Annotated in this window: 51 protein-coding genes and 1 tRNA gene (1 of these 52 cut by a window edge); 20 read left to right on the top strand and 32 right to left on the bottom strand. The window is 47.9% G+C overall.

Features of this window, described 5'->3' with window-relative positions; translation table 11 throughout:
* Positions 1 to 838 (bottom strand): toprim domain-containing protein (locus JOY44_RS08425; protein WP_171573161.1); only part of this gene is annotated, 838 nt, incomplete at its 3' end.
* A 463-nt stretch (positions 839 to 1,301) separates the two neighbouring features.
* Here JOY44_RS08425 and JOY44_RS08420 point away from each other — a divergent pair.
* Positions 1,302 to 2,885 (top strand): NAD(P)H-quinone oxidoreductase subunit N, encoded by a 1,584-nt coding sequence (locus tag JOY44_RS08420; RefSeq protein WP_171573160.1) that lies wholly within the window; start codon positions 1,302 to 1,304, stop codon positions 2,883 to 2,885.
* Between the two features lie 108 nt (positions 2,886 to 2,993).
* On the top strand, positions 2,994 to 4,091 hold the full coding sequence (cax, locus tag JOY44_RS08415; RefSeq protein WP_171573159.1) for a calcium/proton exchanger: 1,098 nt from the start codon (positions 2,994 to 2,996) through the stop codon (positions 4,089 to 4,091).
* Between the two features lie 2 nt (positions 4,092 to 4,093).
* Here the strand turns inward: cax and JOY44_RS08410 are convergent, their stop codons facing one another.
* The 5 genes from JOY44_RS08410 to JOY44_RS08390 all read right to left on the bottom strand — a co-directional run bounded on the left by JOY44_RS08410 (position 4,094) and on the right by JOY44_RS08390 (position 7,811).
* Positions 4,094 to 4,534 (bottom strand): DUF2358 domain-containing protein, encoded by a 441-nt coding sequence (locus JOY44_RS08410; protein WP_197985067.1) that lies wholly within the window; start codon positions 4,532 to 4,534, stop codon positions 4,094 to 4,096.
* On the bottom strand, positions 4,531 to 6,528 hold the full coding sequence (locus JOY44_RS08405; RefSeq protein WP_171573158.1) for a ribonuclease catalytic domain-containing protein: 1,998 nt from the start codon (positions 6,526 to 6,528) through the stop codon (positions 4,531 to 4,533). The genes JOY44_RS08410 and JOY44_RS08405 overlap by 4 nt, the downstream gene beginning before the upstream one ends.
* Before the next feature lie 197 nt (positions 6,529 to 6,725).
* Positions 6,726 to 6,941, bottom strand: coding sequence for a 30S ribosomal protein S18 (rpsR, locus tag JOY44_RS08400; RefSeq protein WP_171573157.1), 216 nt, complete (start codon positions 6,939 to 6,941; stop codon positions 6,726 to 6,728).
* A 100-nt stretch (positions 6,942 to 7,041) separates the two neighbouring features.
* Positions 7,042 to 7,236, bottom strand: coding sequence for a 50S ribosomal protein L33 (rpmG, locus tag JOY44_RS08395; protein WP_171573156.1), 195 nt, complete (start codon positions 7,234 to 7,236; stop codon positions 7,042 to 7,044).
* A 47-nt stretch (positions 7,237 to 7,283) separates the two neighbouring features.
* Positions 7,284 to 7,811: an RDD family protein gene (locus JOY44_RS08390; protein ID WP_171573155.1), complete on the bottom strand. Its 528-nt coding sequence runs from the start codon at positions 7,809 to 7,811 to the stop codon at positions 7,284 to 7,286.
* 95 nt (positions 7,812 to 7,906) lie between these two features.
* Between JOY44_RS08390 and JOY44_RS08385 the strand changes: the two genes are divergently transcribed.
* Together JOY44_RS08385 and JOY44_RS08380 are read left to right on the top strand one after the other, a co-directional pair.
* On the top strand, positions 7,907 to 8,536 hold the full coding sequence (locus tag JOY44_RS08385; RefSeq protein WP_171573154.1) for a TIGR04282 family arsenosugar biosynthesis glycosyltransferase: 630 nt from the start codon (positions 7,907 to 7,909) through the stop codon (positions 8,534 to 8,536).
* A gap of 105 nt (positions 8,537 to 8,641) precedes the next feature.
* Positions 8,642 to 10,129, top strand: coding sequence for an MBOAT family O-acyltransferase (locus tag JOY44_RS08380; protein WP_171573153.1), 1,488 nt, complete (start codon positions 8,642 to 8,644; stop codon positions 10,127 to 10,129).
* A gap of 49 nt (positions 10,130 to 10,178) precedes the next feature.
* Here the strand turns inward: JOY44_RS08380 and JOY44_RS08375 are convergent, their stop codons facing one another.
* The 5 genes from JOY44_RS08375 to JOY44_RS08355 form a co-directional block, all read right to left on the bottom strand.
* Complete coding sequence (locus tag JOY44_RS08375; RefSeq protein ID WP_171573152.1) at positions 10,179 to 10,988, bottom strand: alpha/beta fold hydrolase; 810 nt, start codon at positions 10,986 to 10,988, stop codon at positions 10,179 to 10,181.
* 93 nt (positions 10,989 to 11,081) lie between these two features.
* Complete coding sequence (locus tag JOY44_RS08370; RefSeq protein ID WP_171573151.1) at positions 11,082 to 11,867, bottom strand: hypothetical protein; 786 nt, start codon at positions 11,865 to 11,867, stop codon at positions 11,082 to 11,084.
* A gap of 12 nt (positions 11,868 to 11,879) precedes the next feature.
* Positions 11,880 to 13,283, bottom strand: a complete 1,404-nt coding sequence (locus JOY44_RS08365) for an AAA family ATPase (protein WP_171573150.1) — start codon at positions 13,281 to 13,283, stop codon at positions 11,880 to 11,882.
* Between the two features lie 190 nt (positions 13,284 to 13,473).
* Entirely contained in the window at positions 13,474 to 13,677 is a 204-nt protein-coding gene (locus JOY44_RS08360) for a hypothetical protein (RefSeq protein ID WP_171573149.1), read from the bottom strand.
* A gap of 75 nt (positions 13,678 to 13,752) precedes the next feature.
* Positions 13,753 to 14,088, bottom strand: a complete 336-nt coding sequence (locus JOY44_RS08355; protein WP_171573148.1) for a DUF3493 domain-containing protein — start codon at positions 14,086 to 14,088, stop codon at positions 13,753 to 13,755.
* A 182-nt stretch (positions 14,089 to 14,270) separates the two neighbouring features.
* Between JOY44_RS08355 and JOY44_RS08350 the strand changes: the two genes are divergently transcribed.
* The gene (locus tag JOY44_RS08350; RefSeq protein WP_171573147.1) at positions 14,271 to 14,639 is read left to right on the top strand and encodes a YccF domain-containing protein; all 369 of its coding nucleotides are present in this window, start codon (positions 14,271 to 14,273) and stop codon (positions 14,637 to 14,639) included.
* Here the strand turns inward: JOY44_RS08350 and JOY44_RS08345 are convergent.
* The 4 genes from JOY44_RS08345 to JOY44_RS08335 form a co-directional block, all read right to left on the bottom strand.
* Positions 14,636 to 14,779 (bottom strand): hypothetical protein, encoded by a 144-nt coding sequence (locus JOY44_RS08345; protein WP_171573146.1) that lies wholly within the window; start codon positions 14,777 to 14,779, stop codon positions 14,636 to 14,638. The two genes, JOY44_RS08350 and JOY44_RS08345, sit on opposite strands and share 4 nt — an antisense overlap.
* Before the next feature lie 43 nt (positions 14,780 to 14,822).
* Entirely contained in the window at positions 14,823 to 14,951 is a 129-nt protein-coding gene (locus tag JOY44_RS32335; protein ID WP_281063286.1) for a hypothetical protein, read from the bottom strand.
* Between the two features lie 107 nt (positions 14,952 to 15,058).
* Positions 15,059 to 16,033 carry a carbohydrate kinase family protein gene (locus JOY44_RS08340; RefSeq protein WP_171573144.1) on the bottom strand — a complete coding sequence of 325 codons (975 nt, stop codon included), beginning with the start codon at positions 16,031 to 16,033 and terminating at the stop codon, positions 15,059 to 15,061.
* Positions 16,034 to 16,103: 70 nt separating this feature from the next.
* Complete coding sequence (locus JOY44_RS08335; protein ID WP_322091341.1) at positions 16,104 to 16,799, bottom strand: Crp/Fnr family transcriptional regulator; 696 nt, start codon at positions 16,797 to 16,799, stop codon at positions 16,104 to 16,106.
* 632 nt (positions 16,800 to 17,431) lie between these two features.
* On the opposite strand from JOY44_RS08335, the gene JOY44_RS08330 reads away from it, so the two are divergent.
* Complete coding sequence (locus JOY44_RS08330) at positions 17,432 to 20,554, top strand: hypothetical protein (protein WP_171573142.1); 3,123 nt, start codon at positions 17,432 to 17,434, stop codon at positions 20,552 to 20,554.
* A gap of 35 nt (positions 20,555 to 20,589) precedes the next feature.
* Positions 20,590 to 22,260, top strand: a complete 1,671-nt coding sequence (locus JOY44_RS08325; protein WP_171573141.1) for a hypothetical protein — start codon at positions 20,590 to 20,592, stop codon at positions 22,258 to 22,260.
* A 24-nt stretch (positions 22,261 to 22,284) separates the two neighbouring features.
* Here JOY44_RS08325 and JOY44_RS08320 read toward each other — a convergent pair whose 3' ends face one another.
* Positions 22,285 to 22,704 carry an HHL1-like protein gene (locus JOY44_RS08320; protein ID WP_171573140.1) on the bottom strand — a complete coding sequence of 140 codons (420 nt, stop codon included), beginning with the start codon at positions 22,702 to 22,704 and terminating at the stop codon, positions 22,285 to 22,287.
* Between the two features lie 201 nt (positions 22,705 to 22,905).
* On the opposite strand from JOY44_RS08320, the gene psb32 reads away from it, so the two are divergent.
* The 3 genes from psb32 to JOY44_RS08305 all read left to right on the top strand — a co-directional run bounded on the left by psb32 (position 22,906) and on the right by JOY44_RS08305 (position 26,222).
* Positions 22,906 to 23,649 carry a photosystem II repair protein Psb32 gene (psb32, locus tag JOY44_RS08315; RefSeq protein ID WP_171573139.1) on the top strand — a complete coding sequence of 248 codons (744 nt, stop codon included), beginning with the start codon at positions 22,906 to 22,908 and terminating at the stop codon, positions 23,647 to 23,649.
* A gap of 60 nt (positions 23,650 to 23,709) precedes the next feature.
* The gene (locus tag JOY44_RS08310) at positions 23,710 to 25,635 is read left to right on the top strand and encodes an AMP-dependent synthetase/ligase (protein WP_171573138.1); all 1,926 of its coding nucleotides are present in this window, start codon (positions 23,710 to 23,712) and stop codon (positions 25,633 to 25,635) included.
* Positions 25,636 to 25,772: 137 nt separating this feature from the next.
* Entirely contained in the window at positions 25,773 to 26,222 is a 450-nt protein-coding gene (locus JOY44_RS08305) for a YlqD family protein (RefSeq protein WP_171573137.1), read from the top strand.
* 386 nt (positions 26,223 to 26,608) lie between these two features.
* On the opposite strand, the gene JOY44_RS08300 is transcribed toward JOY44_RS08305, so the two are convergent.
* Genes JOY44_RS08300 through JOY44_RS08290 form a run of 3 tightly spaced genes read right to left on the bottom strand, consistent with a single transcriptional unit; the run spans position 26,609 to position 30,970 of the window.
* A complete protein-coding gene (locus JOY44_RS08300; RefSeq protein WP_171573136.1) occupies positions 26,609 to 28,222 on the bottom strand; it encodes a response regulator in 1,614 nt (537 codons plus the stop codon).
* A 10-nt stretch (positions 28,223 to 28,232) separates the two neighbouring features.
* A complete protein-coding gene (locus tag JOY44_RS08295) occupies positions 28,233 to 28,697 on the bottom strand; it encodes a response regulator (RefSeq protein WP_171573135.1) in 465 nt (154 codons plus the stop codon).
* A complete protein-coding gene (locus tag JOY44_RS08290; protein ID WP_171573134.1) occupies positions 28,694 to 30,970 on the bottom strand; it encodes an ATP-binding protein in 2,277 nt (758 codons plus the stop codon). The genes JOY44_RS08295 and JOY44_RS08290 overlap by 4 nt, the downstream gene beginning before the upstream one ends.
* 384 nt (positions 30,971 to 31,354) lie before the next feature.
* Between JOY44_RS08290 and JOY44_RS08285 the strand changes: the two genes are divergently transcribed.
* Together JOY44_RS08285 and JOY44_RS08280 are read left to right on the top strand one after the other, a co-directional pair.
* Positions 31,355 to 32,713, top strand: coding sequence for an adenylosuccinate synthase (locus tag JOY44_RS08285; protein ID WP_171573133.1), 1,359 nt, complete (start codon positions 31,355 to 31,357; stop codon positions 32,711 to 32,713).
* A 62-nt stretch (positions 32,714 to 32,775) separates the two neighbouring features.
* Complete coding sequence (locus tag JOY44_RS08280; protein WP_171573132.1) at positions 32,776 to 33,339, top strand: 50S ribosomal protein L25/general stress protein Ctc; 564 nt, start codon at positions 32,776 to 32,778, stop codon at positions 33,337 to 33,339.
* 45 nt (positions 33,340 to 33,384) lie between these two features.
* On the opposite strand, the gene JOY44_RS08275 is transcribed toward JOY44_RS08280, so the two are convergent.
* From JOY44_RS08275 to recQ, 3 genes are all read right to left on the bottom strand, one after another.
* Positions 33,385 to 34,347, bottom strand: coding sequence for a phosphodiester glycosidase family protein (locus tag JOY44_RS08275; RefSeq protein ID WP_171573131.1), 963 nt, complete (start codon positions 34,345 to 34,347; stop codon positions 33,385 to 33,387).
* A 174-nt stretch (positions 34,348 to 34,521) separates the two neighbouring features.
* Positions 34,522 to 34,740, bottom strand: coding sequence for a chlorophyll a/b-binding protein (locus JOY44_RS08270; protein WP_171573130.1), 219 nt, complete (start codon positions 34,738 to 34,740; stop codon positions 34,522 to 34,524).
* Between the two features lie 118 nt (positions 34,741 to 34,858).
* Complete coding sequence (gene recQ / locus JOY44_RS08265; RefSeq protein ID WP_171573129.1) at positions 34,859 to 37,078, bottom strand: DNA helicase RecQ; 2,220 nt, start codon at positions 37,076 to 37,078, stop codon at positions 34,859 to 34,861.
* A gap of 413 nt (positions 37,079 to 37,491) precedes the next feature.
* On the opposite strand from recQ, the gene JOY44_RS08260 reads away from it, so the two are divergent.
* Positions 37,492 to 38,841, top strand: a complete 1,350-nt coding sequence (locus JOY44_RS08260; protein ID WP_171573789.1) for a lipid-A-disaccharide synthase-related protein — start codon at positions 37,492 to 37,494, stop codon at positions 38,839 to 38,841.
* On the opposite strand, the gene JOY44_RS08255 is transcribed toward JOY44_RS08260, so the two are convergent.
* The 5 genes from JOY44_RS08255 to JOY44_RS08235 all read right to left on the bottom strand — a co-directional run bounded on the left by JOY44_RS08255 (position 38,812) and on the right by JOY44_RS08235 (position 46,282).
* Positions 38,812 to 38,896 (bottom strand) — tRNA-Ser (locus JOY44_RS08255). The two genes, JOY44_RS08260 and JOY44_RS08255, sit on opposite strands and share 30 nt — an antisense overlap.
* A gap of 178 nt (positions 38,897 to 39,074) precedes the next feature.
* Positions 39,075 to 41,273 (bottom strand): ComEC/Rec2 family competence protein, encoded by a 2,199-nt coding sequence (locus tag JOY44_RS08250; protein WP_171573128.1) that lies wholly within the window; start codon positions 41,271 to 41,273, stop codon positions 39,075 to 39,077.
* Positions 41,274 to 41,387: 114 nt separating this feature from the next.
* Positions 41,388 to 42,725, bottom strand: a complete 1,338-nt coding sequence (locus tag JOY44_RS08245) for a response regulator (protein ID WP_171573127.1) — start codon at positions 42,723 to 42,725, stop codon at positions 41,388 to 41,390.
* Entirely contained in the window at positions 42,718 to 45,501 is a 2,784-nt protein-coding gene (locus JOY44_RS08240) for a hybrid sensor histidine kinase/response regulator (RefSeq protein WP_171573126.1), read from the bottom strand. The genes JOY44_RS08245 and JOY44_RS08240 overlap by 8 nt, the downstream gene beginning before the upstream one ends.
* 292 nt (positions 45,502 to 45,793) lie before the next feature.
* Positions 45,794 to 46,282, bottom strand: coding sequence for a DUF4079 domain-containing protein (locus tag JOY44_RS08235; RefSeq protein ID WP_171573125.1), 489 nt, complete (start codon positions 46,280 to 46,282; stop codon positions 45,794 to 45,796).
* Positions 46,283 to 46,452: 170 nt separating this feature from the next.
* On the opposite strand from JOY44_RS08235, the gene JOY44_RS08230 reads away from it, so the two are divergent.
* From JOY44_RS08230 to arfB, 3 genes are all read left to right on the top strand, one after another.
* Positions 46,453 to 46,914 carry a phosphate-starvation-inducible PsiE family protein gene (locus JOY44_RS08230; RefSeq protein ID WP_171573788.1) on the top strand — a complete coding sequence of 154 codons (462 nt, stop codon included), beginning with the start codon at positions 46,453 to 46,455 and terminating at the stop codon, positions 46,912 to 46,914.
* A 101-nt stretch (positions 46,915 to 47,015) separates the two neighbouring features.
* On the top strand, positions 47,016 to 47,885 hold the full coding sequence (locus JOY44_RS08225) for an aldo/keto reductase (protein ID WP_171573124.1): 870 nt from the start codon (positions 47,016 to 47,018) through the stop codon (positions 47,883 to 47,885).
* A gap of 63 nt (positions 47,886 to 47,948) precedes the next feature.
* On the top strand, positions 47,949 to 48,374 hold the full coding sequence (gene arfB / locus JOY44_RS08220; protein ID WP_171573123.1) for an alternative ribosome rescue aminoacyl-tRNA hydrolase ArfB: 426 nt from the start codon (positions 47,949 to 47,951) through the stop codon (positions 48,372 to 48,374).
* Between the two features lie 29 nt (positions 48,375 to 48,403).
* On the opposite strand, the gene JOY44_RS08215 is transcribed toward arfB, so the two are convergent.
* Together JOY44_RS08215 and JOY44_RS08210 are read right to left on the bottom strand one after the other, a co-directional pair.
* Entirely contained in the window at positions 48,404 to 49,414 is a 1,011-nt protein-coding gene (locus tag JOY44_RS08215; RefSeq protein ID WP_171573122.1) for a patatin-like phospholipase family protein, read from the bottom strand.
* Between the two features lie 174 nt (positions 49,415 to 49,588).
* A complete protein-coding gene (locus tag JOY44_RS08210; protein WP_171573121.1) occupies positions 49,589 to 50,455 on the bottom strand; it encodes a rhodanese-related sulfurtransferase in 867 nt (288 codons plus the stop codon).
* Between the two features lie 50 nt (positions 50,456 to 50,505).
* Between JOY44_RS08210 and JOY44_RS08205 the strand changes: the two genes are divergently transcribed.
* Positions 50,506 to 50,940, top strand: a complete 435-nt coding sequence (locus JOY44_RS08205) for a hypothetical protein (RefSeq protein WP_197985064.1) — start codon at positions 50,506 to 50,508, stop codon at positions 50,938 to 50,940.
* Here the strand turns inward: JOY44_RS08205 and JOY44_RS08200 are convergent.
* A complete protein-coding gene (locus tag JOY44_RS08200; protein WP_171573120.1) occupies positions 50,937 to 51,857 on the bottom strand; it encodes a hypothetical protein in 921 nt (306 codons plus the stop codon). The two genes, JOY44_RS08205 and JOY44_RS08200, sit on opposite strands and share 4 nt — an antisense overlap.
* Before the next feature lie 121 nt (positions 51,858 to 51,978).
* On the bottom strand, positions 51,979 to 53,055 hold the full coding sequence (acsF, locus tag JOY44_RS08195; RefSeq protein ID WP_171573119.1) for a magnesium-protoporphyrin IX monomethyl ester (oxidative) cyclase: 1,077 nt from the start codon (positions 53,053 to 53,055) through the stop codon (positions 51,979 to 51,981).
* A 326-nt stretch (positions 53,056 to 53,381) separates the two neighbouring features.
* Between acsF and JOY44_RS08190 the strand changes: the two genes are divergently transcribed.
* Entirely contained in the window at positions 53,382 to 53,876 is a 495-nt protein-coding gene (locus JOY44_RS08190; RefSeq protein ID WP_171573118.1) for an NINE protein, read from the top strand.
* A 2-nt stretch (positions 53,877 to 53,878) separates the two neighbouring features.
* On the opposite strand, the gene JOY44_RS08185 is transcribed toward JOY44_RS08190, so the two are convergent.
* Positions 53,879 to 54,349 (bottom strand): DUF2996 domain-containing protein, encoded by a 471-nt coding sequence (locus tag JOY44_RS08185; RefSeq protein WP_171573117.1) that lies wholly within the window; start codon positions 54,347 to 54,349, stop codon positions 53,879 to 53,881.
* A 98-nt stretch (positions 54,350 to 54,447) separates the two neighbouring features.
* Here JOY44_RS08185 and JOY44_RS31170 point away from each other — a divergent pair, with 98 nt between their 5' ends.
* Both JOY44_RS31170 and JOY44_RS08180 read left to right on the top strand, forming a co-directional pair.
* Positions 54,448 to 54,666 (top strand): hypothetical protein, encoded by a 219-nt coding sequence (locus JOY44_RS31170; RefSeq protein ID WP_207211160.1) that lies wholly within the window; start codon positions 54,448 to 54,450, stop codon positions 54,664 to 54,666.
* 110 nt (positions 54,667 to 54,776) lie between these two features.
* Positions 54,777 to 57,046 carry the 5' portion of a C2 family cysteine protease gene (locus JOY44_RS08180; protein ID WP_171573116.1) on the top strand. It continues 199 nt past the right edge of the window, so only the first 2,270 of its 2,469 coding nucleotides appear in the window; it begins with the start codon at positions 54,777 to 54,779; its stop codon lies off the right edge, out of view.

Here is a 57,046-nt window from a genome sequence, read left to right as displayed (position 1 = left end):
CTTCTAAATTAGTCACCGTCCAGGGGCGATCGCGAATCCGCTCCAACAGGGAGGTTGCCTCAGTCTGATTCAGCAGTACGACCGTGCGACCCTGAATAATTTGCCCGGTTGCTTCATCAAAATCGCTGCCTGTGGCAACTTTGACTCCGTTTAAATTAACAAGTCGCGCTTCAAACGATCCTTTTGCCGCTGGCGTTGCACCGTTCGCTTCTAGCGTTGCCTTTAAATCCCAATAGGCTCCTTTACGAAAGGCTCTGCGCTGACGCTCTCGCCGCACCAGCAGCCGCACGGCCACAGATTGCACTCGCCCTGCCGACAGCCCAAAGGCAATTTTTTTCCATAGCAACGGCGACAATGTGTAGCCCACCAATCGATCTAAAATGCGACGGGTTTCCTGCGCTCTCACCAGCCGTTCATCCACTTCGCGGCAATTTTGAATTGCTTCCTGAATTGCCTCTTGGGTAATTTCATGAAACACCATGCGCTTGATCGGCACTTTAGGCTGGAGCAACTGCAACAAATGCCAGCTAATGCTTTCTCCCTCTCGGTCTTCGTCTGTTGCCAGAATTAACTCGTCCACATTTTTAAGTGCGTCTTTGAGTTCCTTCACAATTTTCTTCTTGTCTTGAGGAACGACGTACAGTGGCTCAAAGTTAGACTCTACATTCACACCCAACTGCGCCCATTTTTCCCCTTTAACGCTAGCGGGAATTTCGCTTGCAGACTGGGGAAGATCGCGCACGTGCCCCATTGATGCCTCTACACGATAGCCAGCAGGCAAGTAGTTGCGAATGGTTCGAGCTTTGGTTGGAGATTCAACAATAACCAGGGTTGACATGGGCTTTTTAATCAATGGAATCAGGAGAGTAGTACACTCCAATGAATGAGGCAAAGGCTTATAACCATACAGGTTAGCGCTTCTTTCCCTTCACTTACAGTTAATAATGAGTGACTACCATGGATAGTTGTTGCTTTTCAAGATATCTAACGGGTGTTTTTAGCCAGTAGCATTCCCTGATAGTAATGCTTTCAGGAGCATTGTCAAAAGCGCGATCGCAAATCATCAAGTTTTTTCAGCTATTTTGTATTTTGTAATAAGTAATAAAAGGGTTATCTATAGAGCGTGATGAATGGAAGCGATGAGTAAACCGAAACTGGATAAACAATCCACTGAGAACCTGACAGGGTAAAATCCACTGTAAGTCACAAATGCCGGATGAACTCTGAATTTTATTAGCCTGTTAAAGTAAGTCATATTTGTAAAGCATTCATTTGTAAAGCCTTAACTCGGACAACGCCCCATGGATTTTGCTAGTCTCGCTGCTCAACTGAATACCGGAGTGATTCTCCCTGAGTTAATTGTCATCATCACCTTATTGGTGGTGATTGTTGGCGATTTGATTGTGGGGCGAACCGCTTCCTCTCAATGGACTCCCTATCTGGCGATCGCTGGATTGCTGTCTGCTGTTGGTGCCCTGTACTTGCAGTGGGATATTACTAACCCCATTTCGTTCTTGGGTAGCTTTAATGGCGATGCCCTAAGCGTGGTTTTTCGGGGCATTATTGCCCTGTCCTCAGCCGTCACAATTTTGATGTCTGTTCGATATGTGGCTCAATCGGGAACGGCTCTAGCAGAATTCATCACCATTCTGCTTACGGCAACATTAGGCGGCATGTTCCTTTCTGGAGCAAATGAATTGGTGATGATTTTCGTCTCTTTAGAAACCTTGAGTATCTCGTCTTATTTACTCACTGGTTATACAAAACGCGATCCACGGTCCAATGAAGCTGCGCTGAAGTACTTATTGATTGGCGCATCTAGCACTGCAATTTTTCTTTACGGCAGTTCGTTGCTATACGGATTGTCGGGTGGGGAAACCAATTTGAGCGCGATCGCGACGCAAGTTGCAGCCGCAGGATTAGGTGAGTCGATTGGCATGGTGATTGCCTTAGTATTTGTGATTGCCGGAATTGCCTTCAAAATTGCTGCCGTGCCCTTTCACCAATGGACGCCCGATGTCTATGAAGGCTCCCCTACTCCCGTAGTGGCGTTCCTCTCAGTTGGCTCGAAAACTGCCGGATTTGCCCTCGCGATTCGCTTACTGGTGACTGCCTTTCCGCTGCTGACTGACCAATGGCAATTCGTGCTGACAACTTTGGCAGTGCTGAGTATGATTTTGGGAAATGTGGTTGCGCTAGCGCAAACCAGCATGAAGCGACTGCTTGCCTACTCTTCCATCGGTCAGGCAGGGTTTGTCATGATTGGGCTGGTCGTTGGCACTGAAGACGGTTATGCCAGCATGGTTTTTTACCTGATGGCGTATCTGTTTATGAACTTAGGCGCATTTATCGGCGTAATTTTGTTTTCCTTGCGGACAGGCACCGATCAGATCAGCGAATATGGTGGGTTGTATCAGAAAGACCCCCTGTTAACGCTTTCCCTCAGCATTTGCCTCTTGTCTTTGGGCGGCATTCCGCCATTGGTGGGCTTTTTTGGGAAAATCTATCTGTTTTGGGCTGGCTGGCAAGCAGGAGCTTACGGACTGGTCATTTTAGGGTTAGTTACCAGTGTCGTTTCGATTTACTACTATATTCGCGTAGTCAAGGCGATGGTGGTGAAAGAGCCGCAAGAAATGTCTGACTCCGTCAAGAACTATCCTGAAATTCGCTGGAATATCCCCGGTATGCGCCCATTGCAAGTTGGATTAGTGTTGACCTTTGTGGGAACTTCCCTTGCAGGAATTTTGGCAAATCCTTTGTTTACTTTGGCGACTCAATCGGTGGCAAAAACGCCGATGCTGCAATCTGTGTTGGTGGGCATTCAGAAACCCGCGTTTGAAAGAACCGCCACAGTAGATCCAGTTCAGCCTGATGTGAAGCTGTAATTTCAGCTTTGACTTCTCGATTCAGCGATCGCTATCTCTAATGGGCGATCGCTTTGTTTTGCAGAATTCACTCTAGTTCCTGCCCGCTGCCCCCTAATCTTTACTCCTATGTCTGTAAAAAATCTAATTTCCCTCGGTTTACTAATTTTTATCCCAATTGCGATCGCGGCTGAAAAGCTGGAATGGGATGCCCTGCTGGTATTTGGGTTGTCAGCTGTGGCGATCGTGCCCTTGGCAATTTGGCTCAGCACTGCCACCGAAGAGTTGGCGGTGACGCTCGGTCCGACCATTGGGGGGCTATTAAACGCTGTCTTTGGCAACGCAACAGAATTAATTATTGCTCTGGTTGCCCTCAGAGCGGGCTTGGTAGATATTGTGAAAGCCAGCATTACCGGAACGATCGTCAGCAACCTGCTGCTGGTAATGGGGCTATCCATGTTTTTGGGAGGATTGCGCTATAAAGAGCAGGAGTTTAAGCCCGTTGTAGCCCGGATGAATGGTTCCACGATGACGTTGGCGGTAATTGCGATCGTTTTGCCTGCGATGGTGATTTCTACCTCAAACGTGGTGGAACCCAGTTCTATTACTGGACTATCTATGTTTGTGGCGGCGGTAATGATTGCAGTCTATGCTTTTACGCTGCTATTTTCTCTAAAAACCCACAGCTATCTCTATGAAGTGGGAGTAGTGGAGCTGGAAGGAGAAAGTACCGAAGCGGATCATGGAGAAGGCGGACACGAAAAACCGAATCTCTGGCTGTGGATGGGCGTTTTGTTAGTTGCCACGATTGGGGTTGCGTTCGTCTCAGAAATTTTTGTGGGTGCTGTGGAAGAAGCAACCGCAGGATTAGGATTGACCCCTTTGTTTACCGGGGTGATCTTGCTGCCATTGGTGGGCGGTGCCGCCGAATATGTGACTGCTGTGCGGTGTGCCTTGAAAAACAATATGGATTTGTCGGTTTCCGTGGCAATGGGTTCCAGTCTCCTGGTAGCGCTGCTGGTGGCACCGCTGCTGGTAATTGTGGGGCAGGTGATTGGGCAGCCAATGGATCTCAATTTCAACTTGTTTGAGGTGGTGGCGATCGCGATCGCGGTGATTACTGCCAACTTGATCAGCCTGGATGGTCGCTCCAACTGGCTGGAAGGAATGCTGCTGCTGGCAACTTACGCAATCTTAGGGGCTGCGTTTTATTTTCATCCTGTATAAAATTAGCCCTTTTGCCAAAACTGAGCCAAAATTTCACCCGGAGGGCGATCCCAGGTATCAATATGTTGGTAAATCAGTGCTTCGGCGTTCAAGGTGTAAACAGAGTAGCCGTTGAATAGTAGCTTGGGCTTCCAGGGCAGGCGTAGTGTTCCCCTGACTGTCCAGTCCGCCCGAATGGTATTTTCACTGGTTGGGTAAACTTGATGAACATCGAAATATAATTCTGTGAAGAACAGCCGTCCGTGAAAGCGGAGTGTCCAGAAAACAATTCGATAGTTAAACTTACCCTTAAATGTATTGACCGGATCTCGAAAGAAAATATCCTGACTATAAATGTCATAGGAAATGTTTTGAGCAAACAGTGTTGGCAAGTCCTGTCGTAACACTGCAATCGCCTGCTCAAGTTGGGCTGCGTATTCCAATTCGCTGATTGGTTGACTCACATCAGCACTTCCTCAAAGTTGATGGTGTCATGACGAGGATCGACATGGCTAACGCGGAGTTGCAGATGATCGCCGGGTTCAATCGAGCGCGTAAACCGCATCGCCATTTCTAGTCCTAAATCTTCCAGCAGTACTAGACCTAAATTTTCGTGTTCCCTTAGCCAACGCAGCATCAGGGCGTGCCACACTTCATCGGGCGATCGCCGCAAAAATTCTAATCCCCAGTAGCGATTCGTTTGCCGCTCTACAGAAACCGCTTCCTGCACCGTGCTGCTCAGGGTCATGGTCAGTTCTTGCACCTGTTCTGCTGAAAAAGGCAGCGGCTCGCCACGCAAATGAGCTTTTAACTGAAAATGGGTGAGCAGATCAGTGTAGCGACGAATGGGGGAGGTGACTTGGGTGTAGGTTTCAAGTCCTAAACTGGCGTGACGAGCGGGGGTAATGCTCATTTCACTGCGGGGCATACAGCGGCGAATGGCGCAGAAGCGCACGGGACCTGCGGGGAGCTGCATTAACTCTTGCTCAGGGGGCAATTCAGGCTGGGGTTGATGCCGAAAGGGGATGGGCAAGCTGTGAGTTTGACCATACCGGGCAGCAGTTTCTCCTGCCAAAATCATCATTTCAGCAACCAACTGCCGTGCGATCGAGTCTTGCAGGACGTGAATAATGACTTCACCTTCTCTGACCTTAATCGAGGATTCTGGCATGTGAATGCTGATTGCCCCTTGAGACTGTCGCCATGTTTGCCGCTGCTTTGCCCAAGCCGCGATCTCCTCTAGCTCCGACTCTTCCTGAACTCCGCCTAATTCCAGCATTTCATCGACGTCTTCGTAGGTGAGGCGATAGGTCGTTTTAATCTGGCTGGGATGAATGCTGTAATCCTGAATTGCGCCCTGTTCGTCTAGGACCACTCCAAAGCTGAGCGCGTTGCACACCTGCCCTTGCACTAAGCTCATCGGTCCGGTTGCCAATTCTGACGGAAACATGGGGATCATGCCCGTGGGCAAATACACCGTGGTGCTGCGGCGACGGGCTTCTAGATCCAGTTCATCCCCAGGAATGAGCCAGCGAGTTGGATCGGCAATGTGAATCCACAGCCGTTGTTTTCCTTCGGATAAGTATTCTAAACTCAGCCCATCGTCAATTTCCTGGGTGCTTTCGTCATCAATGGTGTAGACCTTGAGATGGGTCAAATCGAGGCGATCGCGGTGGGTATCATCTGGAGGAGAACTTAGTCGATGGTGCGCCACTTCCAGAACCTTTTGCGGAAATTGAATCGGAACTTGACTGCGGCGCAGAAATAGATTCTCGTGGGGATTCCATACTTCCAAATCCACTAGGAGTTGAAAGGCTGCTTGTGGACTCTCTGATCGCTTCAAGTGTATCAAGGTTTCAAGAGCAGAGGTGCGCTGAGTGGCTTCGTCTCCTAAAGTGGCATAGCGTTCCAACGATTCTAAACGCAGGCGATCGCTGCTCTGCCATTCCACCGATTGATGCTCAAGCGCTTGCTGCAATCGTATAAAATACCCTTGTAGTTCCTGCTGGCGCTGTTCCTCCATCTCTATTTGGTGCTTCAATTCTGCCACCTGAGGCTTGGAACGCGGCTCGTAGCGATCGCCCTTCAATTTGAAATACAGCTTATCTTCCGACAATAGCCAATAGGCGGCATAGCAAAGCAATGGAGTTTGCTCAGAAAATAACAGCAGCGCCATGCCCGCCGGATCGATAGTTTCCCGATCTTCAATCAGCAGTTCCCAGGCAACTTCTAAATTAGATAAGTCTAAATAAGGCTCAACCTGCTTCAAAAAACCTGGAATATTAGACGATCTGTAGGTTTCCCCAGTGACTTGATACTCAACTTGGCGAGGATGAAGCGTATGGGATTGGGCAAACTCATCGATCGCAATCCAGTGTTTCTTCCCTTCTGGACGCTCTATCACAGCGAGACGGCGATCGCTGTTGACCCGAAATTCTATAAGGGTTCCCTTCTCCATCAGTTAAAAAGCAATTTGAAGGAAGTAATAATGCCCAACCCCATCATTTATCTATAAAGGAAAAGGATAGCCAGAAAAAATGACCGTTAAGGTTTGAGCCTTAAAAAGACAAAAACCTGCACAGTCCAACATGAGCTGAATATACAGCGATCGCGCTGCTTTCAAGAAACAGCGACAATTTGACTTGAGCGAAAGCCTTAACCTTCTGCGTTAATGAAGGGTAGCAGCGCTACAATCCGTGCTCGCTTGATAGCTTCAGTCAGATTACGCTGTTGTTTAGCGGTTAATCCAGTAATGCGGCGGGGCAAAATCTTGCCCCGTTCCGTGATGAATTTGCGCAATAGATCCACATCTTTATAATCGATGGGGTCTTCAGGCTTGATGGGAGAAACGCGGCGGCGAAGATAGGTCATGAGTGCAAATAGTTAATGGAAGTATTAATGGTCAACTTGGACAGAAGTAGTATTTGGGTGTGGTGTTGATGGGCGATCGCCCAATCAACAGACCTCTCTGCTACTTAATTTCTTTGTGTGCCGTGTGCCGATTGCAGTGAGGGCAAAATTTCTTCAGCTCCAACCGTGCCGTGGTGTTGCGGCGGTTTTTCTTAGTGGTGTAACGAGATACGCCCGGAGAACGCTTATCCGGATTAGTGCGACACTCGGTACATTCCAGCGTAATAATGATCCGTACGTCCTTACCCTTAGCCATAATCCTAACAACTCAGCGATTGAGACAAAATTCGACACGAATGTCCATTATTTCACACGACGCTTAGCTTCGGCAAATATTTGCTTAATTTTAATATCTAGAGAGTAGCCACGACCGCTTTGGACAATAATTGTGCGGGCAAGGCGATCGTGAAAAGCCTGCCGATTATTGGTATCCGTAAAAGCAAAGCTGCAATCAACGAGCAGAGGAATTGGGGCTACCAGCAGGAACCCATTGGTTGGGCTGAGACTGGCAAGCCCAATTAAGACGAGTAAACTGCCAAAACCCGTTAGCGCCTCCCGCTTACCTAAGTCTACTAATCCTGGAATCACTCGAAATCGAGGATTAACCAGCTTCATATCCATCGCCCAGCGCCCTAAGCTTTGCCCCCGGTTTTGGACGACCAAAAACACCCGCAAAACCGCCCACAAAATAATAAATACCGGAATGTAGAGGCTGCTTCCCAAAAGCAAACTTGGCAGAGCCGCTGCGCCAAAATCGATCGCAAATGCTGCAACTCGCCTCTCCATTGGCACTCTTAAATACCGCCCCGTTGTATTTAACTCTCCGCTCATGGAAATTTTATAAAGATTATGTTCCTATGTTGACACGCCCCGCGTGAAGGCAGCGGAAATTCTAAATTTGAGTCAGACTAAGGCAAAAAAGCATCATGACATCCATTAATCGCCTGATTATCTTCACCCGCTATCCTGAAGCTGGCAAAGCCAAAACCCGACTCATTCCTGCATTAGGAGCCGAGGGAGCCGCAGCGCTACACCGTCAGATGGTAGACCACACGTTACAGCAAGCGCAGATTTTTCAGTTTCAGCATCCAGCGTGCGTGGAGGTGCGATTTGCAGGTGGAAATCGGGTTTTGATGCAGCGCTGGCTGGGCACTGACTTGATGTATACCGTACAGGGTGAGGGCGATTTGGGCGATCGTATGGCGCGATCGTTTCAGTCTGCATTTAATTCTGGCGTTGACCGGACCCTCATCATTGGCACCGATTGTCCCGATTTGAATGCGACTTTGTTAGAGCGAGCCTTTTGTCAACTTCAGCACCATGATCTTGTTTTGGGACCCGCTAGCGACGGTGGCTACTACTTGATTGGGCTACGGCGCTTCATCCCTCAACTGTTTATGAATATTGAATGGAGTACGGATAGTGTCTTAGAACGAACCGTCGCGATCGCGGCGGAACTCAACCTGTCCGTTGCGCTACTGCCCATATTGTCGGATGTGGACTATCCCGCAGACCTGAAAATCTGGGAACGCGTTACCGCAGGTCGAAGGGAATAAGGAGCAGAACTTTATAAAATAATTCGCTCAATCGGCAGAGGTTCACTATAATGCGTGCGATCGCGCCTTTGATTTGGCGGGTCGTTGAAATCGTTGCGATCGCCCATGACTTTTATCTCTTTTCCCTACGTTTTATTCTTGCTAAGCCTGGTTGTGATCTACTGGCTGCTAGATCAACCGCGATCGCGGCTCTGGGTATTGCTGGTTGCTAGTCTAATTTTCTATGCCTCATTTCAGGTGCAATACATTCCTCTGCTCTTGGCAGGAACCTGGATCAACTTTCGCTTGGGGCAGGTGCTTTCGGCTCCACCCGATTGGCGTAGCGACAACTGGCAGTTCACTCAGCAAGATTGGAATCGCAAGCGGCTCAAACTCCTATGGTTAGGCATTGGGCTAAATGTGTTGCTGCTGTTTGGCTTCAAATACATTCCCTTCACGCTCAATACGTTGGCAGAGGTATTTGGCTGGACAGCGGCAAAAGAGGTCGCTCAGTGGACGAGTAGCAACCTGATGGCACCCATCGGCATCAGCTTTTTTTGCTTTGAGTGCATTGCTTACCTGGTAGATGTCTATCGTGGTGCGCCTGCTGCTCAAGAATGGCTGAAGTTTTCTGCCTACAAGCTATTTTTTGCCAAGTTGCTGTCTGGTCCTATCACCCGTTACCACATCATGACGGGGCAAATGCAGCAGACTCGTCCGACTCTTGATCGCATTGCTGAAGGGTTATGGCTGATTGCCTGTGGTGCCGTCAAAAAAGGCTTATTAGCAGATAACATCGGCGTTTTAGTCGATCTCAGTTTTCAAAATTTGCAGCGTGCTGGTAGCGGCGATTTGTGGCTGGCAACTATCGCCTACGGCTTACAGCTTTACCTCGACTTTAGTGGCTATGTGGATATGGCGCGGGGTTCTGCGGTGCTGCTCGGCTTCAACCTTCCGCAGAACTTCGACTTCCCCTATTTGACGACCAGCATTGCGGAGTTTTGGCGACGCTGGCACATGACCTTAGGCGATTGGCTGCGAAACTATCTCTACTTTCCTTTGGGCGGCTCTCGTCAAGGGTTGTTTCGCACCTGCTTAAACTTAATCATTGTGATGGCGATCGCCGGGATTTGGCATGGTGCCGCCTGGGGATTTGTGGTCTGGGGTTTGCTGCACGGGATTGGCTTGGTCGTTCATCGGCTCACAGATTCGCTGTCAAACCGAATGAGCTGGTTAAAACAATTTTGGCGGCAACCTTACGGCATCCTATTCGCGTGGCTGCTGACTCAAGCGATGGTCGCGGTTTGCTGGATTTTCTTCCGTCTGCCAAACCTGAAAGAATCTTGGGTTGTGATCCAGCGATTGGGGGGTCATGCTGCCGATGCTCAATTTACCCAAAAGGTTTATGTGGAAGCAATCGGACTACAGCCGCTGCAAATTTCTCTGCTTTTAGCAGCCATCGTTGTGCTGATGGCGATCGCTTACTTCGGCGATCGCGCCCTCAAGCTGCAACTTAACTGGAACGTCAAACTCATGCTAGTGCCAGTTTGCCTCTTTGCCGTGTGGCTGCTTGCCCCCCAAGGTGCACTCCCCTACATCTACTTCGATTTTTGATATCGCAATCGCCTATCGTACCCCGCACTCTGCGCTTCGCAATTTTCATTCACCCCTGCGAATAGCGTTTTAACCAGTCATCAATATCTGCCAAAACCTGATCTGGAATTTCCCAGGGGAAGAGGTGCGCCGTGTTGGGATAACACTGCCATTCTGAGTTGGTAAGTTGCCGTGCAGTTTCCTGGCTGGCGGCAGCGGTAATATGGCGATCGCACGCTCCAGCTAAGACTAAGCTAGGGCATTGAATCTGCGGCAAATCAGGCAAGCGATTGTACCCTTGCCGAATGGCGGTAGACAAAGCGCGGGTTGCCCGTTGTGAGGTGCGAAGGTAGGCTGGCACGGCTGCTTGTGCAAGATACTCATAGGTGGCAGGCGTGTGGGTTTGCACCAGGTAACGGAACAGCGATCGCTGTCCAAAGGTGTCGATATTCCACTGGCGACCGGGCTGTAGCCAATTGACGATGCCTGCGATCCCGGTGTACAGGTTATCTTGCCAGGTGATCGGAGGATGATCACCCCAAGGTCGCGCCGCTGAGGCAACAAGAATTAGACCACTAACGCGATCGGGCGATCGCAGTGCCAATTCCAACGCCAGAATGCCGCCTAGCGACCAGCCTAAAACCAGGTACTTTTCAACTTGCAGGTTATCCAATAGCGCATCTAAATCGGCAAGATGATCGGTCATGGCAAAATCAGCAGTGGTTTGACTGTTGCCGTAGCCGCGCAGATCAGGGGCGATCGTTTTGTAGCGTTGGGATAGGTGTTGGGTAAACACTGACATACTGTTGCCTGTGCCGGGATGTCCATGCAGGCACAAGATGGGAAAGCCTTTGCCTTGAACTAAAACCTGTAGATCCATGCTTCTTTGATGCGATGTGGCTGCGCCTCACCCATCCTACGGCGAAATTTGCGGTCTGGTTTGGGAATCAAGCATTGTGAAAATATTTATCATTTATCCAATGATGAACTGAAAGTTTGTTTGAAGCGCCCAATAAGAAGCAGCAGAAAATTCAGCATCTTCTTTGGTTGCTTTTTCTAACAAATCTGCTGCTTTCTCTGCTTCCTTTTGAAGGTCTTTATCCATCGGTTTTTGAGAAGCCAGTTGAACAATTTGCCAAAGACTTTTTAGAAGTTGCAATCGTTGAAGTCTTGCTTCGGGAAGCGATCTCTGATTCAGCTTTAGAGAATCAATCGTTACTTTTCCTTTCAGGTTTCCTTCAATTGCATAGGCGATTTCGCCCCGAAAGCCAATAAATTTTTCAGGTTTTTCTTTGCCTGGATCAATAAATAGAAACTGTTCGAAATCTATACTGTGACGATGATCGATTGCACGGTCAGTAGGATTTTGAAGTGGAAATAGATTTTGTTTATGCCTCTGATTGCACCCAGGACATGCAAGATAGAGATTATCCCATTCGTAGGCAAGCCAATAATAACCCGGTCGCTGTAAAGGTTCACCGCTTGCTTGTTTGTAGGCTTGCTTAGGACGAAAATGTTCCACATCTCCGTCAGTGCCAATTAATCTTTCACAAAAACAACATTTTCCATGTTGGGCTTTGATCAATGCTTGCTTAACACTTTTGTGAGCGTAAATGGTGCTATCAAAAGAGAATATTCTTTCACCTAATTGGTAAACCGCTGGATTACGTGAATAACTGCTGCAATGCGATCGCCGTTTCCTTTTTCCATCCTGAGCAAGTTTTTCGGGCGGTATAGCTGATTTTTGAATGCGGATCACACGCTACCCCATTCAAGAGTTTTCTAACAATTGAGCGGCACGACGAATGATATCCATCGCTTTGATGTCGTCAGGGGTTTCTGCGGTTGGGAGAGAGCCAATTTGTGTTTCTAGCTCCTGAAGTTCTGCTTCGTCTGCTTTGGAAAGACGAGCGTTAGATAAGATTTCTTGTCTGCGAGTGAGCAACGGCTCCAAACTAGCAGGTCTAGCTGTAGGCATTTCAAAAACACTGGTCAGCACTTGATCAACCCGCCAGTTGTCAACAATCTCAGGATCATTATCAATCACCACGCGATCGCCTTCTCGTCTGAGCAACACAATATTGGCATCCTTTGCCGCTTGCACCACGAGCGGACTGTGAGCCGTCACAATAAACTGCGTGTTGGGAAATCGCTCCGTTAAAAAGCTCATAATATTGCGCTGCCATTTGGGATGGAGATGTAAATCAATCTCATCCACTAACACGATCGCAGGTTCAGCCAGTGGATCTTCACTGTTGGGATAACGTCGGAATAATCGCACGGCTAAGTCTACCATCCAGGCGATCGCCGTTCGATAGCCCAATCCTAAACTAGACAATCGCACCCAACCATAAGGAGTCAAAAATTCTGCTCGTGGACGTGGAATCTCTTCATCGGGGGGTGCAATCCGAATATCTTCAATATCTGGCAAAATACGTTTGAGAATTTCGATGATTTGATTGAGTTGTTTTTGCAAGCGATCGCGTGTTTTTCCAGCAGCAGATCGAGCCGCATAATCAGTTTGTAATAGCCACTCTTCTGCATTAATTAATGAGGCTTTTTCTGAGAATAAGCTTGCTGAGTTTTCTAGGGCTAAACTTTCACTCAGGGATATTTCTTCCATTTTTCTGGTTGCTCCATATCCATAACAAATCATTCCTTCTAATTCTTCTCCAGAAAATTCTTCTCTAGAAAAAGTACAGTGAGAAGCTATTTCTACATAAATCCCATGTCCTTGAAGTTTTAATTTCTTTGACTGCTTAAAAGACAAAAGAGTCGCATTTCCAGCAAGAATGGCATAAACTGCACCAGGAGCAGATTCAAGTTCCTCTAGTTCTTGCCATGTTGCTATGTTTGGGAAACTATACGGAATAGAAAGAAGCGGTACAAAATCACTGTACTTTGAGTCAAATTCCTCCTCCTCAAAGAAACGCATTTTTACCATCTCCATCCCAGCTAAGCAACGCAGTAATGTTGTTTTACCAACTCCGTTGTCGCCTAAAATTACTGTCCACTGGGCTGGATTGCCGTTGCCATCTGAGAGATCAAGAACTTGCTGATCTTTAAAGCAGAGGACTCGTTCTACTTCCAATGACAAAAAGTAGACAGGCGGTGCGTTGTCAGGGGATGCAGTAGGTTTGCGTCGGTTTCTAGCTCGTTTCGGCTCGTTTGTCATGGTATTCAGCAGAACCGTATGCGCCAATCATACCGTCTGGCAATAGTTGCTTCAACTGACCAGTCGATCCATTGCTGTTGAATGCTTTATGGTGGCGCTTCACCTGCCCTATGGTTAAATTTGCAGTTTAGGCGGGGCGATTGAGTGCTGAGCGTTTTACAAGCATCAATGCGATCTACCCAATGATGAACTAAATGTTTGTTTGAAGCGCCCAACGAGAAGCAGAAAATTCAGCGTTTTCTTTAGCTGCTTTTTCTAAAAAATCTGCTGCTTTCTCAGTTTCCTTTTGGAGATCTTTATACATTGATTTTTGAGAAGCCAGTTGACCAATTTGCCAAAGACTTTTCAGAAGTTGTAATCGTTCAAGTCGCCTAACAACTTGGTTTATCTCCAAAAACTGTCCGAACTATTAAAAGAAAATAGATGACAAGAATTTGAGTGACTTGCCGCGATCGCTCAAAACGGTAAGCTATTTTTCACGATTTGATGCCTCTTTTTGTTCTGCTCGATTTTCCAACCGCCAAAACCAAATCATCAGTGCTACCACGCCAACCTGCACCGCAAGGTTCAACCCAGTGTTTTCCATCCCTCGGCCTGCAAGCAGTTGAATCACAAAAATAAATCCACCGATCGCGCCAGACGCCGCACAGGACGCATAAAAAAATCTCCGCAATCCTCGATAAGGTGCAGCCGCTTCTGCTCTCAAATGGGCATATTTTTCTGGTTCATTTTGCTGCAAAGTTTTTACTGATGCTGTTTTGGCTTGCTTAGATTTCACTACTTCATTGGCTGAATGATTTGCCATGTTTATCTGGTTGCATGTTCTATAACTCATCGTGACATAGGGTATGGCTATTTGACCGTTCTATAGTGAGCTACGATTTATGCAGTTTATAGTGTTGAGGTAAGCGCGATTCTGAAAAGTGATGGTCTTGCTAATAGCGATCGCATGCGTTGGAAAAATGCCGTGTCTCTGGGAAATTTAGCATGAGCTTAATCGGGAACATTATCTGGCTAATTTTCGGTGGATTGATGAGTGGCATCGGCTACATTATTGGCGGATTAGGAATTTGCACCACTATCATCGGCATCCCTTTTGGCATCAAAGCCATTAATTTAGGGATTGCCACCTTTACCCCATTTGGCAAGGAAATCATTGCAAAACCATACGCAGATGACCTTTTGACAACAATTTTCAACGTAATTTGGATTGTGCTGTTTGGTTGGGGCATTGCTCTATCTCATTTAATTTGGGGCATCATTCTTGCCGTAACCATTGTTGGATTACCCTTCGCCAAGCAACACTTCAAACTCATGATCCTGGCACTCTTGCCTTTTGGTCGAGATTTTGCCTAGCGGGTATAAACCTGCACATTCTCATAGACGGTGATTGCCAGTTCTAGATTCTTCGCCCTATCACCCCAAATGCGTTGGCTATTATTGTCCAAGTCGTTTTGCGCCCCAGCCAAATTTTCTGGAAATACTTGCGGAGACATACTTTCAAAGCCAGGGGATAAGCGGTGATGCCTAGTTCCAGATTTAGCCATCGATCGCCCAGCTGGAAATGCTGATTTGCATCACCAAAAGCCAAAAAAGAGCCGCAATGGCTTCTCGATTTTCCAGCAATTTATCTGTTGTCAGAGATAACCCTCCCGGCAAAGCTTTCAACAGAGACTCATCCAAACTGGCTAAGTTGGACTGGAAAAATTGATGAATCTGCTTTTGGTCTCCCTGAGCATTAACTGTGCAACCTCTGAGGAAGGTAGTATCAGCCTCTATTGGTTGAGTTGCAGAAAGGCTTCCACTTCGGCGGCGATCGGCTGAGCTGCGATCGCGCCAGACCGGGTGGTCGTCATCGCGCCCACAGCACTCGCATATCGGACAATCGCGTAGGCAGTATCAGCCGTCTCCAAACTTTGAATGCCACGCTGACAGAGTTGGTGTAAAAAACCTGCCAAAAAACTATCTCCGGCTCCGGTGGTGTCTTCGACATCAATCGCAAAAGCATGAATTTTGCCTTGATTACCCTGTAGCCAGTAAGCGCAGCCTTTTTCTCCAGCAGTCACCAACACGCCTGATATATCCCCAACTTGATTTGCGATCGCGCTGGGATCGGTTGTTTCAAACAGCCACTCTGCCTCTTCATCCGATAATTTAAGAAAGTCCGCCTGTTTCACCAACTGATGAATGACAGCGGGAGCAGCTGCCGGATCATCCCAAAACACGGGTCGCCAGTTCACATCTAGCAAAATTTTAGTGTTGAACTGTTTAGCCAGTTGAATGGCTTGCATGGTTGCCTCATAGCTGTTGGGATATGCCATTTCCAGACTGCCCAACACTAAAAACTCCGCTGTCTTGAACAATTCAACAGGAAGCTGATCGGCTTGAAGCTGAGTATCGGCAAATTCAGACGTGTCGATATTTCCAAACCCTGCAAAAGCGCGATCGCCCGTTTCAGAACGAACCACATATACCCCACGGGTTGGTGCAGTGGCATGGCGCTGCACTCCATCGATGTTCACCTGGGTTTCTTGCAGCAGCCTCACCAAAATATTGCCTAGATCGTCTTCGCCTACACAACCAACAAAACCACTAGACGTACCCAGTTTTACTAATGCACAGGCAACGTTGGCGGGTGCCCCTCCGGGGTAGGGAGTCCAAGAGGCAACTTGTTCGTAGGGTGAGCCAGGCTGATCTGACAAAAAGTCAAACAGAATTTCGCCAAAACAGAGAACACGAGGGTTAGTCATCAAAATTTAAACTTAAAAACTCTATCTTGTAACACCCTATATTTCGATATTCCACCCAACCTCGCAGCATCTACAACATTAGTTGTTCTAGGGCATGGGCATCAGAAATGCACAAAAAGTCGCGATCACGAGTAATCAGCCCTTTCTTTTCGAGCTTGCTGAGTACACGGGTGACGGTTTCCCGTGCTAGACCGCTGAGGCTGCTTAGTTCCCGATGAGGCAAATTAGGAATTTCTGTTCCCGTTCCGCTAGCGCTGGCTTTACCCTGTCCTTCCGCCAAGAATAGCAAAATATCTGCGACCCGCGACACACTATCCGACTCGCGCAGGCGCAAACGGCGATTGACTTGCCGCAAACGACGCGCCATCAGTTTTGCCAAGCGAATCCCTGACTGCGGCTCAGTGGTTAGGAGCCGCACAAAATCTTGAGCAGGCATATTGCCAATGACAGTGGGAGCCAGGGTAATCACATCTGTAGAGCGAGGCACCTCGTCTAGGGGAGCCATCTCACCAAACAGCTCACCTTTACCCAAAATGTTCAAGGTAACTTCCTTACCATCCAAGTTGTAGGTGCGGATTTTGACCCACCCACTCAAAATAAAATACACAGAACTCCCCCAATCATTCTCCAACAAAATCACTTGATTAGGAGGATGGTTGCGGGTTACTACGTTCATCGTCGCCCTTTCTACTGCCGCTTCGGGCAATCCTTCAAAGAAGAGGGAAGAGCGAATTAAAATACTAGCGGGGATGTCTCGAGGACTCAATCGATCTTCCATCGAGCGATACTTCAGGATACAGCAATAGACTTCAGGTCAGGATAGATAATAGTTTACTCGTTAGGATTTGATTCAAGTAATTCAATTGGGTTTACTTAAAAATTCACAGAAACTTTGAATTATGAAAATTCTGCGTTTCTCAAATTATCCACACACAGTAGTTCTAATAGGAGACACAGTAACCTCAGAGGGGATTCCTCAGCACTATGCATTCTATGATGCCACTAGGTTTTTACTGATGGCATCTCCCACGGTTTTTAATAAAGCTTTACAAATACGATGCACTCGAACCATCGCTCACGATAGTAGTATAGTTTTCCAAAAAGTTGTTATTTTCCTGGTTTCCTGACGTACACTTCTATCACTTTGTACAACAATATCTGTTGGTTGAATTGTGACACATTCTAAAGATGGAACAGTAATTGTAGGCAATGGGCAAACTAGAGTATTAGCAATGTTTAGCGGTTTATCATCTACTGCCGAGTTTCAAAATCATTAATAATGTTGAGGTGAGCTTTATCTCAGCCCAGTCCTGAAACACGTTTGCTCAAGAGTATGAGCCAGAAGATGCCGCTATACCTTGTATTCTCCTTCCTCGTTTATTAGTCAGGGGCTACATTGTGACTTCTCAGAAGGATCAAATCCAAGCCTTAATTGCTGAAATTGACAGCGTCTTACAGAAGACACATTCTCGCTTGCCGTGGGTCATGTCTGGAGAGCTTGCTCAACAGCGGCAAGTTTTGGAGCGAGTTCGTAACTATTTAGTGGTTCTTCAGCAGCAGTTGCCTGTAGACGGGTTGCGTCCAACAGAAGCTGCTTCGCCCATAGGCTATCCGCCAGAGTTCTATCCGTTTGGTGCTTCCGTGTCGCGATCGCCAGTAGTAGATACTCAGCAAATGATGCAAACCATTCTGCAAGAGATGAGCTATCTGCGGGCAAGCGTCATGCAGCCGATGCAAGTTGATCTAGAGAGTTTGCGGCAGCGGCGAGAATTGCTAACAAAAGAAATTAGCCATTTAGAAGCTGAGCGACGAAATCAGACGGTGGCTTCAGCTCCTAACCAGCAACAATTTACTGATGAATTGATTCAAGTGCTGATGAGCCGATTACAAGAGAGTTTGTCTCAGCAAATGGGGCAGACTTTGGGCAATCTTCAGGCTCAGGCGCTTTCCGGTGGGGCAAATCCTAGCAGTTTAGGAGAACCGTTGCCGGGTGCTCTCGCCAATCCTCAATATGAGCAATTGCAGATATTGCGATCGCGCTCTGACCAGATGCTAGTCAATTTAGATTCCACGCTCAATATTGTATTTGAGTCACTCCAGCGAAACATCCAAGCCTATCAAACATCGCTGACTCATGGATTAGAGCGAATGTACAGCTTGGGTCAACAGAGCGAAGTCGCGTTTAAGGCACTGATTAACGAATTGACGCAGCAGTTAAATCAAGAAGCATCATCTTATCTACACTCGTTGGCTCAAGGGCGAGCAGCAATAAACCCAGAAGCGGCAAACCCAGCACGCATAGAGTCATTTAAGCCTGTGCCTGAGACACTTTCGGAATCGGTGATCGCTAAGCCATCGATCTCGCTCAGCCCTAGCCCAAATTTCCCCTATCCAGGTATGGAAGTATTGGCAACTGATTTATCTACTGCCGACCTAATTGGGGCTACTGCTGAGGACAAGAGCCTACCGCTGATGCCGGAGTTAGATGCAGCCTTAGAATCTTGGTTGAGATCAGCAGACACTAGCAATTTTGATGTCACAGAATTAACCTCAAACTCTCTGGATTTGGGCATTCCATTGAACAATTCTGCCTCTGCTCAGCTTGAAGTAGATTTTTCACATTTGAGTGACGCAGCGATCGCGGGTTCTAATGCGCCTGCATCTGATGTGTCTGCATCAGATTTGACTCTGCCGAGCAAAGACACCGCCGAACTGGATGAGGCTCTTAAGCTGCTGGAAGAATTAAGCAGTGAACTGACCAATCCTCTCACTGGCACCATGCTTCAAGATACAGACGTGCAAATTGATCAAATTCTTAGCCTGGTGAAAGTGCCCTCCTCTGAGAATTCAGTATCGGCTGTAGAAGATACTTCCGTTGAGCAAGATGAGTTCTACCAAAGCTTGTTTGGTGATAGCGCGCTCGCTCAGGCTGATCAAGCTGAACCAGAGGAAAACGAATTTGTTACACAAAGCGCGATCGCGCCCTTCAGCGATCGCGCAAATGACTTTTTCCCAGAAGCCACGAATCTTGAACCTGCTGAACTTGATGACATTGACCATTTAGCGACTTTAGCTGACCTCACGTTTGAGTCTACCGACGAGTTGGAGTTGCCTGAACTCTTTTTTGAAGCCGCCGCAGCCGAAACAACTTCCATCACTGAGTTACCCGCCAGTTTGTTTGACGATGACTCTGTTGCTACTCCCTCTACAGAGCCATATCCTCTCACCGCTGAAACGGAATCATTACTAGCAGATTTGGAACCTTTTTCTTTAGAACCGGATGGTACCGGCTCCTTAAGCGATTTATTCCAAGATTTCCCTTTAGAGTCGGCACAATCGACACCCGTCGATCCCCCGGAGACCGCCTTTGACTGGGCTTCACTGCAAGATACTGCACCCACGGCTAATAGTCCTCAATCGATGCAGTCGGATGCTCTCACAATTGGTTTGCCCGACTCTGAGTTTGCTTTAGAAGGAAGAGAAGATCAATTTACTCGCGCTGCGCTCGATGAAAACCTTTTGCCCGATGCGTTTCATGAAGTCGCTAACTTGAGTCTCAACCTGGATGATTTCACACTCAGTAGCCTTAGTGAAGATTTATCTAACCTAGAAGATTCCACAACCTGGCAACCCGATCTAGGCACCAGTGATATTCCATTGAATGACATGCCATTGCTAGATGAGTTTTCTCTACTTCTGGAAGATACTCAAGAAACAGCACAACATCATGAACAATTCTCAAGCGATCGCGCTGATCTCACTGTTGAAGAATTTGGCACCTTGTTCGATGATGCTCCTAACGTTAGTCCTCCAGTTTTACCGCCGTCTGTCATTAGTTCAAGTCTACCCACCTTTTCACCTCAAGAAGCTCAAAGCCCTACTGAGCAGACATCTACGGTCACTGCTCAATTTTTACCATCCCTCCAAGACGCAGACGATAGCTCCCTGCCCTTTACTCTAGAAGGCATGGATGACTTGTTTGGAGATGCCTCATCCATTGAGTCAGTGCCTCCCCCCCCTGTGCCCCAGTACAACCTCGCCGATTCTTCCCTATCTTCCTTGGGAATGCAGGATTTCTTTGGCGCTTCCAGTAGTCCCCTACCCAACGGTACGGAGGTTTCTCTACCCTTCACTCTAGAAGGCATGGATGACCTCTTTGGTGATGCCCCTTCAGTTCAGGTCACAGCATCCCCGGCACCACGCCCCCCGGCAAAGGAAATTTTGCCCTTCAAACCTGACTATGGGCAGCAGTCTACTGAGGAAAAGCCTCCTTTGAAACTGGAAGAGTTGGGCGATTTCTTGATAGAAACTCCATCCATGCCTCCATCGTCGTCTGGCATTGGTTCGCAGGAGAATACTAGCAATCTGCTGGCAACCACCTCTTCGCCAGAGAATCCACCGCTTAATCCCCCGATTAACCTTCAGTTAGATGAGGCGTTTGAAAGTTTGTTGGGTAAGTCTACTTCGTTACAGCCTTCTGCAGTGAACGAGCAGGCTAAAGAAAAAAAAAAGAAGCCCTAAACGCAAACGTCCTAAGGGATTCGGATGAGACAAACTTGGGTCGCTTTAATGCAAGCGAAACGGAGAGGACAGCGCGATCGCCCTGGTATTTAGGTATTGATATCGGCACAACAGCCTTATCAACTAGCTTGTTGAATGCAGAGACGGAGCAGCAATCCGCGATCGCCTGGGTGAAGAACACGCCACAAGGTCCGTTGTCTTTAGCGGCTATCCCATCTGGGCTACACAGCTTCAAGCCCTACCTCAATAGTGCTATTCCCTATTTTTCACCGACAACGCAGCAATGGGAACCCCTAATGTTGCGATCGCCCGATCAACACATTCCCCTAATTCAGATTCAGCACAGCTTAACAACCCTGCTAAGGACCCTTAGATCGCCTGATGTCAGGGTAGGCTGTATTGATGATCAGAGCTTTCAAGCGGCGCTCCAACATCTTGCAGGCGTGGTGGTAAACCAACCCGTGGGCGCATCCGATGCCTATCGGTTTAATATCCGAGAAGCAGTGTTAGCCGCCGAATTAGTGCATCAGCCTGAGGACATTTTTTTTATTGAGGAAGTGGTTGCCGCACTATTAGCAGAGTTGCCTCCGCCCAATACAGCAATTCCAGTAGGAGCCACCTCGCAGTCCACCACCGCCCTAAGTGGAGGGGTGATCGTCATCAGCGCTGGATCAACCACGACTGAGCTAGCACTGACACAGGTTCCTCAAGCAGGGGTGAATTTAACTCGTGCAGAGGTGCAGCAGCGTCGCCTTCCTTATGCCGGAAACGCGATCGATCAAGATATTATTTGCCAATTAATCTATCCCCTGAAGGGAGATTGGAATGATTTAAGTTTGGGAAACTTAGATGTGCCGTTGCCTGGTGAACCCGATTTAGAAGCTCGCTATGCCTTACAACAGCAACTCGAAGCAAGCATCCACGGGCAAAAACTTTTAAACACTGTTAGAAAAATTAAGCCGAGCCTATGTCAGCACGATGTTGAAGCGATCGCAGACTATCCCAAAACAGCGCTTAAACATAGGGATTTTTATAGCTGGGTGCTGTCTCCTTACTTGCAGCAGCTTAATCGAGAACTGAATTTGCTGTTGAGCCAATCGGGCATGACAGCAAATAAAATCCAACGGGTCGTTTGTACTGGAGGAACGGGTTCGATTCCCGCGATCGCCCAGTGGCTACAGCAAAAGTTTTCCCAAGCGCAAATCGTGCAAGATGCGCCCAACTCAAACAGCGCTGATTTCGCTAGCAATCGCATTGCTAGAGGACTCGCTTTGCTACCGCGTTTTCCCCAACTGTTAGACCGCATGCGGCATCAGTATAGCGATTATTTTCTGCTGCAAGAATTGCTAAAAGTGCCAATTCAAACCAGCGAAGCACTTTCAGCAAGCCAAATTTTGCAGCGATTAGAACAGCAAGGCATAAACGTTGCTGCCTGCAAATCTACCCTGGTCAACTTTTTAAATGGGCAGTTGCCGACTGGACTAGTGCCCTCAAAAGCAATGCTGCTCACAACAAAGTCAAGCCAAAACGCAGAGTATCAAGCATTAACAGCGGCTCCACTCTTTACGCGGCACGATCACCACTATCGACTTAATCACCAACAGCGCGATCGCCTGTGGCATCATCTACAAATCATTCTTGCCCAAACTCAGCAAACCCTCGAAGCTCCCCTGACCATTGAACTAAACGACATCTCAATCGGCTAAAGGCGGCACGCAGAATGCCAACGACTACTTCTTCAAACCAGACTTTAGCAAACCAGAAAACCGGTCTTTTATTTGCTCTAAGAAGTTCCCCTTGCTCGGTTGGGGAAGTTCTGCGAGTTGAATGGGCTCATCAGGAAATTGCTTTAGTTGATAGCCGTATTCCAAGAACTGTTGATGCTTTTTGAGCACAGGAAACAGACGGAACGCTCCTTGCAACAGTTCAGCCTCCTGCTGGGCGATCGCGTGATTAATTTTGTTGAGCCGACTCACGGCAAGCGACCCCACTGGATACCAGGTTTTTTTATCTTTAATACGCAGAAAAATATTAAATTCTGGCAAACCGTCTGCTTTCATTTTGTCGTACTGCTGAGCAGCTTTTCCCCGCACATCTGCACTTTTTGAAGGTCGCTTTGGCTGTTTTGGCTGACCAAATCCACTACTCATTAAAACGTTTCCCTATGATTATTAAAATGGTTAATAAAAGTTTACACCTTTAGCTTCACCACTACCCAATCACTTTCTAATACACGCTATCCCACTGCTAACAGCACCCCTTATTCTTTACCCTCTCCACATCGAGCCAATTGCCTATCGGGATAGAATAAGCGTAGTATTTGAAAAAGATAATGTTGCGAAGATATTGATATGAGTTGGCTCCTCAACCTCTTTTCATTACTGACGCGTGCAAAAAATGCCTTGCAGCAAGTGTTTCAGCGGCTATGTCTATCCGCTTTATTAGTTTTATTAGTCACTCAACTGGTTGCACTGCCAGCTAGCGCTACCAGTTTGTATGAAATTCCTGATTTACCAGAAAATACTTGGGTGCTTGACCAAGCTGACATTCTCAGCCGGACTACTGAGGGCAAACTCAGTACAGCCTTCTCCGAGGTAGCGGCTAAGTCTGGCTTAGAAACACGCATTGTGACTATTCACCGACTGGATTATGAGGAGACAATTCAGGGGTTCACCGACAAGCTGTTTAAGCGTTGGTTCCCAACCGCCGCAGACCAGGCAAACCAAACGTTGCTGGTGATTGATAACGTGACGAACAATACTGGAATTCGCACGGGGGAAAAGGTGAAGCCAGTCATGCCAGACGCGATCGCAACTAGCGTGGCACAGGAAAGCGTGCTGATTCCTCTCAAAGAAGGCAACAAATATAATCAAGCTTTTCTGGGTGCTGGTGATCGCTTAGTTGCAGTGCTGTCTGGTCAAGCCGATCCCGGTCCACCTGAAGTGAAAGACACGGTGATGGTGGAAGGCACCTTTGCCACTCCCGAAAAAACGAAAGAAAGCAATGCCACCGTCTGGGTTGTTGGCTTTCTGGCTGCTGCCACAATTATTCCCATGGCAACTTACTACTTCTATCAATACATGGGTTCTCGTTAAGCAGCAACCAAAAAGCTTAACGCAGGAGCCAAGATATGAGACTTTACTAATGAACCTTCCATGACTCGATCTCCTCAACCCTTTGATTACAATGCACTGTCGTCGATTCCGGCAATGTGGACGATCGCTGCCCAGCGCTTCAGCACGATTGCTGCGGTTCACGATACCCACAGCGTCCCGCCCGTCAATCTGACCTATGCAGCGCTGTATCGGCAGATGCAGGAATTTGCCGCCGGATTGCAGGCGTTGGGGGTGAAAGCGGGCGATCGCGTGGGTCTATTTTCTGACAACAGTCCCCGCTGGCTAGTTGCCGATCAGGGAATCATGGCGCTAGGTGCGGTGGATGCAGTGCGCGGTTCTCAAGCAGAAAAAGATGAGTTGCTATTTATTTTGGAAAATAGCGGTGCCACGTTTCTGGTGACGGAAGATTACGCCACTTATAAGAAGCTATGCGATCGCCTAGATAATCTATCCATTCAAGCGATCGTGCTGTTGTCTGATGAAACGCCCGATGAAGATGAGCGGCTGAAAGTCTTGAATTTTCACCAGCTTTTGGAGCTTGGCATCGGACAAACACTCCAGCCTGTGCCAGCGCAGCGGGATGATTTAGCAACGCTCATGTATACCTCTGGCACCTCTGGCAAACCCAAAGGTGTGATGTTGAGCCACGGCAACCTGCTCTCACAAGTGGATGGGGCTGGAAGGGTCGTACGGCTTCAACCGGGCGATCGAGTTTTGAGTATCCTACCTGTTTGGCACTGCTATGAACGGACGTTTGAATACTTTATTTTTGGGCATGGTTGCACTCAGGCATACACCAACATTCGCCATGTAAAAAAAGACTTGAAGGAATTCAAGCCACACTACATGGTGGCAGTGCCTCGCCTGTGGGAATCGATTTATGAAGGGGTGCAAAAGCAGTTCCGTGATCAGCCAGAGAAGAAACAAAAACTGGTTCAGTTCTTTTTGCAAAATAGCGCTCGCTTCATCAAAGCGCGTCGCACTTTACAAGGGTTAGATCTGGAAAACTTAACTCCATCCGTGCTAGACCGTTTGACTGCACTCATCCAAATTGGACCCTTAGGCATTTTGCACGCTTTGGGCGATCGCTTAGTCTACAAAAAAATTCGGGAGGGCGTAGGCGACAACGTTAAATACTTTGTCAGTGGCGGCGGCTCTATTGCCGAACACTTGGAAGACTTCTTTGAAATTGTCGGGCTAGATATTCTGGGCGGCTATGGGCTGACCGAAACCTCACCGATTACCCATGTTCGTCGTCCCAACCGCAATTTGCGTGGTGCGGATGGACAAGCGTTGTTTCAAACGGAAACGCTAATTGTTGATTTAGAAACACGCCAACCCGTCGCCACGGGTAAACAAGGGCTCGTGCTGCTGCGCGGGCCTCAAGTGATGCAGGGTTACTATCAAAACCCAAAAGCAACCCAAAAGGCAATTAATGCAGATGGCTGGTTCGATACGGGTGATCTCGGCTGGCTGTCTGCTCAGGGCGATTTGATTATTTCTGGACGCGCCAAAGATACGATAGTCCTGACCAATGGTGAAAACATTGAGCCTCAGCCGATTGAGGATGCCTGCCTGCGGAGCGCTTACTTAGATCAGATTATGCTGGTAGGACAAGACCAAAAGGTTTTGGGGGCACTGATCGTTCCCAATGTAGATGCTTTGGAAAAGTGGGCAGCGGCGCAAGGATACACCCTACAACTGGCAGACTCAGAAGTTAAAAATCAAGCATCTGGAAAATCACTAGCCTTCGATAGTAAGCTAGTGCAGGATCTGATGCGGCAGGAGCTAAATCGAGAAGTGAAAAACCGCCCAGGCTTCCGCCCCGACGATCGCATTGGACCATTTCGCCTGATCTCAGAGCCATTTTCGATCGACAATGGATTGCTGACCCAAACCCTAAAAATTCGTCGAAACGTTGTGATGGATCGCTACCAGGGTATGATTAACGAGATGTTTGTTTGATCCGCATAATGTCTTGCTAGATAAGCATTACATGGTTGGTTAAACGTTGATTGTTGGGTTTATTTATACCCATACATCCGTGGAAAAGTATTTCCACTAAGCATCTTTTTTGCTCTTGACCCTTAATGAAGCGTTTTATGGATGTCTCACCTTCTCATTTGATTCTAAAGCGTTCTGTTAATGTAAAAGCGATCGTCACGCCCCGCTGGAAAGAAGAGGCACAGCAACAACTGCAAGATCAAATTAATCAGGTAGATAATCAACTGCAACAGCTTGAAATGCAAGCGCAGCGAATGATTTCTGAAATTCAAAAACAAAGTTTGCAACTGCCTGGTTCTGAAGGTGCTCAACAAATTGAAAGCATTCAAGGTCAAGTTAATCAGAAGAAAAGCGAATTGCTAGAGCAAAAAAATCAGGTTCTGCAACAGCTTCAGCAAGTTCAAATTTTAGAAATGGATCAAGAAGTCAACCAAGGACAAATTGACAGCGTGTTTCGGGTTGAATTGGGTGATAACTTGATCGAAAAAATGCAGGTTGAGCTTTTGCTACGCGATGGCATGGTAGAAGAAATTCGAGGCATGGTTTAATAGATCCTCGCTCAAATCTCTTTTACCAGTCATATCAAACCTGCTGGGTCACAGGGAATACAGTGCAAATCGATCTGTGACTAGCCTCTGGGTTTTAACCCGGAAATTAACAAAACAAACTCGACCTCTAGCGATCGCCGGAGGTAGTTCATATCTTGAAATAGCTTTTGCTGTATCACAGTGAACAAGAAGTCAAACGCGATCGCTTGCGTCTAGACCGATAGGAATGTCACCCTTGTAGGATTAATTTGAGTAGCGTTGCTGCTATCTAAATCAGAATCGGCAAGTTTGGCATTTGAGGTCTAGCATTTGACCGAGAACAATAGCACCCTCGTTGTCCCGAAAGCTTTATAGCTTTATCAAATGGACTATTTTTTAGGATCAGCCTATCCTATTCCCACTGCTTTAGCTTCTTCAGGTTTGCACAAAGCGCTAACCGCGGCGACGAGCCGCTCTGAATCAACAGGTTTGGATAGATGAGCCTGAAAACCTGCGGAGAATGCCTGCTGTTGATCCGTTTCTCCAGCGTAGGCGGTTAGGGCGATTGCCAAAATATCCCCCCCCTGTTCTGATGACTGCAAGTTGCTTTGCAATGCCTCACGGCTACGAATCTGTTGCATCAGCCGATATCCATCCATTTCTGGCATTCCAATATCGCTAAGCATCACATCGGGCTGGAATTGAGTTAGCGCAGTCAAAGCTTCGCCTGCGGTGGTAGCGGTGATTACGCTTGCTCCCGCTTGCGCCAGGACAAAAGCGATAAATTCTAGCGAATCGGCTTCATCGTCTACCACCAAAACCAGAACCCCACTCAAATCGAGCGATCGCGTTGATAACTCAGGTGGCTCTACTGCTGGTTGCCTCGGCATCAGGGGCAGTCTGACTGTGAAGGTGGCTCCTAGTTCGGCACCGCGACTCTCTGCCCAAACCGTGCCGCTATGCAGTTCAACGATTTGCCGGACGATCGCCAGCCCTAGCCCCAAGCCGCCAAACTGCCGCGTGGTTGAGCCGTCTGCTTGCCGAAAATAGTCAAACACATGGGGCAAAAAATCAGCCGGAATACCCTTGCCTGTATCGATCACGGTGATTTGAGCTTGATTGTCCACTCGCTCTAACTGCACGATCACTCGACCGTTGACTGGCGTAAATTTAACCGCGTTTGAGAGCAGATTCCAGATCACCTGCTGCAAGCGAGTCGCATCGCCCCAGACCTGCACCCCTTCGGCACTCAGATTCGTCTCGATCTCAATCGATTTGGCTTCGGCTGTCAACCGCACCGTTTCCATTGCGGCTCGCATCGTCGCCGCCAGGTTGAGTGAATCCAGCCTCAGGTTAAGTTTTCCTTGCAGAATGCGGGAGACATCCAGCAAGTCTTCAATCAGTTCAGCTTGCAGATTGGCATTGCGCTCGATCGTTGCCAATGCGTAGGCGGTTTTGGCTTCGTCCAGTTTGCCAGTTTGCAACAGTCTTGCCCAACCCAGAATCGGATTGAGCGGCGATCGCAACTCGTGCGAGAGGACTGCCAGAAATTCATCTTTAACGCGATTCGCTTTTTCGGCTTCAGCCCGCGCCACTTGTTCTAATTCAATTTGCTGTTGCAGTTGGATGTGTAACTGCGCTATTTCAATCGCTCCATTGACCGTCAATCGCAAACCCTCTGGGGTGACTTGCTCTTTCATCAGATAATCCTGCGCCCCCATTTTGATTGATTGGGCAGCGATCACCTCATCCCCTCTGCCAGTCACCATCACCACAGGCAACACATTCTGCTGATGTCTTAATTGGGTGAGAAACTCTAGACCATTCAGATCGGGCATCTGGTAATCGAGCAACACAATATCTAGCGAGTGCTGCCGACTTAACGCCAAACCCTCTTGCCCTAAGCCCGCCGTGACAACGGTATACTGATACTCTTCATCCCGCAGCAGATACCGTCGATAGGTTTCACAGTCTTCTGGGCTGTCATCCACAATTAAAGCGGTGCGCTGAGGTTGACTCATAATTAATTTTTTACAAGGAGTTTTGGGGAAGCATCGTGATGTCAAACCAATACTCTAGCAACGTTTGGATGCTTCGCTTTAGCAGCCCAAAGTCCATTGGTTTGATGATATAACTATTTACTCCTTGCCGATAGCAGTCTTCGATGTCTTTGGGGTTATTTGACGTGGTAAAGATGACGGTGGGCACCAATTTTAGATCGTCATCCTGTTTGATGCGGCGTAGCACCTCCCGCCCATCGGTGCCTGGCAGGTTTAGGTCGAGCAAGATCAGCCCTGGGCGAGGGGCACTCTCAAGGTCAGTGTAGTGATCGGTGTGGTAGAGAAACGCCAGCGCTTGATCGCCATTGAGACAGCGGTAGACGGGGATCACCAAAGGAGATTGGCGCAGGAAACGCTGAAACGCTTCAAAATCTTCGTTGCTGTCTTCAATAATCAACAAGGGGGGTTGTACTTTGGAGGCTGAGGACGTAATCATGGTTTCACCGCTTCTAATAGGGTGAAGTAAAACGTGCTGCCCTCACCCGGCGTAGACTCTACCCAAATTTTCCCTTCATGCCGCTCCACAATTTTGCGGACGATCGTTAACCCTGCCCCGGTGCCTCCACCATATCGATCTTGTGGGTGGAGTCGCTTGAAGATCTCAAAAATCCGCTCCAGGTGCTCAGCAGGAATGCCAATGCTGTTATCGCGGATATAGAGCGTATGAGCAAGCTGGGTGCCATTCCGCACGGGTTTTGATTCAACATAGCCAATTTCAACCCATGGCTCCGCTTTGTCGTTGTATTTAATCGCGTTGCCGATCAGGTTAGTGAATAGCTCACTCACCTGAGAGCGATCGCAGCAAATGGTCGGCAGCGGTTGGGGTAGACGAAACTCGATCGCTTTCTGGGGTTGACTAATCTTGAGCGTATTGATCGTCTGCTGCACCAAAGCATTCAGGTCTACAGACTGCCGCGACAGTTCACCTCGTCCTAGCTGAGAATAGTGCATCAGTGAGCTAATCAAATCGTCCATCCGCTGAGTTAGACGTACCACCGTATGCAATTTAGCGAGACCGTCTTCGGGCAACACTTCGGCGTAGTCTTCCATCAAGAAATTAGAGTAGTTGTGAATGCCTCGCAGCGGCTCTTTGAGATCGTGGGAAGCAATATAAGCAAAGGAATCTAGCTCGGTGTTGCTGCGCTTCAGTTCTAAATTGACTCTTGCCATTTCGTCTGACTGGGCTAGAATTACATCTACAATTAAGCTCCGCAGCTCGATCGCCACTTCAATTTCGCACTGTAACCAGTTAAGCGACTTGAAGCGCACGGTTTCTTGCCATGCCGCAAAAGACTGACGCGGAGAAAAGGTCACACTGCCATCGGCTTCAATCTGCTTGGGGTTGTCGGGGTTGCCTGCCCAGGTGACCGTTTGCAAAAATTCGGGACGAAACCACAGCACGTAGCGGTGTTGGGGTTTTGAGATTGCCATCGCCAGTAGACCACTCGCGACATTTTTATAGACTGAAGCTGCTGGGTAGAGTTTGGGCAGAGAGTCGGTGACAAAAAGGTCGTCCTTAAAGTGATTGGGCAACCACTCCAGCAGATCCAGCACTGCTTCTTGGCCCGGAGTGTTGCCAATCAGGGCGATGCGTTGCTCGCCGCTCTTGGCATCGCCTTCACAAACCGCCGCGCCCTGTGCTCCTGTGAGGTAGAGCAAATCGTCAGGAGCATCTTCAAGTGCCTGCAAAAAATCGGTCGCATTCGTCAGACGATTAACGAACTGCACTTGGGTAGCTTTGAGCCGGAGCTTATAACTGAGGTTTTGATTGGCTTCCTTGACCGATAGCTCGGTAGACATCAACTGACCGAGAAACTCGCAAATCGTGCGGATTTCGTAAGGCACAAATTTGGGCGTGTTGTGATGGCAGGCGATCATCCCCCACAGCCGTTGCTGCTGGATTAGCGAAATGGACATCGAAGCCCCGACCTTCATATTCTGCAAATATTGAATGTGGCAGGGTGACAGACTCCGCAACACGCAATGGCTCATATCGAGCTTGGCATCGGCTACCTGTGAGCCTGTGAGTAAACTGGGCTGACAGTTGACATCGGGCAGCAGCCGCAGCCAGTTGAGCCGATAAAGGTGTTTTGCCCGTTGCGGAATGTCGGTGTCAGGATAATACAATCCTAAAAAAGTTTCTAGATTGGCTTTTTTGTCTTCAGCGATGACCGTGCCATCTCCATCTTGATTAAAGCGATAGACCATAACACGATCGAACCCCGTGATCTGTCGCACCTCCTTAACGATCAGGTCGCACAGTTCGGACAAGGTTTTTGTGCCCTGAATTTTTGCCAGAGTGTCTTTGATGTTGCGATAAGACTGGGTAAAATCGCGTTTAGCTGTGGCTGCGATCGGTTCCAATTCCAGCACGATCTCACCACTAATGGCACGATGAACAATGCCATTGAAAAACCGTGTAGAACTATCATCTAGGGTGACTGAAAGATTGAGCGGATTGGTTTGCTCAGAAGTAGGATCGAGGCAGGCTCTAATTTCAGCAATGCGATCGCAATCAATAAAATCTGCCAACGGGCGATCGATGAGTGTTTCGGGGGCAATCCCTAAAATATTGATCGCATTCTGGCTCACTTGCGTGATGCGGAGATCTAATTCTGAAAGAACGCATAATAGACCATGCGGCTGAATAGAACCCGGCATGTGAATGGGTTCTCGTTCTTGATGGATTACCTCAAGAGCTGGATTCATTATGAGTTGTCCGCAAGATTGTTAGTAGAGAATATTTTTAATTCTCTTTAGAAAAGTATTTTCTAGAAGCTGCTATTTGTTACTTAATAAAAGGCTGATGTGATTGTTAGTAAGAGTAAAGCGGACATAACGACGAACTACTTAATACTACCTAGAAATTCTTCTATGTTGCGATGTAAGGCTGGCGAGTTTTTGCGATCGACCTTACCCACATCGCAAACAACAGAGCACTCGTGAAGAATTCGTCAACGATATTTGAGCCTTGACGAAATATTTCAATACAGACTGCAATTTACTAAAGTTAAGCTTTAGTGGGCTAGTTGACATAAAGGCATATGTTCTTAATAATTAGAGATTGTGCAAACTCTAACGCTATAGAAAATCTTGGCTAACGTCATTGTGGTTGGCGCCCAATGGGGCGATGAAGGAAAAGGAAAAATAACAGATCTGCTTAGCAAATCAGCAGATATGGTGGTTCGCTATCAAGGCGGGGTAAACGCCGGTCATACCGTTGTCGTTAAGGATCAGACTTTTAAGCTGCACCTAATTCCGTCAGGTATTCTTTATCCTGATACCGAATGCATCATCGGATGTGGCACTGTTATTGATCCAAAAGTGCTGTTAGGCGAACTGGATCAGCTTCGTGAGTTAGGTATTTCAACGGCGAACCTACTTATTTCAGAAACTGCCCATGTAACAATGCCTTATCACCGCTTAATCGATCAGGCATCGGAGGAGCGTCGGGGGGAGCACAAAATTGGTACCACTGGACGCGGAATTGGTCCAACTTATGCAGATAAATCAGAACGAACTGGCATTCGTGTGATTGATTTGATGGATTCAGAATCCTTGCGAAAGCGGCTTCGTTGGACGATTGAATACAAAAACGTCATTTTAGAAAAGCTCTATAATCTTCCTCCGCTTAATCCTCAAGATGTGATTGAAGAATATCTATTCTATGCGGAACGGTTACGTCCTCATGTGATTGACTCTTCGCTGCGAATCTACAATGCCATCCAGCGTAAACGCAATATTTTGTTTGAAGGGGCACAGGGAACCCTGCTAGATCTAGATCATGGCACGTATCCCTATGTAACGTCTTCTAATCCAGTGGCAGGGGGAGCCTGTGTTGGAACAGGAGTTGGTCCAACGATGATTGACCGCGTGATTGGTGTAGCAAAGGCTTATACTACCCGTGTTGGAGAGGGTCCTTTTCCAACTGAATTGCATGGTGAGATAGGTGAGTTGCTCTGCGATCGCGGCGCTGAGTTTGGTACAACAACAGGACGACGACGGCGTTGTGGCTGGTTTGATGCCGTAATTGGTCGATATGCAGTTCGGATTAATGGGCTAGATTGCCTGGCAATCACTAAACTTGATGTATTGGACGAAATGGATGAGATCAAAGTTTGTGTTGCTTATGAAGTAAAGAATGAGCGCTGCCAGGATTTTCCTAGTAATTCGCGCACCTTTGCCCGCTGCGAACCCATCTATAAAACAGTTCCCGGTTGGAAGCAATCTACCGCTGACTGTCGTACTTTAGATGATTTGCCTCAGCAGGCACTGGATTACCTCAAATTATTGGCAGAGTTGATGGAAGTTCCGATCGCGATCGTTTCCTTAGGAGCGAGCCGCGATCAAACCATCATCGTTGAAGATCCAATCCATGGACCTAAACGCGCTTTGCTATATTCCAACGGCACTAGTTCTGCCGAAACCCCCAGTCAAACAATTGAAGTTTAGCGGCTTCAATCGTTTGGCTAAAATTTGCTTTAATTCCTACTCCTTATCCTTGATTTTTTGTTATGAAACTTGCGATTGAATGCCAACCTCGTCCTGATGGAAGTAAGCCCAATGCGCTCCGCAGATCTGGCAAATTGCCTGCTGTTTTGTATGGGCATAAGGGAACAGAGTCTATCTCTTTAGTTCTCAGTGCAAAAGAGGCTGAACGATTGATGCGAGAAGCCTCAATTAACAATACCCTGATCGATATTACGGTTCCTGAGGTGCCCTGGGCTGGTAAGGCATTGCTACGTGAAGTGCAAACCCATCCGTGGCGCGGCACTCCTTACCACGTTAGCTTTTATGCCGTTGCAGACCACGGTGATCTGGAAGTAAATGTTCCGCTTCATTTTGTGGGCACTGCAACTGGAGTCAAGGTTAGCGGCGGTTCTTTAGAAACTGCGATGGGATCTTTAGAAGTGCGGTGTGCCGCATCTATTATTCCTGAAAATATCGAAGTGGATGTATCCAATTTGGAAGTCGGCGATACGATTCACATCAGCCAACTCGTGTTGCCAGCAGGTGTAGCTGCTCTAGGCGATCCAGAGCGTGTAGTAGCCAGTGTTGTAGCGGGCCGCGAGGAGTAATTGAGCCAAAATCTCAATTTATGAATTTGCCATAGAGCCAGGGAGCTAGTTCCTTGGCTTTTTAATTAGCTGAATCAGTAAGGCAGATTTAATTGATCGCTGAATCGGCTGACCAGACTCGTTCACTTTGCCATAGACCGTCTTACCCTGATAATACAGCGAAGAAGAACTGCCGCCATCCAGGTTTATTGCTTTTTCAACTCCTAAAGTTTTCATAAAATCGGCTAGTTCTTGTAGCGTCATACCGCTGCTTGTGGGGGATTTAGGCTTTTGCGCCACCATCACTCCAATAATTGTGTTGTTGCGAGTCAGACCGATCGCACTACGAGCATTAAGCTGATTGATTCCTAAGGGATCGCGAATAACTTTTTGGTTGCGAATCTCTAAAAAGCCTTCCTCCACTAAGGTTGCATCAGGAAGTAGCTGAGGACCCGCACCGAGAGAATCTTGAAGCTGACAGTCGGCGCGGGGGACAGTTTGACGACGAGTAATGTCATACTGAACGACTTTTCCACATTGATAACGACGAAATTCGGAACGATTGAGAATTTTGTCCAGATAGGGCAATAGATTGAGATTAGACATTAATCGCTCATTCTCTTCAGGTTTTGCGATCGCGTTCCGTTGGAGCGTTACTGGAGAAATTGATTTTTGATTTTCAGGATCAAAATAGCCACCATTGATCGCGGCGATCGCCCCGTATCGCTGCGCCAGTTCTCCAAGCGGTTCAACGGTGCCTGATACAGCCGGTGTGACTAAAAATTGGCTCTGTGGCGGTATCGATACGGTGTGAACAACACTACGCGCTAGTGTGTAAACCTTGTATTCGATTGTTTGGGCAGCAGGTGAGGAAGTGGCGATTCGTGAAACGATCCCTTCGGGAATCGCGGTTGGAGCTTCAGACTGAGCGCTGGAGGATGGGGTGGGTGATCGACAAGCAACGAGATTTAAAGCAACAATACCTACGCCAATTTCAATCAAAACGAAGTCTATCAGAGTTTTACGCATGCTAGCTTCCTGATTACACCGTACAGGTTCATGCTGATGATTATGATGGCATTGCTGTTCATAGGTTTAAACATATTAAAAAACCCCAGGGAGAGCTGGGGCTAACGTAAGAGATCGCGTTCACTTTGCAACCGAACGCTTTGACGACGTTACCGTAACCAAAGCTTAATCAGATTAGAGGTTGGATAGGTTACCCAAAAATCCAATGACCCCATGACCTGTAAAAACTTCTAAAGCTAATAAAGAGACAAATCCAATCATTGCCATACGTCCGTTGAAGAGTTCAGCATATTTGGTAAAGCCAAACTGAGGCTGGTCAGTTACATACATTTTTGGCTCAACCGCATAGATGTTTTGTCTTCCGCCTTCTTCAACCACAACGCCGCTTTTCATGAAAGTCTCCTGACTTAATTTGTAACTTTATGTAAATTAATATATCAGACTTTGTTACAAAATTGCAACATTAACTTAAGAATCAACAAAGTGCTGTTACTTGCCAATGGCTTAGCAATTACGACTGTTCCAAATTTTCTCGTCGCCAATGTGCCTGCACTAGGTGAATTTCGTCGTAACCGTACATCTCTCCCAAATAATCGCGAATACGACGGCGTGAGTCTCCGCCCACGGTAGCAATCGCGTGCAAAATCTTCTCCTGCCGCTCAAGGGGCACCAAACGATGAAGCGGAATGTCGTGTTCCATCTCAATCAGTTCTGCCAGGTGGGTCATGATCGTACTCATTCGCAGGTTGCGCTGGTCGGCGATTTCAAACGGTTTTAGTCCCTGCTGAAAAAGCTGTAAGGTCAGCCGATGCGTATCAGAGGGGCGATGCAAATGGGTTGGCAAAGGTACACCAGCGGACGAAGCCGATGTAGAGGGCATAAGGGAAAGCCCTTTTTCTGCTCGAAAAGCACGAATTTCAGATAAGAAAACATCCCCATACTGATCAAGTTTGCGGCTACCCACGCCGGAAATTTGGGAGAACTGAGCATTGTCTAAGGGCTGCTGCTGTGCCATTAAGCGTAGGCTGGCATTGGCAAACACGACGTAGGGCGGCACGGATTGCTGATCAGCAAGGCGCTTACGCAGATTTTGCAACCGCTGAAAGAGCGCTTCGATATTCTCATCGGTTTCACTGTTAGCTGTTGCTGTGGCCATGCGACCGGGTGCAACTGCCACACTCACCGATCGCTGTTTTCGCAACACCTCCCAACTCAAATCATTCAGTTTCAGTACCGAATAGCCATCGCTGCTTTCGTCCACTAATCCCTGATGCACCAGCGATCGTCCCAACATGCGCCACTCCTCAGCGCTGCGCTCTTTGCCGATCGCGTAAGTAGACAGCTTTTCATGCCCATTTTGTAGCACCCGCTGGTTTTTGGAACCGCGCAGCACATCAACTACATAGCCCATGCCGAACCGTTCCCGCACCCGTGCCACACAAGAAAGAAACTTTTGCGCTTCAATCGTCCAGTCTTCCACAGGTTTAGGATGGCAGCAATTATCACAACTGCCGCAGTTGCCCGGAAACGCCTCGCCAAAGTAGCCTAATTGAATAATTCGGCGGCATTCCGTCGCTTCGGCATAGTTGACCACACGACGCAATTGTTGGCTAGCAATGCGCTGCTCGTCTTCCAGTGGTTCACCTGTTGCTGGATCAACCTTTTGACTAATCAAAAACTCCACAGTTTTGATATCACCTGCCCCATAAAACAGAATGCAGTCGGCGGGTTCATCATCTCGCCCCGCCCGTCCTGATTCTTGGTAGTAACCTTCAATGTTGCGCGGTAGATCGTAATGCACGACAAAGCGTACATCCGGCTTGTTGATGCCCATGCCAAAAGCAACGGTGGCGACCATCACCTGTACGTCGTCTCGAATGAAGCGGTTTTGATTGTCGGTGCGGGTTTCAGTGCTCAATCCGGCATGATAAGGCAAGGCTTGAATCCCATCGTTTTGCAGTTTCAGCGCCAGTTCATCGACTCGTTTGCGGCTGAGACAGTAAACAATGCCTGAGCCTGAGTTGTTGCGAGCAATTTGTAGCAACTCGTCGTAGGTTTGGCGCTGCTTGGGGCGCACCTCATAGTAAAGATTCGGACGGTTAAAGGTCGCCAGGTGAACGACGGGCTCTTGCAGGTTGAGCTGATCAACAATATCGTGCCGCACCCGTTCGGTAGCAGTGGCGGTGAGCGCCATCACTGGAACTTTGGGGTAGCTTTGGCGCAACTGCTGCAACTGACGATAATCTGGGCGAAAATCGTGCCCCCATTCCGAAACACAGTGAGCCTCATCGATCGCGATGCTTGACACATAAACCTGCGACAGCCACTCACTCAGTCGCCCGTCGCCCAACAGCCGTTCTGGGGCAATATACAACAGTTTTACAGCACCTTCCACCACGGCACGTTCCCGTTCTCGCAGTTCTGCGCCGCTAAGGCTGCTATTGAGGAAGGTGGCAGCAATGCCATTATCTTGTAATGCCTGCACCTGATCTTGCATCAGGGCGATCAATGGCGATACGACAATGCTTAATCCGGGTTTCAACAAAGCTGGTAGTTGGTAGCATAAGGATTTGCCGCCACCCGTGGGCATAATCACCAACACATCTTGATTTTGCAGTGACTTTTCAATAATCTGGCGCTGCCCTGGTCGAAAGCTATCGTAGCCGAAGTAATGCTTGAGGGCGTGTTCGAGGGAGGAGAATTGGGTCGCGATCTCAGACTGGATGGACATTTAAGGAGAAAGGGCGAATGGAGGGGAATTGGGATGGGTGAGTGGCGAATAATCTTGACCCCTAGTTTGGAACTTTGGAGGGGAAGGAGCGTCTGTGGGAAGTACACGCGATCGCGTCCATCTAGAATACCCTAGCAGAATCAATCGATTGGAGGGCAATTGAGTACTCTATCCATGCGGTATGATGATGACTTCCTAAACCTTCATATGTCTTCATATCCATCTTGTGTAAGGGATAAGTGAGGTTTTGTGCCCTCACCTAGATTCCCAAAAGGAGAGAGCATCAAAAGTATCGGGAAACCTTCCTCTCTAAAGATTCAGTATTGCGATCAGGATTTCCAAAGCTAGCTAATTTTATAGAAGTGTTTTAAGTCTCAGAATTAAAGGGATTGCTGCCATTGCTACCACCACACTTGCCACGTTATTTTCCTTCCAAGAGACTGCTGTGCCTCAGCAACGGACATGGAGAAGACATTATCGCAGTGCGAGTGCTGCAAGCCCTGCAAGCACAGGCGAATCCACCTCAAATTGCGGCATTACCGTTGGTTGGTGAAGGGCGCGCATACCAACAGGCGAATATTCCTTTGATTGGCGCTGTGAAGGCGATGCCATCCGGCGGATTCATTTATATGGATAGTCGCCAGTTAGCGCGCGACCTTCAGGGCGGATTAGTGCAGCTTACCTGGTCTCAATTGCAGGGAGTTCGGCGGTGGGCACAGCAAGGGGGCACCATTTTAGCGGTGGGAGACATCTTCCCGCTATTGCTGGCATGGCTCAGTGGAGCGCCTTACACCTTTATTGGCACAGCTAAGTCAGAATATTATCTGCGAGACGATGACAGCAAACTATTTACAACAGAAAGATGGGACGCCTGGTCAGAGTCGGTGTACTATCCCTGGGAGCGGTGGCTGATGAGCCGCGATCGCTGTCAGGGTGTGTTTCCACGGGACACGCTCACGACTCAAATTTTGCAAGCGTTAGCGGTGCCAGCTTTAGATCTGGGCAACCCGATGATGGATGGGTTAGAGCCGACTGAAACGCGATCGCTCGTTTTGAGCGAATCCACTGCGGCAAATTCGCGCCGCTCTAATTGGGACACTGGTTCTGCAACGTCTCAGCAAGCTTTAAACGTTCTGCTATTGCCCGGTTCACGGGTGCCAGAAGCCTATGATAATTGGCAACACATTTTGCAGGCAGTGGCAGGGGTGGTTGAGGCTTTTGCAGCTCAGCCGCTGATGTTTTTAGCAGCGATCGCACCGACTATCCATTTAGAGCCGCTTCATGATGATCTTGAAGCTCAGGGATGGGCACTCGTTTCTTCTGTCGGCATTTCTGCCAGCCGCTATTTTCCCGATCCTACCGCCCACTGGTATCAAAAGGGGAAAGCATTGCTAGTCATATCGCAGCAGGCATTTGCAGACTGTTTGCATCAAGCTGACTGCGCGATCGCCATGGCAGGCACCGCGACTGAGCAATTTGTAGGTTTAAGCAAGCCCGCCATTACCCTGCCCGGGAAAGGACCTCAATTCACACCCAAATTTGCGGAAGCCCAAACTCGCTTACTGGGGCGATCGATTATCTTGGTGCAAGATCCTAGCCACGTTGCCGATGCGCTGAAATCCGTTTTGCGGAATCCAGAACAGCTAGAGCATATTGCTGAAAATGGTCGCCGTCGCATGGGCGCTCCCGGTGCCGCTCAACGCATCGCAACCTATCTGATGCAGCAATGGGAACGGAGAGGGGGGGATTCGAACCCCCGTTGAGTTACCCCAAACTTGATTTCGAGTCAAGCGCATTCGACCACTCTGCCACCTCTCCATCGATGATCCTACCATCTTTAATACCCCGCAATTGGGGAGTTGGAGTGCGGTGTTCAAGATTCGCTCTGTAAGTCTCTTAAAAAATTAAGACTATTTTTGAGGACTCCTCATATCACCTGAAACCTGACACTCGTCTTAACCTGGCACTTAGCACTTGTGAGTGGCTTTGAGATCCGCTACAACCCAGATGCATTTGAGTCCAGGGCAATGTTGAAACCGCCGTCGGGTGTCCATTGAATGCCGCCATCTTGCTGGGTTTGATAGAGAGAAATGTTTTGCTGTTTGAGATAGGCGATGGTTTCGGGGTTCACGCCTTTGCCAGATGCGATCGCGGTTTTGGGACGTACTCTATCAACCAATACCGGACTGAGCGACGCGCTTGACCAGAGCAACACCTGAGCAGAGGGAATATTGGTTTTAAGCAAGGATTCCTGTTCGTTGGCATTCAAATTCCCGAGCCACAGCCAGGTTTGGTCGCCAAGCATAATCTGGGCGACTAAATCCGGCTCTGCTTGAAGGACTCTTACCTGGATTGCGCCCAACCGCACCCCTTGATTGAACGGCAATATTTTGGAGGGTGCATTACGACCTGGCGGCATTGAGGATGCCACCAGGGTTTTGATCGGGATTTTTTCTAGTAATGTTTGCCAGCCGTTCATAGAAGCATTGGCATGGAGCGCGATCGCCAGATGAATTTGATTGACACCCGCTTTTTGAAGAAACGGCAGCAGCGTAAATTGCACTGTCTTTTCGTCATTGCTATTGACCACCGCAACTCGTCCGCGATCACGAATTACTAGCACCGGATCGCGCTCAGCTGCCAACACCGTCACCTGCATTAAATTGGCACCCATTCCAATCGGAATCAGGGTTACAACAAGTCCCAACGCCAGCGCTATCCACCAGCGTCGCTGCCAAAAAGGATGCACTGTTGCCAAGCCCAGCAGGGCATATAGCCCAATCACCGCCAGTACCGAAATCGTACCCACTGCGAACCCATTGCCTGGAAGCTGAGCAAACCCATCAACGATCGCAATCAAACCTTGGGTGGGATATTTCAGCAGCCATGCCAGCGCACTTCCGGCAGGTGACCAAATGAGTGATGCCAGAGCACTGAGCATTCCGCCCAAGCTAATCAGCGAAATGAAGGGGGATGTGAGAATGTTAACTGGAATGCTGTAGGGAGATAGGACCCCAAACGCCCCAAGCTGTAGCGGCAACGTCCACAAATAAGCAGCAATGGGAACGGCGATCAAAGGGGCGATCGCGCTAGGCACCCAGTCCAATTTTTTCGTCAATGGTGGCACCGTCACTAACAGCCCCATGGTGGCGAGAAAGCTAAGCTGAAAGCCCAAGTTCCAAATCCATTGTGGATTGATCACCAGCAACATCGTTGCAGTCATCAGCATCGAACCCAATGGTTTCACTTTGCGTCCCAGAACCAGCGCGATTAAACCGCCAAACCCCATGAACGCCGCCCGGAGAACCGCAGGCTGCAATCCTGCCAAACCAACAAAACTGGCAAGTGACATTGTGCCTGCCAAAAACTGCACTCGCTCAGAAAATCGACGGGTTAACGCCAGCACCACACCCAAAATCAGCGAGGTTTGAAATCCAGAAGCCGCTAACGCATGGGCGAGACCTACGCGCACAAAAGCATCCTTCACGTCATAGGGCAAATCCACCGCTTTGCTGCCCAACACCATTGAGCTAATCAATGCACCTTCAGGATTGCCAACCCAGGCAAGTTGCGATCGCGCAATCCGTTGCTGCACTTGCCACCAGCCCCAACCCGTCGAAGGCTTCAAAATACTGACCTGTTTGCCGCGCAATCCTGCAAAGCTACCCTCTTGCTGCAAATAATCCTTAAAGTCAAAGCCGCCAGGGTTTGTAGCGGCTTTGGGCAAGTAGAGCGCCCCATCTACACCGACGATTTGTCCCGGATGCAGGTCGGTTGCCTGATCAGGCGGCACTGTAACGTAAAGTCTGCCGCTGACGGGCTTGCCCTCGCCAATGGGAGCAATCCGTTTTGCCTCCAACCAAAACTGCGATTTTTGGCTGCGGGTGAGCCGGGGTAGGCTGCTAATTCGTCCTTCCACCAGCACGTTTGTTGATGAGTCGGGTGTTGCGAGTTGGCTGATGTCATTTGCAGCCGGATGAGGAATGCGGGCTTGAAAATAGAACGTTGCGCTGAGGGCGATCGCCCCTGCCACCAGCCACACTTGAAACTTGGGTGCCCCTCGCCACACTCGACGAATCGTCAACCCAATGCCAATTGCCCCGATTAACAGCACCCATCCACCCCAAGGTAAGGCTGTAGCCAACAGCCCTAAAATGTATGCCAAACACCCAGCAATCGCTTGAACAGAACCCATGAATGCACCCTAAGCAAAACAGAAAACCTCAGCTAACACTTAAGGTTTTCGTTAGAGTGCCCATCTACACAGTTAAATTGAGAACTATTTTTATTCTGTCACTGCAACGATTTATTATGCTGCGATAAGGCAGCTTGTTGCCTGAAGGTCTTTTACAGCCGTCGCCTGCATCGGAATTGAAATCACAAATTCTGTACCTTGACCTAATGTTGAGTTCACTTCTAATGTTCCAGAGTGCTTCTCAACGACGATTTGATGAGCGATCGCCAATCCTAGCCCTGTCCCCTGACCCACGCCTTTGGTGGTAAACAGATGTTCAAAGATTTTTTGTTTCACTGCATCAGTCATGCCACTCCCATTATCTTGAATGCGGATCACAAACTGGTGCTGATCTTCAGATAGTTCTGTCTTAATAATAATTTGGTTGGGATTCGCTTGAATTTCTGCAAAGCTGCGTCCTTGATTGGAGTCTTCTAGCGCATCGATCGCATTTGCCAAAATGTTCATAAAGACCTGATTCAACTGTCCAGAAAAGCATTCTAATCGTGGCAGATCGCCATAGTCTGTAATGACTTTAATCTCCCGGCGAGCTTCATTGGCTCTGAGGCGATGCTTGAGAATCATAATTGTGCTATCAATACCGTCATGAATATTGCAAAGAATCGGGCGATCGCAATCAGACCGCGAGAAGGTTCTTAAACTGGTGCTAATGGTGCGAATGCGATCTACGCCTTCTTGCATCGAACCGATCAAGTTGGGTAAATCCTCTTGCAAGTATTCTAAATCCATGGCTTTCACGAGTGCCTGTAGTGTGGCACTCGGTTGAGAAAGTTCTTTTCGGTAGAGATCAATCAGCCGAAAGAGGTCTTCAATCTCGTCCTGAGCGGGTTTCAAATTACCCGCAATAAAGCCAAGCGGGTTATTAATTTCGTGCGCGACACCCGCCACTAAGTTGCCCAAAGTAGACATTTTTTCGCTGTGGACTAACTGAAGCTGAGACTGTTGTAGTTGTCTCAGTGTTGCTTCTAAATTAGCCGTTTGCTCTGCTACACGCTGTTCTAAATTTTTAGTTAATTGCCGCAACTGCAAATGAGTTTTTACCCGTCGTAGCATCTCCTTTTCTTGAAAGGGTTTGGTGATGTAATCCACAGCGCCCAGAACAAATCCTTTTTCCTTACTATCGGCATCAGAGAGTGCGGTCATAAAGATGATCGGAATGCTGGCTGTTGTTGAATCTGCCTTTAGACGTTGGCAGGTTTCAAAGCCGTCCATTCCTGGCATTTGCACATCCAACAAGATCAGGTCGGGAGGATAAGCTTGGACTCGCTTCAGAGCGCGATCGCCGTTAATCGCCGTTGCAACTTCATACCCTGCATCGCCTAAGGTTTCACAAACCACTTCTAAGTTTGCAGGAGTATCATCGACCACCAGAATTAATTCAGGATTAGACATCGGCTTCCTCCGTCAAATGTTGTTTCAGTAAGTCCTCGATCTCTTCAGCTCTAAATTGCTTGGCAAGCTGAAGAATTTCTGAGGCAAAATCAGCGTAGCGAGGATTGGAGTGAACCATCTGCTCTAGGTGTTCTCGTAGCCGTTTTAAGTTGCCTTTCTGTGCCAAGTCTAGTAGTGCCTTTAACTCTGCCCTAGTGGGAATCATAGTCTCTTCTGAGTTCTGCGATGCAGTCGTTGGAGATGACTGAGCGTCTCTTTCAGCGATCATTTCATAGGTCCACTCCAGGTTTAAGTGAGTGGCTAAGAGTTTAAATAATTCACTGACTTCGACTGGCTTTGCTAAGAAATCATCTCCCCCGACATCTAAACTCATCTGTTGGTCAGCTTGGGCGACTGAGGCAGAAGAAACAATGATCTTCTGGTGTTGCAAATCGTCGGCACCCCGAACCTGCTTGAGCAGTTCAAAGCCGTTCATGACTGGCATCGCTAAGTCTGTAATCACCAAGTCAGGTTGAGACTGGCGGATTTTTTCCAATCCTATTTGACCATTTTCAGCCTCAGTCAGTTGGAATCCGAGTGGCTCTAACAAGTTGACGAGAACGGCTCGGTTTTCCCATCGATCGTCCACCACCAGAATGCTGCGTCGTTGTCCTTCATAACCAATAATTTGTTTGCCAGTGGTAAGGGAATTTTGCTGTGCCCAATCCGTGGCGATCGCCAGTTCCACCTCAAACCAAAAATCGCTGCCAACTCCAGGTTGGCTCTTAACTTGGATTTGTCCATTCATCAGTTGAACAATTCTTTGGCTGATCGCTAAGCCTAAACCTGTACCTTCGGCTTGACGCTGGCGATCGCCTACTTGTTCAAAAGCCTGAAATATTTTATCCACCTGGTCGGGCGCAATGCCAACGCCCGTGTCTTCAACTCGAAATTTGATCCAGCGAGTGGATGGATCGGCATGATGCTCCATCTCGGCATTTTCCATCACGGTCACCTTGAGCGCGACAGACCCTGTATCAGTGAATTTAATCGCATTACCCAGCAAGTTGAGTAAGACCTGACGCAGCCGTTTTTCATCGGCAAAAAGCCCTTCCGGCAACTGCGGATCAGGGTCATAAAGGAAGTTAATCCCTTTTTGATCGGCACGAATGCGGCAGATTTCGGCAACCCCTTGAAGGAATGAGGGGAAGTGAATTGCTTTTGGTGCGAGGTCTAATTTACGGGCTTCAATTTTCGACAAGTCCAAGACATCGTTAATGAGCGTCAGCAAATGAGAACTGCACTGGTGAATGATTTCTACCCCATGACGCTCTTTCATAGGCAACACTTTGGAGCGGTTGAGGATTTGAGCGTAGCCCAGAATGCCGTTGAGGGGCGTGCGGAGTTCATGGCTCATGTTGGCAAGAAATTCACTCTTGGCTTGGTTGGCACCATCAGCTATCAGTTTTGCTGCTTTCAATTCTGCGGTGCGTTCCTCAACGCGGGTTTCCAGTTCGATGAAAGAGCCTTTCAGCTGACCCGCCATTTGGTTGAAGGAGTCTGCCAGCGATTCTAATTCATGGATACCTTGCACCTGAACCGTTTGATCCAACTGTCCGGAGCTAATTGCCTGACTCGCTTTCTGTAGCTGCAAAATCGGTTTGGTAATCCAGCGCGAAGTCAAAAGACCCAGTGCGGTCGTTACCGCCAGAGCACCCAAACACAGCAAGATTGTGGTGCGAGTATTGGCATTGATTTGCGCCATGAAATCTGATTCGGGCACGACAACGACGCTGAGCCAATCGATGCCGCGTTCGTCTCGAATAGCGGAAACCTGCACGAACTGTCGCTGGTTTGCCAGCATAAAATCAATCTGTTGATTTTGAGCGATCGCGTTGAAGTTGCCAAATCGATCGAGAATAGCTTGCGCTGTCGCCCGAATCACAGCACTTTCCGACTTGACGGCAGGAATTTGTTGCAACTCCTCATTTTTAAGATCCAGAATGTAAGGCTGTTTGATCGTTGAACTGGCAATTAGATTGCCCAACTGGTCGACGATAAACGTTTGACCTGTTTGACCCACCTTCAATCCGCTCAGAAAATCATGAATCTTGTCTAGCCGAAAGGTGCTTTTTTGCACCCCTAATAACGTTCCATCACTCTTGTAAATCGGCTGAGACAGCGCCATCGTAGCCGATTGATACGAACTGCTGACGTAGGGCTTATCTGTCCAGGCTGGTTTTCCAGATTCCTGGACAACTTGATACCAGGGTCGAGTCCGGGGGTCAAACTTTGCCTGAGTTTTAAGCAGTGCGATCCGTTGACCTTGCTTATCAAGTTTGTAGAATCGGCGTTGAGGGAGACGTGCTTTGTCACTGAGACGGGAAACAATGCCGTCATTCAGTGTTGTATCTAGGGCAATATTTGTGCCGTCAAATAAACCAATTTGCACATCTTCGAGCGTGTTTTGGCTCACTAACCGCCACAACGTTCGTTCCAGTTTGGTGAAATCTGATAGATCAAGTTGACCCTCTTCAGCCGCAGCTACGATTACTTGTCCGGCAATATAAGGTTTTTCCAAATAGTTCAGAACTTGCAGGTTGAGGCGATCGCCCATCTCGTGACGTAACTGACTGGCAACATCATTGACTGCCTTCTGTCCATTCTTTAGGGAAATATATCCGGTCAGTCCAACGGCAGCGAAAATTTGTAGAACAAACGGGATAATCAGGAGTGAGCGTAGGGAAAGCTTACGCTTGGGTTTATCTGGAGTGATCGATGTGGCTGGAAGAGTCATGGCGGTAGCTTCCGGTATGAAAAGGAAAAGATTCCTTTATCAAATTGTTCCGCTTAGCATGCCCATCTATTTCAGAGAGTATCAGCGATAGTAGCGAATGTAACAAATTCATTACATTCGTTGCGAGTGGTTTAAGTATGCTCACATCAATTGGTCTGGATTACGTAAGAGAAATGAGATTCTTAAAACGATTTTTTAGACACCTTCGAGAAGCATTCAAGAACGAAAACTTTCTCAAACATTTAGAGCAAGTCAACACTTGATGTTCTCGTTGAAGTGCCCATCTAAAAAGTTAAATTGAGAGTCCGAGCTTCAAGCCAAACGCAGCATGAATAACCAGCAGCAGCATAATCAATGTGCCGATATAGGCATGAGTCATTCGCAGAACAGGCTTGCCACCGCCGAAACCAGATAGGGAAATCAGCCCATTGCTCCACAGCAATAATACCGCTGCGGAGCCTGTCCAAAAATGGGGGCTTTCCATAATCGGTTCTCCCTGCATCACGAGCGATAAAATACCGCCCGTATAACCCAAAGTAATGAACAAGGTCATCAGCGGAGCTAATTTACGATGATCAGCGCGATTTTTCAGGGCAATGTCTTTGTCGTCAGCCAGTCGTCCACGCCAGCCAGCGTAGGCAACGTAGCTACCCAAAACCACTACTACAATGCCCATCATGACAGGATGCCCCCATTGGACAATCGGTTTAGGCACACCCAAACTGCCAAACCAATCGGCGATCGGCTGGAGTAGGTCAGTTAAATTTTCATCCAGTGTCATAGTTTTGCAGAGTCAACTTGCAGGAGGATCGGAATTTAAATATTACGCTTAAACGCGCTGACAATCTCTGGTGTGAAGGATAGTTGAACACCAACTGTTATCATCACAACAATTAATTGCATCCAGACGATGAATTTAGTATTCTCGCTTCATGTGCTCATAGAAATGTCATGCGATTTTTGCAACGATTCACAAAACGATTAATAGAGGAATTTCAAAACGAGGCATTTTTAAAGTCCATTAGTAAATTTGAGGGAATCGTCGCTAAAATTTTGTCAGTTGCAATGGTTGTAGTTGTGATCGTGGCAATTTTTGACCTGATGCTTTTCCTAACTACTGATTTGTTCTCAACAGCACCCTACGGTCGTTTTAGCACCACAATAACCAAGGTCTTTGGATTGTTTTTAAACGTCTTAATTGCCTTAGAAATTCTTGAAAACATTACGGCTTATTTAAAAAGCCATACGATTCAATCAGAACTAGTGATCGTAACTTCCTTGATTGCAGTATCTCGTAAAATCATCATTTTGGATTTAGATAAAACAGCAGGTATTGATCTGATTGCTTTGGCGACTGCAATTTTAGCTTTGGCAATTAGCTATGGGATTCTCCGTCACGTCAACCGTAAGTGAAAGATCCAAATATTACGGTCAGCATAACCGCAGGATAGATTGAGCGATCGCGTTAGCTGGATTATGCTGTGATTGCTTGGATATTCACCTTTGAAGAAACGATGAAAACTAAACAGTTGGGCACGACCTCTGTCTCAATTAGCGCCATTGGTTTAGGCGGGATGCCGCTTTCCTTAAGCGGTAGACCGAGTGAATCAGACGCGATCGCGGTAGTTCATCGCGCCCTAGATTTGGGTGTCACATTGTTGGATACGGCCGACTCTTACTGTCAAGATGAAACCGACAAGCACCACAACGAGCGCCTTTTTGCCAAAGCATTGCAGCAATATCAAGCAGATACTAGCCAGGTGATTATCGCCACAAAAGGTGGATTGATGCGTCCTAATGGCTCTTGGACTAGAAACGGCAATCCAGAGCACTTGCGGAAAACGATTCGCGAAAGTTTTGAGGCTTTAGGAGGCAAGCAGGCGATCGCACTGTGGCAATATCATGCCCCCGATCCAGAATTTGCAATTTCGGCATCCCTTGAACCCGTGCGAGAAGCTGTTGACGCAGGGCTGATCCAATATGTGGGCGTATCCAACTTTTCGGTAGAACAAATTCGACAGGCGAGAGAAGTGGTTGAAATCGTTTCAGTGCAAAACCAATACAATCCTTGGTATCGTGAACCAGAACGGGATGGCGTGTTGGCGTACTGTGAGCAAGAAAATATCATTTTTTTGCCTTGGAGTCCTTTGGGAGGCAGTCGCCGCGTCAAAAACTTACCGGAAATTAAACCGATCGCCCAGCTTGCCCAAGAGAAAGGCGTATCGGTTTACAGCCTGATATTGGCATGGTTAGCAGCCAAATCGCCTTGCGTGGTGCCAATTCCAGGTGCCAGCAAAGTTGAAAGCATCGAAGACTCGGTAAAAGCGGCTGAGGTTGCTCTATCGGCGATCGAAATTGAGCGGATTGACCAAGCGACAGTGTAAGTTTTTAGATGAATGCGATCGCCCTGAACCCAACTCTATAGTCACGTCGTCAACCGATCAGCAATGCTACCAATCTCCAACACCGTTACAATTCCTGCCAACGAAATCGAAATCAGCGCTATTCGTTCTCAGGGGGCAGGCGGGCAAAATGTGAATAAGGTGGCAACGGCAATCCACTTGCGTTTTGATATCCCTGCATCTTCCCTGCCCGATCGCTACAAAGAGCGACTGTTGCAGCTAAACGATCAGCGCATTACTAAAGATGGCGTTGTTGTGATCAAGGCTCAGGAGCATCGCAGTCAAGAACAAAACCGCGAAGAAGCGCTAAAAAGACTACGAGACTTAATTAAAAGTGCAGTAGTAGTGCCCAAAAAGCGCAAGCTCAGCAAGCCAACCCGTAGCTCTCAGCAAAAGCGTCTCGATCGCAAAACAAAGCGAGGAGACACTAAAGCTTCTAGAGGAAACCTCACGGGCAAAGATATTTTGTGAAGACCTTTTCATTCTCTGTATATCCGCCCTTAAGTCCACACTTCTTCTGTTCTAGATGGCGGGATTTGGGCGCGAAACTCCTGCTTATACTTCTCAAAATCCCAGGTTTCTAAAAATTTCTGTGCAGATGCTTGTCCTGCTTCGTAGAGCGCTGTTTTTTCCGATGGCGTGAGTTGAAACTGGGTAGTTTGAATCCCCATTGTTGGAATGGGTATGGTGCGGACAAAGCTTTCTGTACTGATATAACGAGCGTCATGAGCTTCCATCATGGTGGAAAACATCGCTTTTAACATTGAAATGGGACCCTTAATCACATGGGGTTTATCTTGATCGGGATCGACCAATCGAACCCCAAAGGTTGGCCAGTCTGGGTTTGCGGCTCCACTGTCAAACAGCCACACTGGGTAATTGCTCAACACGCCACCATCCACAATGTAGTTCGTAGCACCAACCTTATCTTTTAATTGCACAGGTTCAAAAAAGAAGGGCAAGCTCATACTCATTCGCACGGCTACTGCCACTTCCAACTCATCAGGATTTACGCCGTAGTGTTGAATGTCTCTAGGCAGCACCAGCATTCTGCCCCGGGTCAAATCGCTGGCAATCACCTGCAACTTATAGCGATAGCGGGGATTATCTTTATTTTTCGCCATGACTAAATCGCCAAAGGTACGAACTCCTTTTTTGGCTAGCAATTCTCGCAACCAGTTTTCAAAAAAGTCACCTTCATAAATCCCTTTTTCGGTGATCAAGCTAAGCATTGAGCCAACCAGGGGAATTTCATCTTCCCAGCCCTTATCCATAAACTTAGTAAAGTCTTGAGAATCCAAGATTTCCTTGAGTTCTGCGGCGTTATAGCCTGCGGCAATTAGCGCTGTGACGATCGCCCCGGCTGAAGTGCCTGCCAAATTTTCGAGCATATAGCCTTCTGCTTCCAGCACCGAAAATGCGCCGACTAAGCCAATGCCTTTCACTCCGCCTCCCTCAAACACCGCATCAATTTTTTTAGGAGCGTCTAATTTTTTTGCAGTGTCTATCATCGTTTGGCACCTAAAACACAATATTGTTGGGCACTTCAGTAAAACACAAGAATTCTGAGAACAGCTACTTTTTGTAGGAAATCAGAATATTTTTCATAGGCTACCCTTTGTGGATTTTACCTGTTGTGATTGCTATCATTGGCGCTGGCGCTCGGCTTGGCGATTCGTGAAACGTTAGGGAAGCTTTTCACAGGACTTCCTAGGGGAATCGCGTTTTTCTGGCGTAATTGAGTCGGTGCAATGGGGGCAGCAAATACCATCTTCATAATCAGGCGAGGCTTTTTCGGCTTCAGAAAGGGGATAGCCACAACTGCGGCACATCTCATAGGTTCCCGGTTCTAGTCCGTGACGGATAGAAACGCGATCGTCAAATACAAAACATTCTCCTTGCCATAAGCTTTCGTCTTTTGGAACTTCTTCTAAATATTTCAGAATGCCGCCTTGGAGGTGATAAACCTCCTGAAAGCCTTGGCTGAGCAGGTATGCCGAGGCTTTTTCACAGCGAATGCCGCCCGTACAAAACATTGCAACTTTTTTGTGTTGTGTCGGATCAAGCTGCTGCACGTAATCTGGGAATTCCCGAAATGAAGTAGTTTGGGGATTGATCGCTCGTTGAAAAGTGCCAATATTGACTTCGTAATGATTGCGGGTGTCAATCACTGTCACCTCTGGATCGGTAATCAGCGCGTTCCATTCCTCCGGGATGACATAAGTACCCACCTGCACACCGGGATTCACCTCTGGCTTACCCAAAGTGACAATTTCGCGCTTCACTTTCACTTTCATTCGCTCAAAGGGCGACGTTTCAGTCATGGATTCTTTATGATTCAAGTCCGCCAATCGCGGATCGGATTTGAGCCATGCCAACACTGTATTGATCGCCTGCCGAGAACCGGCGATCGTGCCATTGATTCCCTCCTCTGCCAGCAAAATTGTGCCTTTAATCCCTTGCGTCTGACAGTACTCCAGCAGTACTGGTCGCAGTTCTACACAGTCTAGCAGCGGCACAAATTTGTAAAATGCTGCAACAACCCAGCTCATAGGCTTTTTATCCAAAAATCCATCTTCTAAGATAAGACCTTCCCGATAGAATGAACCAGTACCCGATCGCTGCCATGACTGTGCTTCCCGAACCCTTTAGTTCCACCCATGCTTTTCAACCATCTCAGATTGTTTGTTTGGAGCATGGCTATAGCCGTTTGTATGCCGAAGTGGTGCAAGTTGCGGAGCCGCGTCAGGTGTGTTGGGTACGTCCTTTAGCATTAGCTGTTGGAGACCCGACGATCTCAGTGGACAATCAGTTGGCTGACCTGCATGATTTGCGACAAGGATCAGATTTATTGTTGCCGATCGCTTTGTTTAGATTGGCGATCGATACGGAAGTTATCCCTGTGTTGACACATCTGTATGCAGAAAACAGCACGGTCACCAGCAAAACAGGACAAACTAAACATCAACACTTAAGCCAGTTTGTCCGGCAGGTTTGTTTGGCTCATCGATCGCTATTCGCTGCCCCCTCACCCTAGAACATATACTCTAATGACACTCCAAACCGAGTATCTTTCTGGTAGCGCGAGTTTTGCCTCTCTATATCCGTTGAAAGCCGCACATGCTTAGTCAACGCATAGCCGAACGATAGTGTAAGTACTCCTACTTCATCATATTGACCCGGATCAACCCAGGTCAACATGAAAGATAAATCTGCTGCGCCCGTTCGTGACGGTACTGCCTGCACCCGAAACCCGACATTTAACCCATCAGTAATGTATTGCGGTGCTTCTAAGTAACGATATCCCAGCACTGGAGCAATATTCACGTAGCCGCCCAACGGCAGCAGGTAATAGCGCAGATCGGCTCCGCCAGCTTTACGACTTCCGTTGAAAGAAGCAATATAGTTGCCGCTGAGAGTCAATTTTGTTTTGCCAAGAAAAATATCCTCTACGCCAACATTCCAGCCAACTGCATCGTTGGTGCTGGGAAAATAGGACAGCCCTAAACGAACACGAGTACGGAAACTAGGATCGCGTTTAATGTCTTCCAGCACATTGGGCATTTGTTTTTCCCATTTATCCAGCACGGGGCTAGCATCAGCGGGTCTTGGAGGTACGGTACCGTCGGTTGCAGGCTGTGTTTGGGCGAGATCGCTGGCAGTGTGAGACACTTGCAGGGTCGACGTAGGCAGCTCGTCTTCTGCTTTAACCTCAGGGCTGAGAGTGATTGGAGGATCAAGCGGATTGTTTAAGTCCTTCAATTCATTCTCTAGCGGCTGGCTTAAAGCTTTTTCTGATGGATTTTGCAGGTCTTCTTTTAACAAGAGCAAGCGGCTAAAAGCAGAATTTGCCTGCGCGGTTCCAGATAAGCTAAATATGCCAACAGCCAGACCGACGGAAGACGAGATCAACATTAACGAGAATTGGGGCGATCGCCTTCTCTGACTATTCATACGAAAATCCTCACACCTTAAACGCGCACACTTTCAACACAATGCCACATAAACAAAACTCTGCACCTGAAAAAATTACAGATGCAGAGTTTTTAATCTATTAACCCGAGAACACTACTTCCTAACGCACCACACCGTGAGTATGGGCAACATCAATGGGTTTCATAAAATACAGTTTCAGGAACTGCCAGCCGTTTGCCAAGTAGTAAGGCAGTTTTTGAACCAGTTGGAGAGGCTTCGGCATATTGGAGCGGGCAATTTGGGTTAGCTTTTCGTTATTACCCACGCACACTTCTAGCCGCTGATAAAACTCTGGATTGGCAACGTCTAACATGACCGGAAAAACCCGTGCAGCCGTTTCATTGGTCTTTTCAATCACGCCCTTGTCATATTCTCGTGCATCTAGCCCCAGGGCTTCATAAAAGCCCGATCGCTGCACATCGTTGAGATACATTGTGCCAAATACAGACAGCAAGAAGAAACGGCACCATAACCGCGCTTTCCAATCGTTTAAAAACTGGGGTTGAGCGCGCATGATGGCATCAAAGAAGTCACCGTGACGATTCTCGTCTTGGCACCAGTTTTCAAAAAAGCGAAAAATTGGGTAAACGCGATTTTCTGGATGGGATTCTAGATGGCGATAAATCATGATGTAGCGCCAGTAGCCAATCTTTTCAGACAAATAAGTTGCATAAAAAATGAACTTAGGCTGAAAGAAGGTATAGCTCCGGCTCTTGGTCAAAAAGCCGAGATCCAGCTGAAGGTTGAAATCGGATAATGCCTTGTTCAAAAAGCCTGCGTGGCGGGCTTCATCCCGCGACATGAGATCAAAGCACTCTGCCAGAGTTGGGTTTTTGCCTTTTAGTTTGCGGCTGAGTTCTTTATAAAGTAAGAAGCCAGAAAACTCAGCGGTGCAGGAGCGCTCTAGAAATTCTACGAACACCTTTCGGGTTTCGCCGTCGATATGATCCCAGGATTGCTCAAACTCAGCATCACGAACAAAGTGGTGGCGATTATAATCTGCTCGAAACTCCTCTAGAATCGCCTGTAGCTCATCTTCGTTAACAGAAATATCCATTTCTGCCACTGCATCAAAATCAGTGGTGTAGAAGCGAGGCGTGAGGATAGTTTCTTTTGCCGGAACTTTGATGCCGGGACGCAACTCTTCAAAACTAGGCTTTTTAAGGGAATCTACCATGAGTCGTTTTCTCTAGGTTCTGAGCTACAGAATGGATATTTAATGGTTTGATGCAAGCGCTCCTTTCTAAGCTAGGAGAACCCATCAGTTATAGCTATTGTAGGGTAATGTCCCGCGATCGCTACATCCGTTAGTCTATCAATTCAATCTGTGACTAATACCTGAACAATATTAAGACTTACAACACAAAGCCAAGTTTGATAACCGCTTTAATTAATTCAAAGCTCGACGTAATAAATTCTTGCTGACTTTTCTGTCCATCTCAAATCAAAATCCTTATCATAGGAAAAAGCCTTCCGCTCGCCCTTTTACTGTGCAACGGGTTTATGAATAATGTTGCGACTTCCTATGTCCTATGGTTGGGTTGCCTGCTTCAATTGCACGGACTTCAACGTTTATATAATGGCAAAACCTTCACCGGGTTACTGTGGCTATTTACCTTTGGGTTGATGGGCTTTGGTCAGTTATTTGATCTCGTGCTAATTCCTGGCATGGTTGACGAACACAACGTCAAGCTTCGAGCTAGTCAAGGAGCGCTACCGGGGAGTTCTATTCATCAGCCTGCGATCGAACGAGTGATCACAAAACCAGAAATATCTGCGGCAATTCCTCAGCCGAAACATGACCAACTTGCCGTGAAATTAGTCAAAGCGGCTCAAGTCCGAGGTGGCACCCTTTCAGTCACTCAAGGTGTAATTGACACAGACGAAAGTTTTTCTGCCGTTGAAGCTTCTTTACAAAACCTGGTGAAGACAGGTTATGTAGATATTTACAACGACATGGCAACAGGTGTGGTGTTGTACCACTTTAGAGAGCTATAGCCTCAGTTTCGAACAAGCCACTTTTGAGCATCAAGGCGCTGCAAAGTCCAAAATACCAGCAGTCCCAAATCCGATTTTCGTTCATCAATCCGAAAAGATTCTAAGGTGCTGGCTTTGCCACCGCTTTCAGAGTAGGAAAATCCCTTCTTTCCATTGATGGTTTCATCAAAAAAGTAAAGGCTGAATTCGCGCGTTTGCTTGTAACCGCTACTCCAAACTCCAGCAACTTGCCAGCAGTCTGGCGATTGGCTAAAGCCAATAACATTAATCTTTTTCTTTTCAAGAGAAAGTTCTACTCCTTCAATAGCCTGTTTTTCAAGACCCGCCTTTAAAGCCGGGATGAAATCTCGCTGAATAAAGTCAGGAAACGGCTTATCTTCCACCGCGGGAGGTTTTTCCTTTTTGGCTTTTGCTTCAGGCTTTGCAGCAATGGGCTGCTCATCGACTGAATCTGGAGTCGTTTCTTCTGGCATAGGTTGGCTCAATCCTTCTTAAGGTCTGTAGAAATTATTAAGCATTGTTTGCTAGCACTGCTGAATATAAGGATAATTTCCGGCTATAGGAATATCTTGTGTCTGCTCTGGCAAAGATTAAGAGCAATTACAAGAAATTTTCCATACAACTTTTATCCTCATATTTAGCAATACCTGGTGCTTACTGCCTGATTTTACTGGAATTTAGAGTAGAGGAACTATCAAAAATTGCCACATCCTCTTTCGTCACTTTTAGTGTAAATGAGTATGAAGTAGACGAATATGCAGGTGGAAGGCAGTTTCAAGTTCTTGCTTGACTCCACTGCATAAAACTGAGGTAGGCAATCGTATGGATTAGTAGAGCGAAATGCACCAGTGAATTACAAGCTGGACAACGCTCTAACTATCCTTTAGCCCCCTTACCATCATGTTTCCAACCTCTCAAGATCAAGCTCAATCCAGTGTCTTTGGAACTTCTACCCTTGCTGCTCCGCTATCGGCCAATGCTTTATTACCTCAAAGCGCTGCATACGGACTGACCGATACTACTCAATCAGCTCGGATGGTTGGCTCCAGCGCTCCCACAGTTGCTGGTGTTAGCGATGCATTCACGCCCCTTGTCAACCCGATTATCAACTCAAATCTCATCATCCTAGATCCCATATACATCACTGATAACACCCTCGGTACTGCTAGAAATCTGGGTAGCCTCACCAGCACCACAACGCGCACTGGATCGGTCGGCAGCACCGACAGTATTGATTACTACCGCGTTAGTCTAGCTGGGGCTGGTTCTAGCCTTAACCTCACCCTCACAGGCATGAGCGCCGATACTGACCTTCAACTGATTCGTGACTATAACGGCAACGGTACTGTGGATTCTGGCGAGACGATCGCCTTTGGCAACCGGGGTAGTAGCAGCGATGAATCCATCAATCTGCACGGATTAGCCGCCGGTGACTACTTCGTTGGGGTAAAGCAGTATTCTGGCGACACCAACTACACCCTGCGTCTATCGCCTGACTTTAAGAGCAATCTACTTGCCACCGAAAACAACGTTGGTACGCTGATTGGCACTGAAACTTTTACCAATCCGAGCTATAGCGAAGGGGAAACCTTTGATCGCCGTAACGGCATCAGTGCTACTGACACCTCCGACTACTACCGCTTCAGTATCGGCAGCATCCGTAACGTTTCCCTGGGCTTGAGCGGACTGACTGCTGATTTAGACATGCGCTTAATCCGTGACTACAACAGCAACGGCATGATTGATTCTGGTGAAGAACTCGCTTCCTCAAACCACGGCTCTAACTGGAATGAAGCGATTAACAAAAACCTGGAAGCAGGCGACTACTTTGTGCAGGTGAACCGCTTTAGTGGTGCTTCTGACTACAGCTTGAAACTATCTGAAACGGCTGCTCAGGTGCGCTTCACTGTAAACCAGGTGATCGCGATCGACAATCCAGACTCAGGCTGGTTTGGCGATGATGCCGACTACTACGCCCGGATTACCGTCAATGGTGCAACCACCACTACTGGCGTGATCAGTAATGACAATAATATTTCGCCCAATTGGCAGTTTACCCAAAACGTCAACAGCCGCTACGTCAACATTGAAGTGCAACTGTGGGATAGCGATGGTGGTTTGGCAGGTGCCGACGACCAGATTGATATTGATACAGGCAGTAGTTTCCGCAACCTCAACGTCACTTATGACCTAATCACTAACCAGGTCACAGGTGATGTGAGCGGGTTGGGGGGACGTAGAATTTTGACCTCTGGCACAGGAGATAGCGATCGCGCCTCTATGTACTTCACGGTAGATAGTGGCGACTGGTACAACATGAACCTGCGTGATGCTGGCACGATTGATTTAACCCGCAGTTTTGCTGTCGATGGCACCCTCGATCGCAAAGACATGATTGAAATCCTGCGCGGCACCGAAGATAGCAGCGTTGTGGACTCCACCGAAGTCACCGACCTGAAGCGCGTCCTCAGCAGCCTCGGCTACATGATGCCCGAATACGTAAGAAATCTATCTGGCAAAGTAGTCAACGGTGATCCAGCCAACGACCGTTCTGGAATCGGCGACCTGTTTGCAGGTAGCACAGGCGGTCAAATGGAGCGACTGATTGGCAAATGGTTCTTGGGCAACGATCGCCCCACCATTGCGGCTGGCACCAGCTATCAATCCGTTAGCGGTCAACTGTTTCAGGGTGGCATCAGCGTTGCTGATATTAACCAGGGTGGAATGGGCGACTGTTGGCTGATGTCTAGCTTGGGCGCACTCGCGAATGATAGACAAGCCATCGTTCAAAATATGTTTGTGAGCAGTAACGATGATAACGGCGACGGTACCACCGATAGCTGGACGGTGCGCTTCTTCAAGCCCGATGGCAGTGCCGACTACCTCACCGTCGATCGCTTCCTGCCAGTCAATTCAGGTAACGGATCTGTTTATGCTGGCTGGAATGGTGGTTCTTTCGCTGAAAACAACAACGAACTGTGGGTAGCACTAGCAGAAAAAGCCTTTGCCCAAGTGAACCAATCCGGTTACATCGGACGTGGCAACGTCAATACGTATGCGGCTCTAGATGGCGGCTGGATGGCACCTACCTTGCAGACTCTTACAGGGGCAGCCTCTAGTAGTCAACAAGCAACCTCAATGACTTCCACCCAGTTGATTAATCTGGTTAA

Origin of the sequence: Leptolyngbya sp. Cla-17 (genome assembly GCF_016807185.1) — a bacterium.
In the GTDB taxonomy this organism is placed as follows: Bacteria; Cyanobacteriota; Cyanobacteriia; order Leptolyngbyales; family Leptolyngbyaceae; genus ULC077BIN1.
The sequence above is the reverse complement of the archived record's forward strand: the minus strand, read 5'-3'. Positions and strand labels throughout refer to the sequence as shown.

What these genes read in the sequence shown, in the direction of transcription:
- JOY44_RS08420 (WP_171573160.1), top strand. Translation starts at nt 1,302, where the DNA reads ATGGATTTTGCTAGTCTCGCTGCTCAACTGAATACCGGAGTGATTCTC.
- cax (WP_171573159.1), top strand. Translation starts at nt 2,994, where the DNA reads ATGTCTGTAAAAAATCTAATTTCCCTCGGTTTACTAATTTTTATCCCA.
- JOY44_RS08405 (WP_171573158.1), bottom strand. Translation starts at nt 6,528, where the DNA reads ATGGAGAAGGGAACCCTTATAGAATTTCGGGTCAACAGCGATCGCCGT.
- rpsR (WP_171573157.1), bottom strand. Translation starts at nt 6,941, where the DNA reads ATGACCTATCTTCGCCGCCGCGTTTCTCCCATCAAGCCTGAAGACCCC.
- rpmG (WP_171573156.1), bottom strand. Translation starts at nt 7,236, where the DNA reads ATGGCTAAGGGTAAGGACGTACGGATCATTATTACGCTGGAATGTACC.
- JOY44_RS08390 (WP_171573155.1), bottom strand. Translation starts at nt 7,811, where the DNA reads ATGAGCGGAGAGTTAAATACAACGGGGCGGTATTTAAGAGTGCCAATG.
- JOY44_RS08385 (WP_171573154.1), top strand. Translation starts at nt 7,907, where the DNA reads ATGACATCCATTAATCGCCTGATTATCTTCACCCGCTATCCTGAAGCT.
- JOY44_RS08380 (WP_171573153.1), top strand. Translation starts at nt 8,642, where the DNA reads ATGACTTTTATCTCTTTTCCCTACGTTTTATTCTTGCTAAGCCTGGTT.
- JOY44_RS08375 (WP_171573152.1), bottom strand. Translation starts at nt 10,988, where the DNA reads ATGGATCTACAGGTTTTAGTTCAAGGCAAAGGCTTTCCCATCTTGTGC.
- JOY44_RS08365 (WP_171573150.1), bottom strand. Translation starts at nt 13,283, where the DNA reads ATGACAAACGAGCCGAAACGAGCTAGAAACCGACGCAAACCTACTGCA.
- JOY44_RS08355 (WP_171573148.1), bottom strand. Translation starts at nt 14,088, where the DNA reads ATGGCAAATCATTCAGCCAATGAAGTAGTGAAATCTAAGCAAGCCAAA.
- JOY44_RS08350 (WP_171573147.1), top strand. Translation starts at nt 14,271, where the DNA reads ATGAGCTTAATCGGGAACATTATCTGGCTAATTTTCGGTGGATTGATG.
- JOY44_RS08345 (WP_171573146.1), bottom strand. Translation starts at nt 14,779, where the DNA reads ATGTCTCCGCAAGTATTTCCAGAAAATTTGGCTGGGGCGCAAAACGAC.
- JOY44_RS08340 (WP_171573144.1), bottom strand. Translation starts at nt 16,033, where the DNA reads ATGACTAACCCTCGTGTTCTCTGTTTTGGCGAAATTCTGTTTGACTTT.
- JOY44_RS08320 (WP_171573140.1), bottom strand. Translation starts at nt 22,704, where the DNA reads ATGAGTAGTGGATTTGGTCAGCCAAAACAGCCAAAGCGACCTTCAAAA.
- psb32 (WP_171573139.1), top strand. Translation starts at nt 22,906, where the DNA reads ATGAGTTGGCTCCTCAACCTCTTTTCATTACTGACGCGTGCAAAAAAT.
- JOY44_RS08310 (WP_171573138.1), top strand. Translation starts at nt 23,710, where the DNA reads ATGACTCGATCTCCTCAACCCTTTGATTACAATGCACTGTCGTCGATT.
- JOY44_RS08305 (WP_171573137.1), top strand. Translation starts at nt 25,773, where the DNA reads ATGGATGTCTCACCTTCTCATTTGATTCTAAAGCGTTCTGTTAATGTA.
- JOY44_RS08300 (WP_171573136.1), bottom strand. Translation starts at nt 28,222, where the DNA reads ATGAGTCAACCTCAGCGCACCGCTTTAATTGTGGATGACAGCCCAGAA.
- JOY44_RS08295 (WP_171573135.1), bottom strand. Translation starts at nt 28,697, where the DNA reads ATGATTACGTCCTCAGCCTCCAAAGTACAACCCCCCTTGTTGATTATT.
- JOY44_RS08290 (WP_171573134.1), bottom strand. Translation starts at nt 30,970, where the DNA reads ATGAATCCAGCTCTTGAGGTAATCCATCAAGAACGAGAACCCATTCAC.
- JOY44_RS08280 (WP_171573132.1), top strand. Translation starts at nt 32,776, where the DNA reads ATGAAACTTGCGATTGAATGCCAACCTCGTCCTGATGGAAGTAAGCCC.
- JOY44_RS08275 (WP_171573131.1), bottom strand. Translation starts at nt 34,347, where the DNA reads ATGCGTAAAACTCTGATAGACTTCGTTTTGATTGAAATTGGCGTAGGT.
- JOY44_RS08270 (WP_171573130.1), bottom strand. Translation starts at nt 34,740, where the DNA reads ATGAAAAGCGGCGTTGTGGTTGAAGAAGGCGGAAGACAAAACATCTAT.
- recQ (WP_171573129.1), bottom strand. Translation starts at nt 37,078, where the DNA reads ATGTCCATCCAGTCTGAGATCGCGACCCAATTCTCCTCCCTCGAACAC.
- JOY44_RS08250 (WP_171573128.1), bottom strand. Translation starts at nt 41,273, where the DNA reads ATGGGTTCTGTTCAAGCGATTGCTGGGTGTTTGGCATACATTTTAGGG.
- JOY44_RS08245 (WP_171573127.1), bottom strand. Translation starts at nt 42,725, where the DNA reads ATGTCTAATCCTGAATTAATTCTGGTGGTCGATGATACTCCTGCAAAC.
- JOY44_RS08240 (WP_171573126.1), bottom strand. Translation starts at nt 45,501, where the DNA reads ATGACTCTTCCAGCCACATCGATCACTCCAGATAAACCCAAGCGTAAG.
- JOY44_RS08235 (WP_171573125.1), bottom strand. Translation starts at nt 46,282, where the DNA reads ATGACACTGGATGAAAATTTAACTGACCTACTCCAGCCGATCGCCGAT.
- JOY44_RS08230 (WP_171573788.1), top strand. Translation starts at nt 46,453, where the DNA reads ATGCGATTTTTGCAACGATTCACAAAACGATTAATAGAGGAATTTCAA.
- JOY44_RS08225 (WP_171573124.1), top strand. Translation starts at nt 47,016, where the DNA reads ATGAAAACTAAACAGTTGGGCACGACCTCTGTCTCAATTAGCGCCATT.
- arfB (WP_171573123.1), top strand. Translation starts at nt 47,949, where the DNA reads ATGCTACCAATCTCCAACACCGTTACAATTCCTGCCAACGAAATCGAA.
- JOY44_RS08215 (WP_171573122.1), bottom strand. Translation starts at nt 49,414, where the DNA reads ATGATAGACACTGCAAAAAAATTAGACGCTCCTAAAAAAATTGATGCG.
- JOY44_RS08210 (WP_171573121.1), bottom strand. Translation starts at nt 50,455, where the DNA reads ATGAGCTGGGTTGTTGCAGCATTTTACAAATTTGTGCCGCTGCTAGAC.
- JOY44_RS08205 (WP_197985064.1), top strand. Translation starts at nt 50,506, where the DNA reads ATGAACCAGTACCCGATCGCTGCCATGACTGTGCTTCCCGAACCCTTT.
- JOY44_RS08200 (WP_171573120.1), bottom strand. Translation starts at nt 51,857, where the DNA reads ATGAATAGTCAGAGAAGGCGATCGCCCCAATTCTCGTTAATGTTGATC.
- acsF (WP_171573119.1), bottom strand. Translation starts at nt 53,055, where the DNA reads ATGGTAGATTCCCTTAAAAAGCCTAGTTTTGAAGAGTTGCGTCCCGGC.
- JOY44_RS08190 (WP_171573118.1), top strand. Translation starts at nt 53,382, where the DNA reads ATGAATAATGTTGCGACTTCCTATGTCCTATGGTTGGGTTGCCTGCTT.
- JOY44_RS08185 (WP_171573117.1), bottom strand. Translation starts at nt 54,349, where the DNA reads ATGCCAGAAGAAACGACTCCAGATTCAGTCGATGAGCAGCCCATTGCT.